Genomic DNA, 57671 nt, shown 5'->3' with positions numbered 1-57671 from the left:
GGCTTGTAATCTGCCGTAGGAGACCTGCATATTCACCTCCTTGTTGAATATGGTTCAATTTTTATATTACTCGTCCGGCGCAAGCTGGATAGGGCCGAATAACATTTCGGTTACATATGCTGGTTGATGGGGCGTTTGTTTGATTATTTTTTAGCCCTGAGTATCATTGGCAGCCGAATAGGTTGAAGGTTGATAATAGATGAGTGATTTATTCTGCGGCGCAACTCATGAGTTGGACGCAATCGGGCTTCGTTGCCCGGAACCCGTTATGATGGTTCGCAAGAAAGTGCGGCTGATGGCGGATGGCGAGACCCTGCTGGTCAGTGCCGACGATCCTTCAACCACCCGCGACATCCCCAGTTTCTGCCGCTTTATGGATCACACCCTGGTCGCCAGCGAGACAGAGCAGGCCCCCTACCGCTATCTGATCCGCAAGGGTCAATAAGCCCCCGTACCGGAGCACTCCATGACAACCATTACCCGAATCGGCACCACCCAGCGTTGGTCAGACGTGGTCATCCACAATGGCACCCTCTACGTGGTGGAAGTGCCCGTCAGTGAAGAGGCCGACATCCACCAGCAGACCCGCGAAGTGCTGGCAAGCCTGCAGCGCCTGCTGGAAGCCAATGGCTCCGGCGTCGACAAGATCCTGATGGCCAACATCTATCTCAAAGACATTCAGGACATCGCTGCCTTCAACGAGCAGTGGGATGCCTGGATCCCGGCTGGCACCGCACCCGTGCGCGCCTGCGTACAAGCCCGCCTCGCCCACGAGGGCTACAAGGTCGAAGTACAGCTGACTGCCGCTGTCTAAGAGGCGCTTATCCCCCTCATCCCCGCCCCTTCTCCCACGAGGGGAGAAGGGAGCAAACAACAAGGCGCCATTGCTCGCAACTGCGCCAATAGAAAGGCCCCGCCATTACTGGCGGGGCCTTTTCGTTACCGAAACCTGAACGACTTAGGCGGTCGGGGTCAGGGTAATGGTCACGCGGCGGTTCTGGGCTTTGCCAGCGGCGGTGCTGTTGGTAGCAACCGGCTGATCCGGGCCCACGCCGGTGGTGGAGATGCGGCTGCCTGCTACGCCCTGACCAATCAGCTGGGCGGCAACGGCATCGGCACGATCGCGGGAGAGCTTCATGTTCAGATCGCGGGAACCTGTGCTGTCGGTGTGACCGACCACGTTCAGGCGGGTCTTGTCGAACTCGGCAACCACCATGGCCACGCCGGAGAGGGTGTTGGCACCGGCCGCTTTCAGCTGGGAGCTGGAGCTGTCAAAGGTCACGTTGTTCGGCATGTTGAGGATCAGCTCATTGCCATTGCGGGTCACGCTGACGCCGGTGCCCTGCAGTTTCTCGCGCAGCTTGGCTTCCTGCACGTCCATGTAGTAGCCGATACCGCCACCCAGCGCCGCTCCAGCAGCAACGCCGGTCAGGATGCCCTTCTTGCGGTCACCCTTGCTGGAGGAGAGCGCACCTACGGCCGCACCGGCAGCGGCGCCAGCCAGCGCGCCCCAGGCACCTTTGGAGGTCTGGGATTCACCTGTGTAGGGGTTGGTGGTACAGCCGCTCAGGGCAACGGTCAGTGCCAGAGCAGGCACCAGGATCTTGGCTCGCATGAAAAAACCTCTGTGAAAACAATCCGGCACCATGCCGGGGGCCGGATTGTAACGCGCTGGCACGCCATTGTCTGACGCAAGCCTGAACAGATGGCGAGAGTGATGTTTTTTTGGGCAATCGGCGGGCTGTCAGCGCGATAACTGGCACTCGGCGTGGCAAGGACAGCTGACCAGATGATCGTTCACCATCCCCACTGCCTGCATAAAGGCGTAACAGATGGTGCTGCCGACGAAGTTGAAGCCGAGCTTCTTGAGCGCCTTGGACATGGCGTCCGACTCCGGCGAGGTCGCCGGAATATCGCCGTTGCCCTGCCGCTGGTTGACGATGGGGGCACCGCCAACAAAGCCCCACAGGTAGTCGGCGAAGTCGATCCCCTGCTCCTGCAACGCCAGATAAGCGCGGGCATTTCTGATGATCGACTGCACCTTGAGCCGGTTGCGGATAATGCCGCTGTCCTGCATCAGCCTCTCCACATCCTGCTCGTCGAAGCGGGCAATCTGCACCGGATCAAAGTCGGCATAGGCGCGGTAATAGCTATCGGTGCGCTTGAGGATGGTGATCCACGACAGCCCCGCCTGCTGGCCGTCGAGGCAGAGCTTGGCAAACAGCTCGCGGGCGTCATAGACCGGCCTGCCCCACTGTTTGTCATGGTATTCAATGTATTCCGGGTCCTTGGTCACCCAGGCGCAGCGCAGTTCCATTTCCTCTCCCTCGTTATTTCAGCGGTTTGCCCGACCCTGCCCACTCTGCAGGCGGCACTGCTCACATCATATACCGGACATCCCGCCTGACCAGCCAGGGCGCAGCACCATCCCGCGAATCCGCTGCAATTTCGCCTATTATCCGACCATGCCAGACGGTATACTCCCTCGGTTCACATTCAGCAAATCTTGCTCTGATTTTCACTTCGCGCGAAAAAAATTATGCAAAAATTCGATGTCAAAACCTTTCAGGGCCTGATCCTGCAGCTGCAGGACTATTGGTCCCGCCAGGGCTGTACCATCATTCAGCCGCTGGATATGGAAGTGGGTGCCGGTACTTCCCACCCCATGACCTGTCTGCGTGCCCTGGGCCCGGAGCCCATCGCCTGCGCCTACGTGCAACCGTCCCGCCGTCCGACTGACGGCCGCTACGGTGAAAACCCGAACCGCCTGCAGCACTACTACCAGTTCCAGGTGATCATCAAGCCTTCCCCCGACAACATTCAGGAACTCTATCTGGGCTCCCTGAAAGAGCTGGGCATGGATCCTGAAATCCACGACATCCGCTTCGTGGAAGACAACTGGGAAAACCCGACTCTGGGTGCCTGGGGTCTGGGCTGGGAAGTGTGGCTGAACGGCATGGAAGTGACCCAGTTCACCTACTTCCAGCAGGTTGGCGGCCTCGAGTGCAAGCCGGTCACCGGCGAGATCACCTACGGTCTCGAGCGTCTGGCCATGTACATTCAAGGCGTGGACAGCGTCTACGATCTGGTCTGGTCTGATGGCCCGCTGGGCAAGACCACCTACGGCGACGTGTTCCACCAGAACGAAGTGGAGCAATCCACCTACAACTTCGAACACGCCGATGTGGAGTTCCTGTTCCACTGCTTCGAGCAGTACGAGAAGGAAGCCCAGAATCTGCTGGCACTGGAAAAACCGCTGCCGCTGCCTGCCTACGAGCGCATCCTCAAGGCCGCTCACTCCTTCAACCTGCTGGATGCCCGCAAGGCCATCTCGGTCACCGAGCGTCAGCGCTACATCCTGCGCATTCGCACCCTGACCAAGGCCGTGGCAGAGGCATACTACGCCTCCCGCGAAGCGCTGGGCTTCCCTATGTGTCAGCGCAGTGAGAACAAGCAAGGTTAAGGAACGGACATGGCACAACATACATTTCTGGTAGAGATCGGTACTGCTGAGCTGCCGCCCAAAGCCCTGCGCTCCCTGGCCGAAGCCTTTGCCGACAACTTCAAAGCCGAACTGACCAAGGCCGACTTGGCCTTCGGCGACGTCGAGTGGTTTGCCTCACCGCGCCGTCTGGCGCTGAAGGTAAGCGAGCTGGCTGGCGAACAGCCGAGCAAGAGCGTCGAGAAGCGCGGCCCGGCCGTGGCGCAGGCGTTCGATGCCGAAGGCAAGCCGACCAAGGCTGCCGAAGGCTGGGCCCGTGGCAACGGCATCACCGTTGAGCAGGCCGAGCGTCTGGTCACCGACAAAGGCGAGTGGCTGGTTCACACCGCCAAGGTCGAAGGCCGTCCAGCCAAAGAATTGCTGGGCGAACTGGTTAGCCAGGCGCTGGCCAAACTGCCCATCCCGAAAATGATGCGCTGGGGTGACAAGACCATCCAGTTCGTGCGTCCGGTCTTCACCGTGACCCTGCTGCTGGATGGCGAGCTGGTGCCCGCTCACATTCTGGGTATCGACTCTGCCCGCACCATCCGCGGCCACCGCTTTATGGGCGAGAGCGAGTTCACCATCGACAACGCCAGCCAGTACCCGCAGATCCTGCAGGAGCGCGGCATGGTGATTGCCGACTTCATGGCGCGCAAGGCCAAGATCAAGGCTGACGTCGAAGCGGCCGCTGCCGCCTTCGGTGGCGTGGCCGATCTGGACGACGCCCTGCTGGAAGAAGTGACCGCACTGGTCGAGTGGCCTGTGGTGCTGACCGCCAACTTCGAAGAGAAGTTCCTGGCCGTGCCGGCTGAAGCGCTGGTTCACACCATGAAGGGTGACCAGAAGTACTTCCCGGTCTACGACAAGAACGGCAAGCTGCTGCCGAAGTTCATCTTCGTCACCAACATCGAGTCCAAGGACCCGAGCCAGATCATCAGCGGCAACGAGAAGGTGGTTCGCCCCCGTCTCTCTGACGCCGAGTTCTTCTTCAAGACCGACCTCAAGCAGACTCTGGCCTCCCGCCTGCCGCGCCTTGAAACCGTGCTGTTCCAGCAACAGCTGGGCACCGTCAAGGCCAAGGTCGAGCGTATCGAGACCGTCGCCGGCTTTATCGCCGAGCGCATCGGTGCCGACGTGGCTCAGGCCAAGCGTGCCGGTCTGCTCTCCAAGTGTGACCTGATGACCAACATGGTTGGCGAGTTCACCGACACCCAGGGTGTCATGGGGATGCACTACGCCCGTCACGATGGCGAAGATGAAGCAGTGGCCGTGGCCCTCAACGAGCAGTACATGCCGCGCTTTGCCGGCGATGCCCTGCCGTCCGGTCTGGTGGCCTGCGCCGTCGCGCTGGCCGACAAGTTCGACACCCTGGCCGGTATCTTCGGCATCGGCATGCTGCCGAAGGGTGACAAGGACCCGTTCGCCCTGCGTCGCGCCGCCATCGGTGCCCTGCGCATCATGACCGAGAAGCAGCTGGATCTGGATCTGGTTGAACTGGTTGAAGAAGCGGTACGCGTCTACAGCGACAAGCTGACCAACAAAACCGTCGTTACCGACGTGGTCGACTTTATGCTGGGCCGCTTCCGCGCCGCCTATCAGGACGAAGGCATCGGTGCCGACGTGGTGCTGGCCGTACTGGCCCGCCGCCCGACCCGTCCGCTCGACTTCGATCGTCGCGTCAAGGCCGTCAGCCACTTCCGCACGCTGGATGCCGCACTGGCACTGGCTGCCGCCAACAAGCGCGTGAGCAACATTCTGGCCAAGGTCGAAGGCGAACTGCCGACTGCCGTTAAACCGGAACTGCTGGTCGATGCCGCCGAGAAGGCTCTGGCCACCCAGGTTGCCGAACTGCAAGCCGAACTGGCCCCGCTGTTCGCCGCCGGTGACTATCAGGCTGCCCTCACCCGTCTGGCCGCCCTGCGCGAACCGGTCGATACCTTCTTCAACGAGGTGATGGTGATGGCCGACGACGAAGCCCTCAAGGCCAACCGTCTGGCACTGCTGAACAACCTGCGCAACCTGTTCCTGCAAGTCGCGGATATCTCCCTATTGCAGTGATGTTGGTTGAATCAGTGATATAAAAAACGGCGCCGTTAAGGCGCCGTTTTTGTTTGACCGAATATAAACAAAAAAGATAAATTAATATTACTAATAACTTTCCAGAGTCACATATGAGCAAAATCATATTATTCATATTCGCATTATTATCTGCAACATCAGTTGAAAACCATAAAGATAGCACTATAAATATAACTACTACACCATCAGTTGATATAGAAACGGTTTATAAATTAAAAGAATTCGAGGAGTTAAAGATAGAAAATAAAATCATGAAGGAGTTTCATGAGAAAATTTTAGATACTGTTTATTGGTCTCTTGGTTCTGTTTTTGGGATATTAGCATTGCTTCTAGGTTTTGGATGGTGGTCAAACTTCAAACTCCACGAAAAAGATAAAAAAGTATTCTTGATGAAGTATCAGCACTTATTTCCGAGAGAGAAATAAGTCAAATTAAAAAGATCCATAATGTCCAGGAAAGCATAAACAGTGAAATTAAAAGCGTAGTGATTCAACTCAATTCAAAAATAGATAATCTTCATGTATTACATTCAGAAGTAGATAACACTACGGATGAACTATATGGACAAATAGAAACGGTCAAAGCGAGCATAGCTGACTGCATTAAACACATTAAAATTAGTCATTTGGGTCATGAAGTATCGCTGCGATTTGTTGAAGAAAGACTCTGGGATACTAGAGGTGTCGGAGATAACGTGTTGCTAACACAATTTCAGTACTTATCTGCTTGTATAGAGCTAAATAAGCTTGTGGAGAATGAAGGGAGAGATATTGGTGGTATTCTAGAACGCATAGCAGCAACTATACAAGAGTCCTTTATTGATAAAAAAAGAAAGGTCTCACAATATCTTCTTGATGTAGCAAAAAATGACCTTAAAGAACTAGATGAAAAACACAACATAAGTATTAATAAAATTTTCACTTTGCTTGAAGAGGCGAGAACAATTGACAATTAATTACAGGGGCACCTGCTCGTAGGTTCGATTAGCCGCTAGGCGTAATCGGACGTTCGCGTAAATCCATTCTCCCACCATAACGGCCAGTCGAATTCCCCCTCCGGCTGGCCGACGCTGTTACACGGCAACAACCGCAACCAAAGCCTCTCGTTCGTCCGATTACGCTGCGCTAATCGAACCTACAGAAAGCGGTGGATTGCGGAGCATGCCGGTCGGTGCCGAACATCGAGAAGCTCAACATTGACCTTGGGTTGGCATTACGCCCCCTCATCCCCAACCCTTCTCCCGCAAGGGGAGAAGGGGGCAACTCGTAGGTTCGATTAGCCGTCAGGCGTAATCGGACGTTCGCGTAAATGGATTCTCCCGCTATCACGGCCAGCCGCACTTCCCCCTACGGCTGGCCGCCCCTGAATCACGGCAACAACCGTAATCAAAGCCTCTCGATCGTCCGATTACGCTGCGCTAATCGAACCTACAGGGGGGTAATGAGCTGTTATCATTTGAGACAGTGCCCAGCGCCGCCACGCCCCGAGAGGAGAGTCATGGATATACCTGCCGCCCCGTCCCCCGCCATCTGCCAGCTGTGTCAGGAGAAAGCCGAGCTCGACTTCGATTTCACCATGGCCTTCCAGCCCATCGTCGATTGCAGCCAGCGCACCATATTCGGCTATGAGGCGCTGGTACGGGGGATCAACAACGAACCGGCGCAGAGCGTGATTGCCCGGGTCAACGATGGCAATCGCTACCGCTTCGACCAGCTGTGCCGCATCAAGGCCATCGCACTGGCCGCCCGGCTCGATATGCGGGGCATGCTGAGCATCAACTTTCTGCCCAATGCGGTCTACCGTCCGGAACGCTGCATCCGCACCACCCTGCAGGCGGCCCGCGAACACCACTTCCCCATCGAGCAGATCATGTTCGAGCTGACCGAGGTGGAGCAGGTGCAGGATAGCCAGCATCTTCGCGGCATCGTCGATCACTATCAGGCCCTCGGCTTCAAGACGGCAATCGATGACTTTGGCGCCGGTTACTCGGGCCTCAACCTGCTGGCCGATTTTCACCCCAACATCGTCAAGCTCGATATGCACCTGCTGCGGGGCATCGACCAGGACCCGACCCGACAAGCCATAGTGCGCCACTGTCTGGCGCTGTTTGCCGAGTTGCAGATCACCCCGCTGGCGGAGGGGATCGAGACCCGCGAAGAGATGGCCTGCCTGCGGGAGATGGGCGTCAGCCTGATGCAAGGCTATCTGTTTGCCCGCCCCGGCTTTGAAAACTTGCCGGAAGTAGATTTCGCCAGCCTGTAAGCCAGTCGGTCTGCACTGCCCCCCTCAACCCACACCCGCCCGAATAAGAAAACGGACACCCGAGGGTGTCCATGTGCATACCCTGTGACCTTGCGCCATGGTCACACAGTCACCCTCCCCGGTTAATGGGTCAGCTGTGGCAACAGTTGCAGCAGGTGAGCCCGTATCGCCAGCGGCGTCTGGCTGACCCAGATCTCCAGCAGGCCATACGCGAGCAACGGCAGCACCAGCAGCAACAGGCAGAGCAGCACCAGCAAACGGCTCGGTGCAAGCCGCTTCACCTTGCTGCCAAGGTGCAGGGCCTCGGCCCGCTTGGGGCAGGCGGCCACGCAGCTCAGGCAGCCGGTGCACTCCAGGTTGCGAACTGCGATAAGCTGGTGCACCGCAATGCGCGATGGACAGGCCCGGCTGCACTTGTCGCAGTCATGACCCAGGCTTCGCAGGCAGCGGGCCGGGTCGCGGCGAATGCGCAGCGGCGTCAGTAGCCCCAGCAGGGCGAGCCAGGCGCCATAGGGGCAAAGGTAGCGGCAGAATCCCTGACGAAAGGTCGCGGTAAGCAGCAACACCCAGCCGAGGCACAGACCCGAGATCAGGGTCAGGTTGAAGAAGAAGGCTCCCATCTTCATGTCCGCCGCCTGATGGTAGGGGCTGGTGAAGTAGCCGGGCAGGGCAGCAGCCGGCACCGCCAGCAGGATGATGAAGAGCAGAAAGCCGAGCACCAGAAATTTCTGGGTGCGCAGGGCAAGATCCAGCCAGCGCGGCGGGCTCCACTCCCCCGGCAGCAACCGGTGGCGCAGGCCATGTAGCCATTCCCCCACCAGCCCGAGCGGACAGAACCAGGCACAGAACGCCCGCCCCAGCAGCAGGGCCGACAGGGAGAGTACCAGTACGGTGACGGTGGCTGCCGGATGGTGGGGATCCACCAACCCCTGCGCGAACCAGGCCCGCAGCCCGAGGCCACCGGCGATGGGCAGGAAGGCATCCACCACGTCCGGGCGCACCAGCCAGGGGCTCATCCCCTGTCCCAACTGCCAGATATGCAGGCTGTATTGCACTGTGACCAGCCCCCAGCAGAGCAGCAGCAGATGGCGAGTGCCTGCCCGCAACTGCTGACTGTCGATCGCCCCGAACACGGGCAGCGGCCGCCTCTGATGCCGGAGGGCAAGCACGGCGGTGACCGTCCCCAGTGCGAGCCAGAGCAGGCTGTCGGCCGCCAGCAACCAGACCAGCCCCAGCAGGCCGAGCGCAAGACGCCCCGGCCAGCCGGTGCGCACCTGCCACGCCAACAACACCAGATAAACCATACCGGCCACCATGGTTATCGCTTCAATCACGCTCATGCATCCCCCACTGCCTACATCCGGATCCGGCAGCAAGGATAACTAACATTTGAGTTGATTATTTTGATCTGCATGGGCCGAGGGAGGAGTTATGGCCAATGCCTCCCTCGCAGGCTCTCCCCTCTTTCAACGACACGCTGCCTCATCAGCCAGGCACTAACCGCGGGCACGGTGGAGGTGGTAGTCAACGTGATAGTCGTTGGCATTACGGAACATGATGGAGTAGTTGAGGAACTCTCCGCTCTCGCTGTATGAGAGTGAGGTGAGCCGCAGGATAGGGGCCCCCTGCTCGATATGGAGCAGCTCGGCAGTAGCCCGATCCGCCAGCACGGCGCTGAAGCACTCATAGTTGCCCGCAATCGCGATGCCGCACTCCCGTTCGATGTAGTCGAATTTGGACCCTTCCAGATGGGCGACCGACAGATTGCGAAACAGTCTGACCGGCATATAGCTCTCTTCCAGCAGCAGAGCCCGACCATCCACCGAGCGGATCCGGCTGGAGTAATAGACGGGTTCATTCACCTTCACCCTCAGCTGACTGGCGATGGCCGGTGGCGCAGGCATGGTGCGAAATTCCAACACCTGGCTGGTCAAAGTGCGCCCCTGCTCGCGCATCAGTTCGGTAAACCCGCTCAGCCCTTTGGTCTCATGCTGGACATCCTTTTTTGTCACATAGGTGCCGCTGCCGTGGCGCCGCTCGACCAATCCCCACTCGATCAACATGTCTACCGCTTTGCGAATGGTCATGCGGGAGACGCCATACTGTTCTGCCAGCGCTTTTTCGCCGGGCAACACATCTCCCACCCGGCACTCGGCACCGTTTACCCTGATCCTGAGTCGATCAGCCACCGATTTATAGATCACTGCTAGACATCTCCTGTGGTCACAATGCCAACCATCTTATTCTGAATCAAGTGACTAAATTGCTTAAAAACAATAACTTAACTTTCAACCAAAGCTGCAAGAACATCACGAAACCAAGAGGTACAACAATATCGCAAAAGTTAGACATCTTTGTCTAAATAACTGCATGCGTCAGATCACATTATTCCAAGATATTTCATGAGGTCTCTTTTTATCGTTGCTAATTTGCATCTGGCAACACCGGCAAGGATTCGATTAGCTATTTCAACCAAGGGACAATATATGCTCAGTCAAATTCAACGTTTTGGCGGAGCAATGTTCACTCCTGTACTGCTTTTTCCTTTTGCAGGTATGGTAGTAGGCATTGCAATTATGCTGAAAAACCCGATGTTTGTCGGTGAATCACTGGCAAACCCACAAGGATTATTCTTCCAGATCATCCATATTATTGAAGAGGGTGGCTGGACAGTATTCAGGAATATGCCGCTTATATTTGCGATTGGCCTGCCAATCGGTCTGGCAAATAAGGCACAAGCCAGAGCCTGTCTGGCTGTATTGGTCAGTTTCATGACCTGGAACTATTTTATCAACGCCATGGGCATGACCTGGGGCAGTTATTTCGGGGTCGACTTCAGTCAGGATATAGGGGGTGAAAGTGGCCTCGCCATGGTAGCGGGGATCAAGACCCTGGATACCAGCATCATAGGGGCCATCGTCATCTCCGGCACCGTGACGGCACTGCACAACCGCCTGTTTGATCGCCAACTGCCGGTCTTTCTCGGCATCTTTCAGGGCAGCTCCTTTGTCACCATTGTCGCCTTCTTCGTGATGATCCCCTGTGCCTGGCTGACCCTGCTTGGCTGGCCAAAAGTACAGATGGGCATCGCCTCCCTGCAGAATTTCATGCTGATCTCGGGTCCGGTCGGGGTGTGGGTATACACCTTCCTCGAGCGGATTTTGATCCCGACCGGCCTGCATCACTTTATCTACGGCCCCTTCATCTTCGGCCCAGCGGCAGTAGAGGGGGGCATTCAACTCTACTGGGCGCAGCACATGCTGGAGTTCAGCCAGAGCACTCGCCCGCTGATTGAACAGTTCCCTCAGGGTGGCTTTGCCCTGCATGGCAACTCGAAGATTTTCGGTGCCATGGGGATTGCCCTGGCCATCTATGCCACGGCAGCCAAAGAGAACAAGGCCAAGGTTGCAGGCCTGCTGATCCCGGCCACCCTGACCGCCATTCTGGTCGGCATCACCGAGCCGCTGGAGTTCACCTTCCTCTTCATCTCGCCGCTGCTGTTTGCCATCCACGCCCTGCTGGCAGCCACCATGTCGACTGTGATGTACCTGTTTGGTGTGGTCGGCAACATGGGTGGAGGTCTGCTCGACCAGTTCCTGCCGCAGAACTGGATACCCATGTTCCACAACCATGCGGGAATGATGTTCACCCAGATCGCTATCGGATTGGTCTTTACCGGCATCTGGTTCCTGATATTCCGCGCGCTGATTATCAGGCTCAATCTTAAAACACCGGGCCGGGAAGACAGTGAAATAAAGCTTTATTCCAAGTCAGATTATCAGGCAGCCAAAAACCAGCGTAGCAGTGATAGTGCAACACAAATTATCGAAGCGCTTGGTGGAGTCAAAAATATACGCAGTCTGAATAATTGTGCCACGCGCTTAAGAATATCGCTGGTTAACAGCAAGCTAGCAGATGCAGATGAGGAGTTTATTAAATTGGGAGCCCATGGTGTCGTCCGCCATGGCGATAGTATCCAGGTAATTATCGGTCTGCATGTACCTCAGGTACGTGAAAATATGGAATCGATTATGAACAACAGTCATCAACAATCGTCTTTAGTAATGGAGTCATGATCATGAAAAAATTCTCTGTAGTCATTGCCGGTGGTGGTAGCACTTTTACTCCAGGTATCGTTCTGATGTTGCTGGAAAATCAGCATCGCTTCCCGCTCAAGGAGATCAAATTCTACGACAACGATGGTGCCCGTCAGGAGATCATCGCCGAAGCCTGCAAAATCTTGCTGAAAGAGAAGGCTCCCGAGATCGCCTTCAGCTATGGCACCGACCCCAAAGCAGCGTTTAGCGATGTAGATTTCGTCATGGCCCATATCCGGGTTGGCAAATATCCGATGCGCGAGCTGGACGAGAAGATCCCGCTGCGTCATGGCGTGGTCGGTCAGGAGACCTGCGGCCCGGGCGGTATCGCCTATGGCATGCGCTCCATCGGCGGAGTGCTGGAGCTGGTCGACTATATGGAGCAGTACTCACCCAATGCCTGGATGCTCAACTACTCCAACCCGGCCGCCATCGTCGCCGAAGCGACCCGTCGCCTGCGTCCCAACGCCAAAATCCTCAACATCTGCGACATGCCGATCGGGATCGAGGGGCGCATGGCCCAGATTGCCGGTCTCAAATCCCGCAAAGAGATGCGGGTACGCTATTACGGCCTCAACCACTTTGGCTGGTGGACCCGCATCGAGGATCTGGAAGGCAACGACCTGATCCCGAAGATCAAGGAGCACGTCGCCCGCCACGGCTATGTGCCCAACAGCACCAGCCATGCCGAAGCAAGCTGGAACGATACCTTCGCCAAGGCAAAGGATGTGTGGGCGCTCGACCCGGATACCCTGCCCAACACCTATCTGAAGTACTACCTCTACCCGGACTATGTGGTGGCCCACTCCAACCCGGAACACACTCGCGCCAACGAGGTGATGGAGCACCGCGAGAAGCAGGTCTTTACCGCTTGCACCGACATCGTCAAGGCAGGCAACTCAGCAGCTGGCGAGCTGGAGATCGATGAACACGCCTCCTATATCGTTGACCTGGCAACCGCCATTGCCTTCAACACCCAGGAGCGGATGCTGCTGATCGTTCCCAATCGCGGCGCCATCCCCAACTTTGACCCGGAAGCCATGGTCGAGATCCCCTGCCTGGTCGGCAGCAGCGGGCCAGAGCCGTTGCAGGTGGGCAGCATCCCGCTGTTCCAGCAGGGCATGATGGGCCAGCAGGTCGCGGTCGAGAAACTGGTGGTCGAAGCCTGGGTCGAGCACTCTTACCAGAAGCTGTGGCAAGCGATCACCCTATCCAAGACAGTGCCCAGTGCATCGGTGGCCAAGTCCATTCTCGATGACTTGATAGAGGCCAACAAAGCCTACTGGCCGGAACTGAAATAAACCGCCCATAAACAAAAACCCCCTCGTGACAGAGGGGGTTTTTCGTGTTGGCAACGGGTGCGGATTAACGCAGCGGTTTGACCGAGCGACGGACAATCAGCTCGGGCTGTACCGTCATCGACTCCACTTCCAGCTCCTTGTTGCGGATCCGGCTGACCAGATGCTTCACCGCCAGCTGGCCCAGTTCCGCCTTCGGGTGACGGATGGTGGTCAGCGGCGGGCTGGAGAAGCGCGCCATCTCCACATCGTCGTAGCCGATGATGGAGATATCGTCCGGCACCTTGACTCCCGCTTCCCAGGCAGCGCAAATCGCGCCGATCGCCATGGGGTCATCGAAGGCAAAGACCGCAGTCGGACGAGGCTGCAGGGCCAGGATGCGCTGCATGGCATCGAAGCCGCTCTGGCTCTCGTAGTCCCCTTCAAAGACCTGTTCATCTTTGAGGGTCAGACCGTGTTCGCCCAGCGCATCACGCACCCCGTCCAGTCGCTGCTGGGTGGTCGGCTTGGAGAGCTGGCCAGTGATGCAGACGATGTCACGGTGCCCCAGCTCCAGCAGATGGCGTACGGCCATGCGGGCGCCGATGCGGGCGTTGTCGTTGATGACGTTGGCGAAATCGCACTCCGTCCCCCAATCCAGTACCACCTGCGGCACGTTCTTGTGGATGCGCAGCATGTCGCGCAACGGAGTGTCGATATCGGTCCCCAATACCAGCAGACCATCCACCCGTTTTTCCATCAGCATTCTCAGGTAATGCTGTTGGCGAGGCGGCTGGTTTTCGGTGTTGCAGAGGATCAGGCTGTAGCCCTGTTCGAAGCAGTACGCTTCAACCCCTTGCACCACTTCCGCGAAGAAGGGGTTTACGCTGGTGGTCACCAGCATGCCAATGGTCTTGGTCGAATTTATCTTAAGACTGCGCGCTACCGAGTTGGGCGCGTAGTTGAGTTCTGCCACCGCCTCAATCACTTTCTGGGTCGCGTCTTCGCTGACCCGCCGAGTGTGGTTGAGCACATGTGAGACGGTGGAGATGGATACGCCTGCGCGCGAGGCGACATCCTTGATAGTGGCCATCTCTGTCTCCTGACTGTCAAAGGCGGAACATTAGCAGATTTCCCGAATAAAGGCTTGGTTTTAACGGGCTCTGCCACGGAATTGTCAATGCCGGCTAATTTAGGCGCTCATTTCTGTTTGCGCAAACGATTAATGGTCAAAATGGGAGCACCATCAGAGTAAAATATCACCAGACTAATCCTCTGTGCTTCATCATAATCACCTCTGGTTACCAAGATGTTAAGGCGAAGAATTGATACTAAATTCCAATTAAACACAAATAACAGGTCATTTATTTCAAAATAAGCCCACCCCCCCCCCCTCTGGTTAGTATCTTTAACAGCTTGTTATTGCCCCGTGAGGAATGATAGAACCATACCTATAGCCGGATGCACGGGATGTCGATCCGGAATGGCACTCGTAAATGAAACAATCCACTGATTAAGGGACGAATCAATGCATAAGTTGAGCAAAATTACAGTAAGCGCAGCGGTTTCTTTGGCTCTGTTTGGATCGATCTCCATCGCACACGCGGCAGACACCATCAAGATAGGTATCGCAGGCCCGCTCACCGGCCCGGTTGCCCAGTACGGGGACATGCAGTTCACCGGCGGCAAGATGGCGGTCGAGCAGATCAACAAGGCTGGCGGTATCAATGGCAAGCAGATCGAAGCCGTCATCTATGACGACGCCTGTGATCCCAAGCAGGCGGTAGCCATCGCCAACAAGGTGGTAAATGATGGCGTCAAGTTCGTGGTCGGTCACCTCTGCTCCGACAACACCCTGCCCGCCTCCGACATCTATGAAGACGAGGGGATCCTGATGGTTACCCCCGCCTCCACCAACCCCAAGATCACCGAGCGCGGTTACCAGCTGACTCTGCGCACCATAGGTCTGGATAGCGATCAGGGCCCGACTGCCGCCAAGTACATCATCGAGCAGGTCAAACCCCAGCGCGTCGCCGTTATCCACGACAAGAAGCAGTACGGTGAAGGGATCGCCTCCAGCGTCAAAGCCGCACTGGACAAGGCTGGCGTGAAGGTGGTGGCCTATGAAGGGATCACCGCCGGTGACAAGGACTTCTCCGCCCTGATCGCCAAGCTGCAGAAAGAGAACGTCGATTTCGTCTACTACGGCGGCTATCACCCTGAGCTGGGCCTGATCCTGCGTCAGGCTGGCGAGAAGGGGCTGAAAGCCAAGTTCATGGGCCCGGAAGGGGTCGGTAACAAGGATATCTCCGCCATCGGCGGCCCGGCTTCCGAAGGCCTGCTGGTGACCCTGCCGAACAAATACGATCTGGTGCCGGCCAACGCCCCGCTGGTTGCAGCGTTCAAAGCCAAGGGTCAGGACTCCTCCGGCCCGTTCGTCTGGACCACCTATGCCGCAGTGCAAACCCTGGCAGCCGGTATCGCCAAGGTGGGTGAAGATGACCCGGCCGCCGTTGCCGCCGCCATCAAGGCTGCGCCGATCGATACCGTGATGGGCCCCCTGACCTGGGCACCGAACGGTGACCTGAAAGGCTTCGAATTCGGTGTGTTCCAGTGGCACGCTGACGGTACTTCCAGCCAAGTCAAATAATCTGCCGATCGGGGGTGAGTACGCTCACCCCCTCCTCTCTTTGCGGGCAAGTACAGGGAACGCAGTATGTCCGAACACCTCCTCTATCTGGTTCAGCAACTGCTGAACGGATTAACCATAGGCAGCACCTATGCGTTGATCGCCATTGGTTACACCATGGTCTATGGCATCATCGGCATGATCAACTTCGCCCACGGCGAGGTGTACATGATCGGCTCCTATGTCGCGTTTATGGTGATGGCGGGGCTCATGATGATGGGCATCGACAGCACCTTTCTACTGCTGGGGGGCGCCTTCCTGGTCAGTATCATCATCACCGGCACCTATGGCTGGAGCATCGAGCGGGTCGCCTACCGGCCACTGCGCGGTGGCAACCGGCTGATCCCTCTCATCTCCGCCATCGGCATGTCGATCTTCCTGCAGAACATGATGCGGATGGCACAGGGTTCGCGGGATATCGCCATGCCCAGCCTGCTCTCCGGCGGCTGGACCCTAGGGGGTGAGGATGGCTTTCAGGCCAGCCTCTCCTATATGCAGCTGATCATCTTCGTGGTGACTTTCATCACCATGCTGGCGCTGACCCAGTTCATCGGCCGCTCCCGCATGGGCCGCGCCTGCCGCGCCTGTTCGGAAGATATCAAGATGGCCAACCTGCTGGGCATCGACACCCATGTAGTCATCTCCATCACCTTCGTGCTGGGGGCCGCGCTGGCCGCCGTCGCCGGGGTGCTGCTCGGCATGTATTACGGCGTCATCAACCCCTACCTCGGCTTTATGGCCGGTCTGAAGGCCTTCACTGCCGCAGTATTGGGCGGTATCGGCAGCATTCCGGGCGCCGTACTGGGCGGCCTGCTGCTGGGGGTGGTTGAAGCGCTCACCGCCGGTTATCTCAGCACCGAGTACAAAGATGTGATGGCGTTTGCCCTGCTCATCTTTGTGCTGCTCTTTATGCCTACTGGCATCTTGGGTCGTCCGGAAGTGGAGAAAGTGTGATGAAACATCAATTGATCCACGCCTGTATCGCCAGCCTAGTGCTGCTGGTGCTCTCTTTCTGGCTGCTCGGCTTCAAGCTGGAGACCGATGGCTCCAGCCTGCAGGTAGTGAGCCGCCTCGATGTGTCGCTGACCTGGCTACTGGGGGGCGCCACCATTGTTTTCTGGTTCCAGATGCTGCGCGGCCAAATAGCCAAGCTGTTTCAGGCCTCCATCAGCGGCTTCTCGGTCGGCTTCACCAAGCTGGTGCTGCCGAGCCCGGAAGAGGCGCCCAAGCTCTATAACCTCACCGCCGTGCTGGTGCTGCTGTTTGCGGTGAGCTGGCCCTTTATGGCCTCTCGCGGCGCCATCGATCTCGCCACCCTCACCCTGATTTACATCATGCTGGGGCTGGGGCTGAACGTGGTGGTCGGCCTCGCCGGTCTGCTCGATCTCGGCTATGTCGGCTTCTACGCGGTCGGCGCCTACAGCTATGCCCTGCTCAACACCTACTTTGGGTTGAGCTTTTGGGAGTGCCTGCCCATCGCCGGGCTGATGGCCGCTACCTTCGGCTTCCTGCTCGGTTTCCCGGTGCTGCGGCTGCGGGGGGACTATCTGGCCATCGTCACCCTGGGTTTTGGCGAGATCATCCGCATCCTGCTCAACAACATGACCACCCTGACCGGCGGCCCGAACGGGATCTCCGGTATTCCCAAACCGACCCTGGGGGGGCTGGAGTTCAACCGCACCGTCAAGGATGGCGGCTTTGATACCTTCCACAACTTCTTCGGCATTACCTACAACGCTAACCACAAGGTGATCTTCCTCTACCTGATGGCGCTGGTGCTGGTGGTGGTGACCCTGTTCGTCATCAACCGCCTGCTGCGCATGCCGCTGGGCCGCGCCTGGGAAGCGCTGCGGGAAGACGAAATCGCCTGCAAATCGCTGGGGCTCAACCCCACCATCATCAAGCTGACCGCCTTCACCATAGGCGCCACCTTCGCAGGCTTCGCGGGGAGTTTCTTTGCCTCGCGGCAGGGCTTTATCAGCCCGGAATCCTTCGTCTTTATCGAGTCGGCCATAGTGCTTGCGATCGTAGTGCTGGGTGGCATGGGCTCGCAGATCGGAGTGGTGCTGGCTGCCATCGTGATGACGGTGCTGCCGGAGCTGGCCCGCGAATTCAACGAGTACCGCATGCTGATGTTCGGCCTCTTGATGGTGTTCATGATGATCTGGCGGCCACAAGGATTGCTGCCGATGACCCGTCCGCATCTGGAGTTGAAGAAATGAGTACTCATCAGAAGTTAATGGAAGTCTCTGATTTGTCGATGCGCTTCGGTGGCCTGCTGGCCGTCAACGGGGTCAAGCTGGATATCGACAAGGGCGAGGTGATCTCCATCATCGGCCCCAACGGTGCGGGCAAGACCACCATCTTCAACTGCCTGACCGGTTTCTACTGCCCGAGCGGCGGCACCATCCGCTACAAGGGTGAGGAGATCCAGGGGCTGCCCGGCCACCTCATCGCCCGCAAGGGGATTGTGCGTACCTTCCAGCATGTGCGGCTGTTCAAGGAGATGACAGCGGTGGAGAACCTGCTGGTTGCCCAGCACCAGCACCTCAACACCAGCTTTATCGCCGGCCTGTTCAAGACCCCGGCCTTCCGCCGTGCCGAGCAGGAGGGGCTGGAGCGGGCCGCCTTCTGGCTGGATAAAGTGGGCCTCAAGGATCTCGCCAACCGCGCCGCCGGCAACCTGGCCTACGGTCAGCAGCGCCGCCTCGAGATCGCCCGCTGCATGGCGACCCGTCCCGAGCTGCTGATGCTGGATGAACCGGCCGCCGGTCTCAACCCGAAGGAGACCGACGAACTGGACGAGCTGATCATGAGCCTGCGGGACGAATTCGGGGTCTCGGTGCTGCTGATCGAACACGATATGAAGCTGGTGATGGGCATCTCCAACCGCATCTTCGTGGTCAGCCAGGGCACCCCGCTGGCCCATGGCAAGCCGGATGAGATCCGTAACAACCCGGCAGTGATCAAGGCCTATCTGGGCGAGTCGTAAGGAAAACAAGATGTTAGAACTTCGCAACGTATCGACCCACTACGGCAAAATTCAGGCGCTGCACGATGTTAGCGTCGAGGTGAAAGAGGGGGAAATCGTCACCCTGATCGGCGCCAACGGCGCGGGCAAGACTACCCTGCTGATGACCCTCTGCGGCGAGCCCAAGCCCAGCAGCGGCTCCATCTGGTTTGAGGGGGAACAGATCAGCTCCCTCACCACCGCCCGCATCATGCGCAAGGATATCGCCGTGGTGCCGGAGGGGCGCCGTATCTTCGCCCGCCTGACGGTGGAGGAGAACCTGCTGATGGGCGCCTTCTTCGTCGACAAGGCCGAGCAGCATGGCCTGCTGGATCAGGTGTTCACCCTGTTCCCGCGCCTGCATGAGCGACTGGAGCAGCGCGCAGGCACCATGTCCGGCGGCGAGCAGCAGATGCTGGCCATCGGCCGCGCCCTGATGAGCAAACCGCGCCTGCTGCTGCTGGATGAACCCTCGCTGGGGCTGGCCCCCATCGTCATTCAGCAGATCTTCGACACCATCGAACAGTTGCGGCAGAAGGGGATGACCATCTTTCTGGTGGAACAGAACGCCAACCAGGCGCTCAAGCTGGCCGACCGCGGCTATGTGCTGGAGAACGGCCACGTGGTGCTGCAAGACACGGGCGCCGCCCTGCTGGCCAACCCGGCGGTGCGGCAGGCTTATCTGGGCGGTTAACCCACTCACCCGCATGCCATATCAACAAGGGAGCCGCTGGCTCCCTTATCTTTTGTGGGGTTAGTTTGCGCCCAAGCTTGCGGTACACTGGCCCGTAATCAACCTATTCGCAGGACATCCCGATGGACCAGTTTGCCCATATCAATGCCCATGATGCCCACCAGAAACTGAGCGCGGGTGAAGCCCGTCTGGTGGATATTCGCGACCCGCAATCCTTTGAAGCGGCCCACGCGGTCGGCGCCTTCCACCTCACCAACGGCACCCTGGTGCGCTTTATGAACGAAGTGGATTTCGATACCCCGGTCATCGTGATGTGCTATCACGGCAACAGCAGTCAGGGGGCCGCCCAATACCTGCTGCAACAGGGTTATGACGAGGTCTACAGTCTGGATGGCGGTTTCGAGGCGTGGCGCCGGGAGTTTCCCATCGAGGCTGGCGAGGCATGATCCAGCTGCTAGTGCTCGACAACGCCCGCATGGCACAAGCGCTGGTGGACTATCTGGCGACCCTGGGGATCTCCTGCGAGCTGACCCAGTCCGAGCTGGGGGTCACCATCTGGTTGGCGGACGAGCTACGCCTTGCCCAAGCCCAGCTGGAGGTGAAGCGCTTTCTGGCCGAGCCGGGCCACCCGCGCTATATGGAAGCCTCCTGGCAATCCGGCCGCGCCGATGCCCGCATCGACTACAGCAAGGGGATGACGGATCCCATCACCGATTTCCTCCATCAGGCGGGGCCACTGACGCTGGTGGTGATCATCGCCTGCCTCGCCATCTACGGCATCGAGGCCATCGGCCTACCCATCTACGATGAACTGGCATTCCACCCGACGCTGGCCCAGTTCACCGACTGGCAGGCGTGGCGCTATTTCACCCCCGCCCTGATCCACTTCTCGGTACTCCATCTGGTGTTCAACTTGCTGTGGTGGTGGTATCTCGGCGGTCAGATCGAGCAGCGCCTTGGCAGCGGCAAGCTGCTGATCCTGCTGCTGGTGGGCGCCGCCCTGCCCAATATCGCCGAGTTCTTCGCCAGCGGCCCGCTGTTTGGCGGCCTCTCCGGCGTGGTCTATGCCCTGCTCGGCTACTGCTGGCTGCGCAGCAAGCTGCAACCGGCCTGTGGCCTGACTCTGCCACCGGCGCTGATGGGCTTTATGCTGTTCTGGATGGTGCTCGGCTTCTTCGACATGCTCGGAACCAGCACCGCCAACATCGCCCACCTGACCGGCCTGCTGGTCGGCCTGCTGCAAGGCTGGCTGGATCGCAACCACCAGCCGACCTGATTATTCAGCAGTTTCAGAAACGAGAAAGCCGCCCCGAAGGGCGGCGTTTGCTTATGGTCTGCGCAGTTACTGCTTGAGCAGGGTGTCGTCAGTCACCTTGACCGCCGCACCGCCACTCATAAAGAAGCTGGCGAACTGGGTCTGGCTCTCGGTGGTGACCGCGCCAGTCGGATCAAAGTTCTCGTCAGGGGCCAGCAGCGAGCTATGGCCCCCTTTCAGGAAGCGCGCAGCATGGTGACCCGCCGGGAGCACGCCGGAACCCTTCAGCTCTTGCAAACCCAGTACCCGGAACAGCGGCTCGGTACCACCCAAAGGCGCGGAGGCGATGCTGTTGGGGATCACCTGATCCGGTAAGCTGAGCGCCCCATCACCAACAATTTCGGTGGCGAACAGCGGGAAGCTCTTGGCGACGCCACTGCCCAGATTGATCGGGTCGGCAGAGTCCAGCACTGACTGGGCGGCAAAGGTATAGCTCTGCAAGGTGCTCGCAGCCCCCGCCTGAGTAGCCGCATCCAGACTGGGCAGGAACTCGTTCACGAAACAGGTCGGCACCGCCGTCTGGCAACCGGGAGCATAAGCCTCAAACCCGGCCTTCAACTCAGGACTGCCCGAGGTGAGCACGCTCATCTTGATGGTCGGCCCGAAGCTCGGCGAGTTGAGCAGCAGCGGGGCGATGCCGCCACCCGGCATCGCAAGACCGCCGGTATCGAACTTGAACAGGGCATCAGCCTGAGCACTGCCGGTGGTCTGGTTGGCTACAGCCAGCAGATTGGCCCCGGTAATGGCACCGAGTGAGTGACCGAGGAAATGCACCTTCAGACCAGCACCACCCAATTGGCCACCCAGCCCCTTGGCATTGGCCAGACCGACAGCCAGGCGAAGGCCAAGCAGATCGGCCACGCTCTGTTTCAGGTTGTCCCGCGCCACCGTCAGATAACCCAAATTCAGATAGGGAGTCGGGTTCTCGGAGGTGGTGACGGTATCCATGCTGCCGCTCAGGGCATAGCCACGCTCACCGTGCAGCGGGTGATCGATCACCACCACAGCAACCACCTTGTTCACTGATGGGTCTAACCCGGCACCTATCTGGCTCAGCGCCAGCGCATAGGCGTTCTCCTTGATGGAGGTGACCCCGTGCTGATAGATGATCACATCGGTGACAGTGCTGAGGTCAGTGGTGGGGGCAAAGATCCGCAGCGGTACAGATTGTACTTCGGTCAGGGTCGGCAGCGGGTTGAAACGACCGATATTGCGCTCGGCATCCAGCGGCTTGCCACCCGAGGTGAGGGTCACCCCGATCAGCTTGCTCGCCTCCCTCAGCAGATCGGCCTGACGGCTCGGATCGGCGATCAGCTCACCCAGCAGTACTGGGTCCACACCCGCCCCGACCAGCCCACCGATCACCTCGGTATCACCCGCTTTCAACGCATTGGCGATGGCATAGAGGCTGAGAATGGCGCCATGCCAAGATTGGGTCTTGGCCTTGTCCCAGGAGCCGGCTATCGCTGGAGTAGAGAGGAAGTAAGGGAGCTTGACGGCACCGGTATACACCTTGGTCACCGCCGCGATGCCGTTCAATGTGGCATTGGCAGCGACAGCGGCAGCAATCGCATCCCGATCATCTTGAGGCAAGAATGGCTCGTTCGCCAGCTGGGTCAGGAAGGATACCCCGCCATTGAGCGCATCAATCGTATAGGTCCCCGGCAGGCTGGTGTTGCCTTTGGCGTCCTGCTTCCACAACGATGCGGCATCCAGGGTCGGGCTCTGCAACACGGTGGCCGCAGCTCCCTTCACAGCCAGCAGCACATCGGCGCCAGATTGGGTGGCAAACCAGTCGGAGAAAATCACTCGATCGCCGGTAATCCCGGTAGCGGCCTTGAACAACGCTTCCTGCAGCGCAATCAGGCTGCTGATGGTCTGCTCCTGCGCGGTTGCACCAGCCGTCGATTTGAAGTTGCTGTAATCACCGCCGGCCTTGAGCGGCGTACCACGACTGTCCTTGAGGGAGTCGGTCGCCACGATCATGTAGTAGGAAGAGGGATTGAGCGGCTTGAGCGGAACCAGATTGAGTTTGCCGCCACCATCACTCACCACAAAGTCAGTGCCATAGGTCAGAGTCTTATTGTTCTTCACTCCAACGGGTCGCTGAGTCACCGGATCCAGTACCAGCTCCAGCAGGTAGAGGGGCGCAACGGCAGAGACATACTCGCTGGCCGCCGGGGCCGGCACAGAGACACCGGTCACGGTCGCCGGTACCAGCTGGACGGGTTGGGTGGTTGACCAGCCATCAAGGGTGGAGAGGGCCGATACCGGGTTCGACAGATCAGCAGTTTCTGTCGAAAACTTCAGGGTACCATCGCTGGCGCGGGGGGCCAGCACACTCGGGCGAAGTCCATTGGCTCCACTCAGGGCATAGTCCAGGGAGCTGGTAGTATCTCCCTTGTTGTCATCTCCACCACATCCGCTCAGCAGAGCGCTGACAACAGCTGCATAAATTAGCTTCTTCTTCATTTTTTATTCTCTTTTTATAGGGTTGTTATCCATCACCAGCCAACGAGGCCATCACGACCGCGACTGCAAGACGTTAACATAAAACCAACAACCAACGAGACTCATGTTGGTCATCTTCTGCTCAGGTTTGTGGCGAGAATCAAGGTTTTACGTCAACAAAGGGGCGCAAGGGTAACAACAGTGAGTGATTAACCAGACCCGACCAGCCAGCGGGCACCATCACGACTAAAAAGCCGCCGCGATCTCGGCAAAGTGAGGGAATTGTCGGTAGAATGTCCGCCAACGCTTAAGGAGGACATCATGATCGACCCGAAGAAACTGGAAGAGATCGCCAAGCAGGTGCACAACTCCCTGCCACCCGGCATTCGCAGCATGGGTGAAGAGGCCGAGAAGAAGATGCGTCAGGTACTGCAAGCGCAGCTGGGCAAGCTGGATCTGGTCAGCCGTGAAGAGTTCGACGTGCAGACCAAGGTGCTGCTGCGTACCCGGGAAAAACTGGCCGCCCTCGAAAGCAAGCTGGCTCAGCTCGAGCAGCAGCTCGGCGCCAAAGGCGAATAACGAAAACCCCAGCTCAGCTGGGGTTTTTGCTTTGTATTGAACCTGTAAAAAGCATCACACCTGAAGCAGATACCAGGCCCGCTTGCCGCGCGCCTTGGCCTCGTACATGGCCCGGTCGGCCACCTCCAATGCCTGTCGGAAGCTCAATGGTTGCTCCTCCCACAGGGCGATGCCGATACTCAGCCCCACCCGCTGCGGGCAACCGGGTTTGGGCACGTAACCATGCATCCGGCAGATCAGGGCATCGGCCAGATGAGCCAGAGCATGGTTTGATACATCACGATGCAGATAAACCACAAACTCGTCACCGCCGTAACGGCCGCACAGGGCAGAGCCCGGCATAATGAGACGCAGCCAATCCGCCATCTGCTGCAGTACCTGATCACCACAAGCGTGGCCCAACTGGTCATTGATCCCCTTGAAGTCATCCAGATCGATAAAGAGCAGTGCCCCCGTCCCTTGTGGCGGCTGTAGAGCGAACGCCTTGCCAAATCCCTGCCGGTTGAGCAGGCCGGTGAGCGCATCGCAGTTGGCACGCTCTGCCAGCCGCTGCTCATAAGCCTTGCGCTGGGTGATATCGATATGGGAGCCCATGATCCGCAATGGCCTGCCCTCATCATCCCACTCCACTACGCGACCACGATCCCACAGCCAGGTGATCTCCCCGGCCGGGCTGATGGTGCGGTATTCAGCTTCGTAGAAGGGCGTTTTCCTCTCAAGGTGGGCAAAGTAGCTGCCCATGGCATGGGCGCGATCGTCGGGATGGAGCTTGGCGCTCCACTGATCGAAATGAGGGGCCATATCGCCAGCCTGAAAGTTCTGCAGATTGAAGACCCGCAGTTCGCCGGTGGGAATGGTGCCCTGCCAGAGACAGATGCCGGTGCCATCGAGGGCGGCATTGAGCTTCTCCTGCAACAGGCCGTTTTCATGCTGCAAAGCGGCGATCTCTGCCTGCAAACGGGCAAACGCATCACCACCGGAGGAGGGTTCCGGCATGGCGGCCAGCTCAGTCGCGCAGGGTGCCTCCCGATCATACCCGGGTTGCCCCCTTGCCTCTTTGCTTAACACTGCGCCTCCTTGTGCTTGCTCTATGGATGCTCTTGTCAATCCAAACAAAGATGCCACCAGCCAAGCCAGATTAGTAGCCATTCATAGCCAATATATTGAAAAATAATGGGATAACGCCGCGATAATCCAACCATTCGGTACGATCAGGTACTGCGGCAGCCACAAAAACAAAAGCCCCCGGCAAAACCGGGGGCTGCGTCATCCAAGCGGGGATCCCGTCAGATAAATTCGTAGGCGTCACCGAAGATGCGCTCCGGCTCGGCGCCGAGGATCTTGAACTCCTCACGCGCGGCCCCCGCCATCTCGAAGCGACCGGCGACATAGATGTCGTAGTCGTGGAGGCTGACGAAGTCATCCATGATCGCCTTGTGCACCAGTCCGCTCTTGCCGGTCCAGTCAGCATCCGGCTCCTGCACCACCGGGATAAAGGTGAGCGGCGCATAGTCACGCTCCCACTGCTGCATCTGCTCCAGTTCGTAGAGCCAGTGAGCCTGACGCACCCCCCAGTAGAAGAACACCGGGCGCTTGCTGCCTGTGTCGATCAGATATTCCAGAATGGAGCGGGCGTAAGAGAAGCCGGTGCCGCCCGCCATCAGGATCAGCGGACGGGGAGACTCATCGCGCAGGAACGCCTTGCCAGCCGGCAATTCGACCTCGATCTCCCCCTGCTCGCGCATGCGGGCCAGCACCTGACCGGCATAGGCGTTCTCGGGAGTGGCACCAATTTGCAGCTCCAGCACGCCCGGGCGGGTCGGCGAGTTGGCGATGGAGAAGGGGCGCTTGTCCGAATCGCTCATCACCACCAGCAGATACTGGCCCGGCTTGAAGCTGATCGCTTGCTGCGGCGTCAGAGCCACATGCCAGATGGTGTCGACATATTCGCGCAGTTCCTCTACGCGGCATTTGATACGTTGCATTCTTGTCCTTGTGGCGGGCTCGCTCGGCCCGCTTCGCTCATTGTTTCACTATGGAGTGACGACCAGCAGCCCTGGCCCCGTCAGTCGAGAATACTCAAATCAATGCGGATCGCATCACTTTTTGCAGCAAAGCTGTCATGTTTGCCTCATCCGAGGATATTGAGCTCATCCCAGATGGCATCGACCTTCTGCTTCACCGCCTCATCCTGAACTATGGGCTGACCCCACTCCCGATTGGTCTCGCCCGGCCACTTGTTGGTGGCATCCAGCCCCATTTTGGAGCCGAGGCCGGAGACCGGCGAGGCGAAGTCCAGATAGTCGATCGGCGTATGCTCGATCAAGGTGGTGTCCCGTGCCGGGTCCATCCGGGTGGTGATGGCCCAGATCACATCCTTCCAGTCGCGGGCGTTGACGTCATCGTCACACACCACCACGAACTTGGTGTACATAAACTGGCGCAGGAAGGACCAGACTCCCAGCATCACCCTCTTGGCGTGGCCCGGGTAACGCTTCTTGATGGTCACCACCGCCATCCGGTAGGAGCACCCCTCCGGCGGCAGATAGAAGTCCACAATCTCGGGGAACTGCTTCTGCAGCAGCGGCACGAACACCTCGTTCAGCGCCAGACCCAGTACCGCCGGTTCATCGGGCGGACGGCCGGTGTAGGTGCTGTGATAGATGGCATCGCGCCGCTTGGTGATGTGGGTGATGGTAAAGACCGGGAACTCGTCCACCTCGTTGTAGTAACCGGTGTGGTCGCCATAGGGCCCTTCCGGCGCCATCTCACCCGGCTCCAGATAGCCTTCCAGCACGATCTCGGCGCTGGCGGGCACCTCCAGATCGCAGCTGATGGCCTTGATCACCTCGGTACGGCTGCCGCGCAGCAGACCGGCAAAGGCATATTCGGAGAGAGTATCCGGCACCGGCGTCACCGCGCCGAGAATGGTCGCCGGATCGGCACCGAGTGCCACCACCACCGGGAATCGCTCGCCCGGGTGGGCCTCCTGCCACTCGCGAAAATCGATGGCACCGCCACGATGATCCAGCCAGCGCATGATCAGCTTGTTTTTGGCGATCTTCTGCTGGCGATAGATGCCGAGGTTCTGGCGCTTCTTGTAGGGGCCGCGGGTGATGGTGAGGCCCCAGGTGACCAGCGGCGCCACATCGCCGGGCCAGCAGTGCTGGATCGGGATCTGGTCGAGATCGACCGCATCTCCCTCCTGCACCACCTGCTGGCAGGGGGCGGAAGAGAGGCGCTTGGTCGGCATGTTGAGCACCTGCTTGAAGATCGGCAGCTTCTCCATCAGCTCCTTGAATCCCTTGGGCGGCTCGGGCTCCTTGAGATAGGAGAGCCAGACCCCGACCTGACGCAGAGCGCCCACATCGGGCTGCCCCATGCCCATGGCAACCCGATCCGGGGTGCCGAACAAATTGGTCAGCACCGGCATGGTGTAGCCTTTGGGATTTTCGAACAGCAGAGCCGGGCCACCCGCACGCAGGGTGCGATCGCTGATCTCGGTCATCTCCAGATAGGGGTCTATCTCGCGGGTGATGCGCTTGAGTTGTCCGTTTTGTTCCAGCTGCGCGATGAAATCACGCAAATCCTTGTATTTCATGCAAGTTCCCAACCGGGTTCAGGAGGTCACGCATTATAACCCTGGCTGCCCATCGGGTGTACCCGAATCAGGCAGCAGACTCGGTGCTGCGGGGGGGAGATCACGCTGGCCGAGGCGTCTGGCAAGACCGGAGAGCAACTGGGGTTCATCCACCTCCATCAATAGACCGGCCACCAGCGCCCCGTATTGGCGGTTGGAGAGCTCGGCCAGCAGGTATTTCTGGGCTTGTGGCGGCAAAGGAGAGAGGGCGCTCAGCTGGCGCAGGGCCGGCTCTCTCAAACCGGGATTGCCGCTGGCGGCAATCAGCAGGGAGCTGGCCGTATTGCCATGATGGAAGCGGTTGATGGTGGCGAGTGCGCGCAGCGCATCCTGATCTGCCGGCCGCCGCCACAACATGCCATAGAGCGCCGGTTCACCTGTGCGCAGCAGCAGATGGAGCAACAGCTGATTGTCGGGCAGATAGATATTCCGGCTGGCCAGCGCTTGCGCCTCCCGCATCCAGATCGATTGCGGCAAGGCGTCGAGGGCCAGCAACAGAGCTTGCTGCTGCATGGCAATATCGGGGTTACTGCTGTAGTAGATGGACTTTAGCTGGAAGTTGCCCTGGGCAAGTTGCTGCTGATAACGCTGCACCAATGAGTGCAGTTGCCATTCGCCCAGCAACTGACGGGCCTGCGCGGCAAAATCGTAGACAGGTTGCTGCACCAGAAAACCGTCTACCTGCTGCTCCTGCAGCCACTCTGGAGCCTTGTCGGCCTGTGCCTCGACCCAGCGTTGCAACGCGGGGGACGCAGGAGCGGTAACCGGAATATCCCGCAGCAGCTGCAACAGCAGGAACTCCCGCTGCTCGCGGCTCAGGGTCGCCAGCAGAGAGTCGATGGCGGCAAATTGTCCTTGCTGCAGACGGCTCGCCAGATAGTGCCGATGCGTCTGCAGCGTCTCGGCTGTCACCGTAGCCGGAGCACTCTGCGCACAGACTGGCATTGCACTCAGCAATCCCAGCAATAACCAGACAACAGGCTTCATGACGTCTCCATCCATGCGACATCGGGATCTCATACTACTAGGGCAACCGGAAAACAGATAAACAAAAACCGCGACCAGGGCCGCGGTTTCGTCATTTTCTGACCGGACTTACTTCTGCTGGCGCCGCATGGCGTCGAAGAACTCGTCGTTGGTCTTGGTCATCGCCAGCTTGTCGATGAGGAACTCGATACCGTCGATCTCGCCCATCGGGTGGACAATCTTGCGCAGGATCCACATCTTCTGCAGCTCGTCACCAGTGGTCAGCAGCTCTTCCTTGCGGGTGCCGGAGCGGGTGATGTCGATGGCCGGGTAGACACGCTTCTCGGCAATCTTGCGCGAGAGGTGCAGTTCCATGTTGCCGGTACCCTTGAACTCTTCGTAGATGACTTCATCCATCTTGGAGCCGGTATCGATCAGCGCGGTGGCGATGATGGTCAGGCTGCCGCCCTCTTCAACATTACGCGCGGCGCCGAAGAAGCGCTTGGGACGGTGCAGGGCGTTGGCGTCCACACCACCGGTCAGTACCTTGCCGGATGACGGGATAACGGTGTTGTAGGCGCGAGCCAGACGGGTGATGGAGTCCAGCAGGATCACCACATCTTTCTTGTGCTCGACCAGACGCTTGGCCTTCTCGATCACCATTTCGGCAACCTGAACGTGACGGGAAGCAGGCTCGTCAAAGGTGGAAGCGATCACTTCACCTTTCACCATCCGCTGCATCTCGGTCACCTCTTCCGGACGCTCGTCGATCAGCAGAACGATCAGTTCACAGTCCGGGTGGTTGTAGGCGATGCTCTGGGCGATGTTCTGCAGCAGCATGGTCTTACCGGCCTTGGGCGGCGCCACGATCAGGCCACGCTGGCCTTTACCGATGGGGGAAGCCAGGTCCAGTACACGGGCGGTGATATCTTCGGTAGAGCCATTACCCCGTTCCATGCGCAGACGTTCGTTGGCATGCAGGGGGGTAAGGTTTTCAAACAGGATCTTGTTGCGGGAGTTTTCCGGACGGTCGTAGTTGACCTCATTGACCTTGAGCAGTGCGAAGTAGCGTTCGCCCTCTTTCGGTGGCCGGATCTTGCCGGAGATGGTATCGCCGGTACGCAGGTTGAAGCGGCGGATCTGGCTCGGGGAGACGTAGATATCGTCAGGGCCTGCCAGATAGGAGCCGTCTGCACTGCGCAGGAAGCCGAAACCATCGGTCAGGATTTCCAGCACACCGTCGCCAAAGATATCTTCACCACCCTTGGCGTGCGCCTTGAGGATTGCAAAAATAATATCTTTCTTGTGCGCCCGAGCCAGATTTTCCAACCCCATGGATTCGCCAAGCTTGACCAGCTCGGACACAGGAGTGTTCTTTAATTCAGTCAGATTCATAGTGGTGAAAGTCTGTAAGCAAGGATTGAAATGAGGAGACAGTCTGCTGGATTGATGCTGATCGGATTTGATTGCCAGGCTGTGGTTAGCAAAGAGTCAGGCAAAAAGGTTAGCAAACGAGCGATAAACTAGCACCAATCGGGATGAGCGTCTAGGTGATAAAACACAAGGAGCGCATTATTGCAATGCGCTCCTCTTTAATTATTACAGGTTGCCGTCCAGGAACTCTTTCAGCTGAGTCTTGGACAGTGCACCGACCTTGGTCGCTGCCACTTCGCCATTCTTGAACAGCAAGAGGGTCGGGATACCACGAATGCCGTACTTGGGCGGAGTATCAGAGTTATGGTCGATGTTCAGTTTGGCTACGGTCACGCGACCTTCGTACTCTTGGGCAACTTCTTCCAGGATCGGGGCAATCATCTTGCACGGACCACACCACTCGGCCCAGAAGTCGACCAGAACGGCGCCATCGGCTTTGATTACATCTGCCTCGAAGCTGGCATCGCTCAGCTGAACAATCTTGTCACTCATCTCCAACTCCAGTCAGTAAATAAGGCTTTATTGACTCGTCAATAAAGGCAATAGTTGCCCTATTTGAAATGATCCTGTTTATTATTGCAAGCCTAACCTGATAACCTACCGCCATGAGCAAAACACACTTAACGACCGACAAATTCGCCCAAATGGGCCTCGAACCCGAAGTTCTGGCTGGTCTGGAATCAAAGGGATTTCACTATTGCACCCCCATCCAGGCACTCTCCCTGCCACTGCTGGTAGAGGGCCATGACCTCGCCGGTCAGGCCCAGACAGGAACCGGCAAGACCATTGCCTTCCTGGCCGCGACATTCAACTATTTGCTGACTCACCCGCTGACCAAGCCCCGTCTGGTTAACCAACCCAGAGCCATCATCATGGCACCCACCCGGGAACTGGCAGTACAGATCTATAACGATGCCGACAGCATCGCCGCTTCTACCGGCCTGAAACTCGGCCTCGCCTACGGCGGCGAAGGTTACGACAAGCAGCTGGCCGTGCTGGAGCAGGGCGTCGACATCCTGATCGGCACCACAGGCCGCATCATCGACTACTTCAAGTCCAAGGTCATCGATCTGAGCAACATTCAGGTCGTGGTACTGGACGAAGCAGATCGCATGTTCGATCTGGGCTTCATCAAGGACATCCGCTTCCTGTTCCGCCGCATGCCGCCCGCGACCGAGCGTCTGAGCATGCTGTTCTCCGCCACCCTCTCCCTGCGTGTGCAGGAGTTGGCATACGAACACATGAACCACCCGGAACATGTGCAGGTCGAGCCGGAGCAGATGACCGGCGTGCGGATCAAGGAGGAGCTGTTCTACCCCTCCAATGAAGACAAGATGTTGCTGCTGCTCTCCCTGATGGAAGAGGAGTGGCCGGAAAAAGCCATCGTCTTCGCCAACACCAAGCATGTCTGTGAAGACGTCCATGCCTGGCTGGAGAATGACGGCCACCGCGTCGGTCTGCTGACCGGTGATGTGCCGCAGAAGAAACGGATGAAGATCCTCGAGGATTTCACCAAGGGTGCGCTCGATATTCTGGTCGCCACCGACGTGGCCGCCCGTGGTCTGCACATCCCTGACGTGACCCACGTCTTCAACTATGACCTGCCCGACGACGCTGAAGACTATGTACACCGCATCGGTCGTACCGGTCGTGCCGGCAAGAGCGGTCACTCAATCAGCCTGGCCTGTGAAGACTATGCCTTCAACCTGCCGGCCATCGAGGAGTACATCCACCACGCAATTCCGGTCAGCAAATATGATCGCGAAGCGCTGCTGGATGACGTGACCCCGCCGAAACGGGTGTTCCGCAACCGTCAGCCGGTGAACCGCAACATGCGGGATCGTCAGGGCGGTGGCAACAGCAACAACCGTCGTCGTCCGCCGCGCAAGAGCTAAGGACAGGCCCGTTGCACAACTCGCCTCTCTATGCCGCCATCGACCTCGGCTCCAACAGCTTTCATATGCTGGTGGTGCGCGAGGTCGCCGGTGCCCTGCGCACCGTCGCCAAGGTAAAGCGCAAGGTTCGCCTCGCAGCAGGGCTTGATCCGGAATTTCGTCTCAGCCGTGCCGCCATGGAGCGGGGCTGGGACTGTTTGCGTCTCTTCTCCGAACAATTGCAGGACATTCCGGCCGACAATATCCGGGTGGTGGGCACCGCCACCCTGCGGCTGGCCACCAACGTCGACGAGTTCCTCAGCGAAGCGGAACGGGTGCTCAACCACAGCATCGAGATCATCTCGGGCGAGGAAGAGGCCAAGACCATCTATGAAGGGGTCTCCTGGACCTCTGCCGGGGAAGGCAACCGGCTGGTGATCGACATCGGCGGCGCCAGTACCGAACTGGTGATCGGCGAACATAGCGAAGCAAAACTGCTCAACAGCCTGCACATGGGCTGCGTCACCTGGCTCAACAATCACTTCGGTGATGGCGAGCTCTCCGAAGCCCGTTTCGAGCAGGCGATTGCCGCCGCCAAGACGGTGCTGGAGAAGGTGGCGGAAGATTACCGCGCCCTCGGCTGGCGCACCTGCGTCGGCGCCTCCGGCACGGTACAGGCGCTGCAAGAGATCATGCTGGCGCAAGGGAAGAGCGAGCGGGTCACCCTGCCGAAGTTGCAGGAGCTGATGGGTCAGGCCATCGCCTGCGGCAAGCTCGACCGGCTGCAACTGGAAGGGCTGGCGGCCGAACGGCTGACCGTGTTCCCCTCCGGCCTTGCCATCCTGATCGCCATCTTCGAAACCCTCGATATCGAGAGCATGACGCTGGCGGGTGGCGCCCTGCGCGAAGGACTGATCTACGGTCTGCTTGGCAACAATCACGACTGTGATGCCCGGGATCGCACCGCCGACAGCCTGATCAGCCGCTATCAGCTGGATAAAGAGCACGCCGAACGGGTGCGCGATACCGCCGTCGAGGCGTTCAACCAGCTGCAACCGGCCTGGCGACTCTCCAAACGCTACGGTCGCCCGATTTTGCGTTATGCCGCCCTGCTGCATGAGATCGGCCTCTGTATCGAATACAAGAAGGCGCCGCAACACGCCGCCTACATCATCGACAACATCGACATGCCGGGCTTTACTCCCGCGCAAAAGAAGCTGTTGTCGGCCCTGCTGTTCAACCAGCGGGACGAATTCAAGCTGGAACCACTGGAGAAACAGGGTGCCGTCACCGGTCGTCAGGCGATCCGGCTGGCCCGTATCCTGCGCATCGCGCTGATCCTCTGCATGCGCCGTACCCAGGGCACAGTGCCCAGCTTCACCCTGCAGGCAGAAGAGGAGTCACTGACCCTGACCCTGCCCAAGGGGTGGCTGGACGAGCACTACCTGCGCGCCAGCGAGCTGCGCCTCGAGGTAGAGCGCCAGCAGAAGATGGGCTGGCCCACCCGCCTGCTGGAAGCCTGATTGGGCCACGCCCAATCAGTGCCCCGGCGTTCCGAAAATCTCTTTCGCTGCCAACACTGGTGCTACTCAGGCCTGCACCTTGATGTTATTGGGCTGACGGGCAGATCCCGCCCTTGCGTCTGGGCCCAGCCTCCCCTTCATGACCAACGTTCGACTAGAGTTGGGGTGTCTTCATAACCAACCGGAATGGACGCCATGAAATCCTTGACTCTGATCGGACTGACCACCCTGCTCACCGCCTGCGGCGGTGGTGGCGACAGCAATAGCCAACCACAACCAGCCCAGCTCTCGCTGGCCTTCTCCGACGCCCCGGTGGATGCGGTCAGCAAGGTCTGCATCGCCGTCGCCAACATCAGCATCCACCCCGTCGCCGGCAACGAACAGATCTGGACCACCGCCAGTTTTCTCACCTCGGCCCAGGACGATGGCTGCACCCCGAGCGGCGAGACGATACCGCTCGACAGTGCAGACTGGCCGCAGTTCACCTACATCGACCTGCTGAGTTATCAAGGATCCGCCAGTCGCCCCCTGCTGTCCGGTCAGAGCGTGATGCCCGGTGACTACAGCCAGATGAGGTTGCGGATACTGGATGGACGGGAGGTCAGCAACCAATTTCTGAATGGCACCCCCTACTCCTACGTCAAACGGGATGATGGGGGGATCAAGCCGCTGGAAGTGCCAAGCAGCGAGCTCAAGCTGGATGCCTTCACCATCGCAGCAAACGGCCTCAGCGCCTTCACCACCGAGTTCGACCTGCGCCAGGCCATGGTGCTGCCCGGCCACGAGCAGTACTACAAGCTCAAGCCCAGAGGGGTGCGGCTGGTGAATAACACCCAGGTCACCATCGTCAGGGGCACGGTAGCAGCTGGCTTGTGTGGCGGCCTGCTGACCGACAAGGCTTTCGTCTACTTCTACCAACCCAGAAGTGACGACAACTACCCCGACATGGCGGACAGCGACAACGGCTTCTATGCCAGCGCGCCCGTGTTGCCGCAAAGCGGTGGCGGCTTTGGTTACGAGTTGGGATTTGTTAATCTCGGTAGCTACGATCTGGCGCTGGTCTGCAATGGCCACGAGGACGATCCGGCGCTGGCTGGCGACCCGCTGCAACTGGAACAGGTGCAGAAAGCCCAGGCGGTGGTGGCGCCCGCCACCATCATCAATTTCCAGTAACCGGCGACAAGAGGGCAACCCGCACATGAACACCTACCAACCCATCAGTTGCGATCTCTACGACTGGCTGGAGATCGCCGCCAGCTGGCAGTTGCCAGTCACCCTCACCGACCGGGATGGCCGCCAGTGGGCGGACAAGATCCGCACCATCGAGGCCAGAGAAGGGATCGAGTACCTGCTGCTGCACAGTGGCGAACGGCTCAGTCTGGCGGAGCTGGTCACCATGGTGCTCAGCTGGCAGGGGGAGGAAAAACTGATCCGCTTTACCCCGCCGGCCCCAGCCGACGGCCAATAGATGGCAAGAGGGCCAACCCCATCGGGTTGGCCCTCTTCTTTTACCCCTCGCGTGCGGCGTTATCCCGCCAGCGCCGCCATCACATAGACGTCAAAGCGGTTGCTCTTGGTCTCGATAGCCATGCTGGGTTTGTGCTCATTGAGCCAGCCAGCATAGTCCGGTCGCTTCACCACTACCCGCTTTTGTGCCATCTTCAGCGCCGCCGGCAGCAGGGCATCGGCGTCAAGATCCGGCCCCACCAGCGACTGAAACACCCGCATCTCTTTTTTCACCAGCGCCGACTTCTGTTTGTGGGGGAACATGGGGTCGAGGTAGATGACGTCAGGCCGCTCGGTTAGCCCTAGCAAGGTCTCCACCGCCGGGCCGTGCAGCAACTGCATCCGCTCGCGCACCCAGGGGCCAATCTCCGGGTCTTCGGCGGCTCGAGCCAGACCATCCTGCAGCAGGGCGGCTACCACAGGGCTGCGTTCGATCAGGGTCACCTTGCAACCAAGAGAAGCCAGAACGAAGGCATCACGCCCCAGTCCGGCAGTGGCATCCACTACGGTCGGTGTGGCGCCGGCCTTGAGCCCCACTGCCTTGGCGATGGACTGGCCACGACCGCCGCCAAATTTGCGGCGATGGGCGACGGCCCCTTCGACGAAATCCACATAGACGGCCCTCAGCTTGGGCTCATCCAGCTTGCGCAACTCCAGCCGCTCCGGGGTAAACACCAGAGCAAACAGGGGAAGGTCGATCTGGCCAAGCTGGCTGGCCAGCGCGTCTGCCTGCGCGGCCTTGGCGGGGTCTTCGAGGAGGATTTGCATGGTCTCTGGATGCGTTCTAAGTTCAGTGAAGCGAGTGTACCACAACCCCCCTCATATCCCGGAGAATCCCATGCAGCTGCTGATAGCCCTGTTGCTTGCCGCCCAGAGCAGCACCAGTCTCAAGGTATGCGGTGTAGACTGGCCCCCCTTCTCCTACGCCGAACAGGGCAAACTGATGGAAGGGATATCGGTGGAGATCCATCAGGAAGCAACCAGACGCCTCGGAATGACCCTAACCCTGCTCGAACTGCCGTGGGGGCGCTGCGAACAGTATGTGAGTACCCAACTGGCTGATGGCATCCTCGACAATGCCCCCCTCCCCGGCTGCTACCACTCTGATCTTGCTACCGCCTTCTATCCGCTGGCCGCCTATGTGCGCAGTGACAGTCCGTTACAGACCTTCTCGTGGGAGATGGCCAAGGGGCTGAAAGTAGGGATGGTCAGGGGCTATGACTATACCGACAAGATCAGGAACTTCACCGGATGGGACCCCATCAAGGCCCATTCAGACAAGCAGTTGCTGCTGTTGCTAGAGAAGAGCCGGGTTGACCTCATCATCCTCGACTACTTCTCGGCCCCCATCCTCTCCAGGGAGCAGGACGTAAAGATCCGCCCCCTCACCCCCTTTATCGACTCGACACCGCTCTACCTCTGTTTTGGCAAGCAGAAAGCAGACCTGTTGCCTGCCTACAACAAGGCGCTGCAACAGATGCTGGATGACGGGGTACTGGATCGCATCTATCTGCGCTATCTCGGCGAGGATTACCGGACACTGCAAGCAAAGCAGGAACAGATGACATCGAAGGAGTAAGCACACCTAACTGATCTGCAGAAACATCCCCTTGTCATTGAGCTGCAGATATTCGGTGAGATCGTCATAGGCCAGCGGGCGGCTGAGCAGATAACCCTGGGTGAAGGCACATCCCTTCTGGCAGAGGAAATTGAGCTGCTCGCGGGTCTCTACCCCCTCAATCACCACCTGCATACCGAGGTTGTGCACTATGTTGATGATGCCGTCCAGCAGCATCCGATCCTGCTCGTTGAAGGGGATATGGCGCACAAAAGAGCGGTCGATCTTGACCAGATCCACTGGGAAAGAGCGCAGATAGTTGAGGGCAGAGTAGCCGGTACCGAAATCATCGATAGCCAGCTTGCAACCCGCCTCGCGCAGGGCATCGATCCGCACCCGGTGCTGATCACTGCTCTCCATCAGCAGAGATTCGGTGATTTCGATGACGATGTCGGCAGGATCGAGCCCGAAGTGCTGGATCACCTTGAGCCACTCGCTCGCCTCAGGGTCGATAGTCTGGAACTCCATGGTGGAGCGGTTAATCGACATCTGCAGATCAGGGAAGCCGGACTGCTGCAACCGAGCCAGATCCCGGCATGATTGCCACAACACCAGCGCACCCAGCCCCTGAATCAACCCCGCCTCTTCCGCCAGCGGGATAAACTCGGCTGGCGATACCTGTCCCCATTGTGGGTGATACCAGCGCACCAGCGCCTCAAGCTTGGCGACCCGACCGCTGCGGTTGTCCCAGATCGGCTGGTAGGCCATGGTTAACTGCTCCAGCTTGATCGCCTCCGCCAGATCCTGTTGCATCTGGTGGCGCTGACGCACCTCTTCCCGCATTGAGGAGCAGTAGGTACCGATCAACCGCCCCTGCCGCTTGGCGGCAAACAACGCTTGTTCGGCGTTTCGCAGCAGCTCGTCACTCTCGCTACCATCGACGGGGCAGAGGGTCATCCCCACGGTTGCCGTAACATAGAGATGCTGGTTGGCCAGCATAAAGGGACGGGTAAAGCTACCGATAACCTGCTTGGCAAACACCTCGGCCTGACGACGGGTGACGATGCCTGGCACCAGAAAGGCGAACTCGTCACCACCGATGCGGGCCACCAGGTCCTCGGTGCGCACCCGGCTCACCAGCCGGTCCGACACCTCCCGCAACAGGGCGTCACCGGCATGGTGATCCATGCTGTTGTTGACCGCCTTGAAGTTGTTGAGGTCGAGCACCATCAGGGCGAAGCGCTCGCCCCGCTCGCAGAAGCGGCTGAGACAGCGACTGAACAGCCAGCGGTTGGGCAGGCTGGTGAGGTTGTCATAGTTGGCCTGTGCGGCGATCTTCTGCTCGGCCAGTTTGGTTTGGGAGAGGTCGCTGAAGATGGCGATGTACTGGCTGATCCTGCCCCCTTCCCGCAGGGTGCTAATCATCAACTGCTGTGGATAGAGCTTGCCATTCTTGCGCTTGTTCCACACCTCACCACGCCATACCCCCACCCGCTCCAGCGCGTGGTACATGTCGGCATAGAAGGTCTGATCGTGCAGCCCCGACTTGAGCAGGCTGGGGCGCTGACCTCGCACCTCGTCACTGCTGTAGCCGGTGATCTGCTCGAAGGCCGGATTGACCGAGATGATGCGGCTATCGGCATCACAGACCAGGATCGCCTCGGAGAGATTGTCATAGACCCGGTGGGAGAGCTTGAGCTGCTCCGCATGGCGCTTGAGAGGATCGATATTCTCCAGCAGCACCATCAGGTAGTCCGGCTGCTGCTGCTTGTCACGGATCAGGGTGACGGTTACCCGCCCCCACAGGATCTGCCCCCCCTTACAGAAGTAGCGCTTCTCCCGGGTGAAACTGCTGCGCTCGCCACGGCGGATCTCTTCGTAGCAAACGAGGCTGCTCTGCCAATCCTCGGGATGGTTGATGTCGGAGATGGATCGCTGCAGCAACTCGTCGAGGGGATAGCCAAGCATCTGCTCGATGGCCGGGTTGGCCCAGAGGATACGGCCAGCCAGATCCAGCTTACCGATCCCCACCGGAGCCTGGAACAGCATGCTCTGCAATGCATGGGACGGTTCAGGCAGAGGGGGGGGCAGCTGTCGTTGCAGCATCAGCGCCAGCTCACGACCCGCCAACGGAGCCAGCAACCGGAGTAACCCCATCACCTTGCTCATATTGGCCTGCGGCTGACGATAAAGCAGGGCGCAGATACCTATGGTCTCGCCATCTGCATTCCTGAGGACAATCCCGGCATAGGCCTGAGGTTGCCACTCCTCTGCAAGGGGAACGTTGGCAAAGAGCTGAAGCAGACGATCGCTGAACCAGGCTTCCCCCTCCTGCCAGGTAATGGCATCGGGAGAGTCAGTCAGTGGCAGCGTCAGGGCATCGGTGTCAAGGGAGGAGGGATAGGCGGTCTGAACCGTCAGGTGGGTAGCATTTGATTCCCTGCTGGCGATCAGGACGACATCAGCCATCACAGCAGCGGCGATTTCACTCACAAAGGTATCGAAATATCCCTGGCCGCTCGAATGAGCCAGACTGGAGATGATTTGATAGACGGAATCGAGTGCTCGCCTCATGGCAAGTGGCTTTCTCTCCTTGAAGGTTAGAACACGACTCTACTGAAGAGCCGTGGGCAGTGCAAATATGCAATCAGCAAGATATTAAAAAGCCTTGAAAAAAGGGACCAAAAGGTCCCTTTTTGTCGCAGAAATCACGACTCGATCCCACTATGCCGCAAAACAGTGTACCTGCTTGAAGCTCACACAGGCGGCGGGTCAGGAATCTCAGGCAGCGATCCCGCTGTGTCGCAGCAGTGCATCCACCTTGGGCTCACGGCCACGGAAGGCTCGGAACAGCTCCATCGGCTCCTTCGAGCCCCCCTTCTCCAGAATATTCTTCAGGAAGGATTGGCCGGTGGCCGGGTTGAAGATCCCCTCCTCCTCGAAGCGGGAGAAGGCATCGGCAGAGAGCACCTCGGCCCACTTGTAGCTGTAGTAGCCCGCCGCATAGCCGCCCGCGAAGATGTGGGAGAAGCTGTGCTGGAAGCGGTTGAACGCCGGTGGCGTCATCACGGCCACCTGACTGCGTACCTCGTCCAGCAGCGCCGGGAGCTGTGCCGGATTGGCCGGGTCAAACTCCTGATGGAGACGGAAGTCGAACAGGGCGAACTCCAGCTGGCGCAACATCTGCATCGCCGCCTGGAAGTTGCGGGCGGTCAGCATCTTCTCCAGCAGATCGGCAGGCAACGGCTCGCCGGTCTCGTAGTGGCCGGAGATAAAGGCCAGCGCCTCGGACTCCCAGCACCAGTTCTCGAGGAACTGGCTCGGCAGCTCTACCGCATCCCAGGCCACGCCGTTGATGCCGGCCACGCCGGCCACATCGACCCGGGTCAGCATGTGGTGAATGCCGTGGCCGAACTCGTGGAACAGGGTAACTACTTCGTTGTGGGTGAACAGCGCAGGTTTGCCATCCACCGGACCGTTGAAGTTGCAGGTCAGGTAGGCCACCGGCTTTTGCAGCGAGCCATCCTGACGGTAGCGACGACCCAAACAAACATCCATCCAGGCCCCGCCCTGCTTGTGCTCGCGGGCATAGAGGTCGAGATAGAAGCTGCCGCGCAGCTCGTCGTCGGCATCGAAGATGTCGTAGAAGCGCACGTCAGGGTGCCAGGTGTCGATGCCGAGGCGCTCGCGCACCTTCATGCCGAACACCCGCTTGACCACTTCGAACAACCCTTTCACCACCTTGTTGGCAGGGAAATAGGGGCGCAGCTGCTCATCGGAGATGGAGAACTTGTGCTGTTTGAGCTTCTCGGCGTAGTAGGCGAGATCCCAGGCGGCCAGCTCGCTCTGACCATGCTGCTCGGCGGCGAAGGCGCGGATCTCCTCCAGCTCGGCCTTGCCTTGCGGCAGGGATTTGGCCGCCAGATCGGTGAGGAAGCTCACCACCTGTTCGGTCTTGTCCGCCATCTTGGTGGCCAGGGAGAGCTCGGCATAGTTGGCAAAGCCCAGCAGTTGGGCCAGTTCGCGGCGCAGGGTGAGCAGCTCGCTCATGATGGCGGAGTTGTCCCACTTGCCCGCATTGGGGCCCTGATCGGAGGCGCGGGTGGTGAAGGCCTCATACATCTCGGCGCGCAGTTCGCGGTTGTCCGCGTACATCATCACCGGCAGGTAGGAAGGGATATCCAGCGTGAACAGCCACCCCTCTTTGCCTTTAAGTTCAGCCATCTGACGGGCAGCGGCACGCACGCTCTCGGGCAGACCAGCCAGTTCGGCTTCATCAGCCACCAGCTTGTGCCAGCCCTGGGTCGCATCCAGCACGTTGTTGCTGAAACGGGAGGCCAGCTCGGAGAGGCGGGCCTGAATTTCGCCGTAGCGCTGCTGCGCCTCGGCAGGTAGACCGATGCCGGAGAGGCGGAAGTCACGCAGGGTATTCTGGATCTCCTTGCGCTGGGCGCCGCTGAGCAGCGGGAAATCATCGCTCTGGGAGAGGGCCAGATAGGCCTGATAGAGCCCTTCATGTTGACCGACATAGGTCTGGAATTCGGAGAGCAGCGGCAGGCAGGCGTCATGGGCCTCGCGCAGCGCTTCGCTGTTGAGTACGGAGTTGAGGTGGCTGACCGGTGACCAGATCCGTGACAGGCGGTCATTTACCTCTTCCAGCGGGGCAATCAGGCTATCCCAGGTATGGGGATCACGCTGGGCCAGCACATCGCTGATCTTCTGCTTGCAGTCAGCAATCGCCTGAATCACGGCAGGCTGAACCTGCTCCGGCTTGATCTGGCTGAAAGGGGGCAGTGAATCCATTGTCAGCAAAGGGTTATTCATCCCGGTTACCTCTTGTTTGGTCTTGAACAGACCGCTTTAGCAGCTCTGTATGGCTTTCTAACATGTGGCCAAGCCACGCAATAATCAAGCGGGAATCCGCCGCAACCCTGTACTTTTCCAGCCATTGCGACCCGGATCTCTGCCGTTGCTGCAGTTTTGCCATCAACAGCCAGTAACAGGATGAATCTGTGGGCCTTTTTTGGCTCTTATCGCTACTTTCAAGGGGCAAAAAGCCGCCATTTACCGGCGCCAAAGCTGCCAGCCAAGTGCCGTCATGCTCAATCATGGAAACGGACAAGATGTGGTAACTGTAACAAATTATCAATATTTTTCAGTCAATTAGAATCAAAACCAACCATTGATTAATTTATTTTCAAGCATCTATCATAGGTAACCTGCCATGCAGGTCACTTGATTCTCTGTGCTGCACAGAAATCGGGTGAAAAAGGCAAAGTGACCCGAAAGGGCGCGACGCAAAGCCACCGGTCTAAGGGAAAACACCTATGACAGCGGGGCTGCCCCCGGGGACGTCCGGTCACAACCGACGCCCCATTTGCACCGTACGGAGAGACGATGAACAAACTCAAATTATCCCTGCTTGGCTGCCTGCTCGGCATGGGCACCCCCATGGCATATGCCGCCAGTGCCGGTCAGGCGATGGTTAACCCCCAGTCCGGCGTAGTGGTCGGCTACTGGCACAACTGGTGTGACGGCTCGGGCTACAAGGGCGGTATCGCCCCCTGCGTCAAGCTCGATCAGGTCAACCCGCAATACAACGTGGTCGATGTCTCCTTCATGAAGGTCTATGGCAGCGATCCCATCCCCACCTTCAAACTCGACCCGGCCATCGGCATGAGCGAAAGCCAGTTTATCGAGCAGATCGCCGAGCTGAACCGTCAGGGCCGTGCCGTGCTGCTGGCGCTGGGCGGTGCCGATGCACACATCGAGCTGCGCAAGGGTCAGGAGCAGGCCTTTGCCGACGAGATCATCCGTCTGGTGGAGACCTATGGCTTCGACGGGCTGGATATCGATCTGGAACAGGCCGCCATCACTGCCGCCGACAACCAGACCGTGATCCCGGCGGCCCTGCGTCTGGTCAAGGATCACTACCGCGCCCAGGGGAAAAACTTCCTCATCACCATGGCGCCGGAGTTCCCCTATCTGACCCAGACTGGCGCCTACATCCCCTATATCCGCAATCTGGAAGGCTACTACGACTGGATCAACCCCCAGTTCTACAACCAGGGTGGCGACGGTATCTACATCGATGGCATCGGCTGGATTGCCCAGAACAACGATGCCCTGAAAGAAGAGTTCATCTACTACATGGCGGATTCGCTGAGCAACGGTACCCGCGGCTTCTACAAGATCCCCCATGACAAGCTGGTGTTCGGCATTCCGACCAACATCGACGCCGCCGCCACCGGCTATGTGCAGGATCCGCAGAAGCTCTACAACGCCTTCAACCGCCTGAAGAGCGAGGGACAACCGCTGCGTGGCGTGATGACCTGGTCCATCAACTGGGACATGGGCCGCAACGCCGCCGGTCAGTCCTACAACGAATCCTTCATCAAGAGCTACGGCCCCTTCATCCACGATCAGGAGATCACGCCCCCGGTCGACAACGGCAAGCCGGTGTTCAGCGGCCTGAGCGATACCCGCATCAAGCAGGGCACCGCCTTTGATCCGCTGGCCGGTGTCAGCGCCAACGACAAGGAAGATGGCGACCTGACTGGCCAGATCCAGGTGGAAGGTTCGGTAGATAGCCAGCGCATCGGCCTCTACCCCCTCACCTACAAGGTGAGCGATCGCGACAACAACGTCACCGAACAGGTACGAACCATCGAGGTCTACAGCATGAAGCCGGTATTCAGCGGTGTCACCGACACCACGCTGGAACTGGGTACCCCCTTCGATCCGATGGCTGGCGTCAGCGCCCATGATGAAGAAGATGGCGACCTGACCACCCAAATCAAGGTCAGCGGCAGCGTCGACAGCAGCAAGGTCGGCCGCTACACCCTCACCTATCAGGTGAGCGACAGCGCCGGTCAGCAGGTAACCCAGCAGCGCAACGTGACCGTCAGGGAGCAGGGCGCCGTCTGTGAAAACAGCTGGGATGCCAAGAAGGTCTACGTGGGCGGCGACATCGTCAGCCACAACGGCAAGAACTGGCTGGCAGGCTGGTGGACCCAGAACGAAGAGCCGGGCACCACGGGTGACTGGGGCGTCTGGCGCTTACAGGGCGACAGCGACTGCGGCGGCACAACGCCACCCGCCGAAGGCAGCAGCGACTTCACCGTCAGCGCCATGGGCTCCGACTACACCATAGTCAACGGTCAGGTCAGCATCCGTTTCAACGTGACGACCGCCAACCCGGTACAGATCACCGCAACTCTGGAGCAGAGCGGCCACAGCCACGGTACCACCAGCAGCAAGGTGAACGGCACCAGCACCCTGGTACTGCAGGGCAGCAACGTCACCGATGGCAGCTACGACGTGGTGATCACCGGTCTGGCTGACGGCCAGCAGCCGGTGGTACAGCGCTTCCCGGTTGCGCTGACCGAAGAGAGCAACGGCGGTAGCGAAGGTGACTACCCGGCCTATGCCCCCAACACCGGCTATCAGGCCGGTGATCGGGTCAGCAATGCCGGTGGCAACTACGAGTGCAAACCCTGGCCCTACAGCGGCTGGTGTGGCGGCTCGACCAGCCATTATGCACCGGGTACCGGCTCTGCCTGGAGCGATGCCTGGATCAAGCTCTGACCTTGCCCCAACCACTAACGGGGGCTGACAGGCCCCCGCCCATATCCTGCCCGTCGGCCACGCTGCCGATGGGCAGGATGCACTGACCCGGACGGGTTAGCCCCTCTCTTTTACATGCTTGCCAACCACCAAAAAACGTCCAACAACAACCAAGATAAGGAAATCACCATGCCAAGAACCACCAAGCTTGCCACCCTGCTCGGTCTGCTGCTGTCGGCCCATGTCGTGGCCGATGAGCGCGAACAAGCCTTTTTCAAACAAACCTATCAGGAGCACTACGAGCAGATGACGGCGCGCCTCGCCGCGCTGCATCAGAGTGCGGCTGACGAGCAGAACGTGATCATCAAGGATGGCAAGCGCCACCTTGCCATCAACGGCCTGCTCTACCCGCTGACGGCGGATAACCACATCCTGTTCGATCTGCCCAAACCCCATTTTTTCGACGAAACAGCCATTCGTAACGTCTTTGATTTCTTCGATGAGGAGTGGGAGCTGACCTGGTACGACGGTGGGGTCGTAGCGGTCAACAAACGCTTTGGCAACTATGACTACGGCAACGGCTGTCTGCTGGAGTACTTCCCCCACGGCCAGATCCAGAATGGCGAACGCACCCGGGTGGTGATGGAGACCAGCTCCTGCAGCGTCAACTCGTTTGCCACCTCGCTGCAATATCTGGACAAAGGCGAGGAGCTGACGGCCGACCAGCTGGGGCTGGACGCCAGCCTGATCACGGCGGTCGAACGCTATCAGGATCGGCTCTATGTCAGCCAGAACGGCAATCCGGGCCATGTGGCCATTATCGATATCCCGAGCCGCCAGCAGATTGGCGAGATCCGCGGCACCGCAACCGGCAGTGCCACGGCCTACAACCAGGTCAGTGAATTGTTTGTCCGCAACAACCTGCTCTACGTGGTCTCGCGCTACTCGCACCGGGTCGATATCTTCGATCTGGCCGACGAACATCGCCATGTCACCACCCTGGGAACCGGTCGGGATTCCGGCAGCAACAGCCTGCACCGCGCCCAGGCCGTCTTTGCCAATCAGGATTACGTGCTGGTGGCAGATGCGCTGAGCGAGATCAAGGTCTACCGCCAGCAGGATGTGACGCCGGAGAACAGCCTCAAGACCCCCATCGCCGGTCGGCTCGCCTTTGAAGGAAAATACAGCCACCGTCTGGTGCAACTCCATCAGGTGGGTGACTATCTCCTGGCCCACACCGCCGGCAAAAACTACTACATCTATGACCTGCGCAAACTGGCTGATGCCATCGCCAGCAACACACCGCTGGCGCCTGAGCAGGTGATCGCCGACAGCAATCTGCAAAAAATCGACATGGATGGCGATCGACTGGTGGTGAACTTCAAGGACCGCATCGAATGGCATGATGTCGATACCCTGATCGCCAACGACTTTCAGTTCAAGCACCCGACCTTTACTGTTCGGGAGATCAACCAGCAGCCCGTGGCGGCGCTGAAAGATCTCCAGCTGGCGGGCTCGGCGCTTGTCACCGCCAACGAACGCGGCCTGGGTTTCAACCAGCTGCTGAGCAAGGAGATCAGCTTCACGGCCGACGAGCAGTTGCCGGCTCGCCCGCTGATCTTCGATCAGCTGATGCCGACCGCAGTCAGCTACATACTGCGCAATGACGAACCCTACGAGGTGCTGATCGATCGCGCCCAGCGTTCGGTCAACATCAATTCGCTGGTCAAGACCGAGCTGCTTGATAACGACACGGTGCGCATCACCAACTATGCCGCCAGAGAGCTGCATGACATCAATATCGAGTCACGCCTGAACGGTATCAACAAGTGGCTGATCCTGGGCCAGCTCGATCGCCTGCCCGCCTATGCCCAAATCACCCTGCCACTGAGCGCCTTTGGCGAGCAGGGACGCTTCAACAGCGCCAGCCGCGATGGCGTGTTTGATCTCAACAACCTGCTCGACAACAGCATCAATCTGCCTGCCCAGTTCGAGCACAGGTTCAGCTCCAACTCGGATCCGTTTGCCCAGAAGCTGGCACGCCTCAAGCCAAGCTGGAACGTGCGCTTCGCCACCAACACCAGCGGCTCCTGGCGCCCCATCAATGCCCTCTACGCCCGCGAGTGGCTGATCATCGCCACCAACCTGGCCTACATGGTCTCGACCGAGGAGTTCAAACACGTCTGGTACAACTTCAAGGCGGTGAACGGCTACGAGATGTTCGGCAATGGCGGCAACAGCTATGTGCCGAACGGGATCTTTACGGCCGCCGATTATGACTACTACTACCACAGCCTGATGAAGCGCCCCTACCTCAACCTGGGGATCACCGCCATGGGGGGCGGGCTCGGGAGTGGTGGCATCACCGGGGTCGATACCTTTAACTTTGTCAGCCACTACTACGGCAGCTGGGGCATCATTGCCCACGAATTTGGCCACGGCTTCGATGGGAAGTCCTACAGCCATGAGAGCGCGTTTGCACGTGGCAGCCACGGCTGGCATCCCCTGATGACGGGTATGGCCAACTACCATATCCGCAAGGGCGACCTGCCCTATCTGGACGATGATCTCAACGGCTTCCACAAGCCGGAAAACGACATCTATCGCTACAACTCGGTCAGCCAGGGGGCTCGCAAGCACCGCGCTGACAGCCACATGTACTATACCGACCACTACTTCATGCAATTCTCCACCATGCCGCAAGGCTGGGTAGCCAACGGCAGCGCCTTCAGTGCCGGGCAGCTGGCGGCCCTGAACAATCAGGAGCGACTGCTGATGGGCTGGATCCCCAAGGAGTCGGAGAAAGGCAATCTCTGCCGGTTCACCTTCCAGGATGGCGAACAGTACTACGGGTACGTCGAACAGCGGGCTGATGGTCTGCTCTGTGATGCCGGATCCCTGATCCGTTATCGTCAGCCCGATGGCCAGTTTGTGCCGCTGGTCTCGGCCATCAACCAGTTTGACTGGCTGTCACTCCACCACAAGGGCAAGCTGGATCAGCCAGTGCTGCACCAGAATGGTCGCCAGCTCTGCTACAAGAATGTGGCGGGCTTTTACGGTATCGGCTTCGTCAATGACAACAAACAGTGCACCCAGTTGCCCAACGTCTATCAGACCAATGGCAAGCTCTGGCTGACCAGCTCCGGCTGGACCGGTCTCACCTACCTGAGCGGGGACTTCATCCTGCCCACTACCGGTAGCAGCAGTGACTTCACCGTCACCGATCTGGCGGCCGAATATCTCATCGTCAACGGCGCGCTCGACTTCAGTCTGACGCTGACCACCGCCAACCCGGTGACCGTCACCGCGACCCTGTTGCAGGATGGCAATCCGGTCGCCACCGGCAGCGCCCTGATCGATGGTCAGGGTTCCCTGCAGCTGGCACAGTCTGGCCTTGCGGCAGGCAGTTACGAGCTGTTGTTGGCGGGCATGGCAGAGGGAAGCAAGCAGGGCTTCGAGCGCCGCTTCACCCTGGCATTGGTGGAACAGGCTCCGGGTGGTGACAGTGACGGTGGTAACGGCAGCTACCCGGCCTATGTTGCGGGCACCGCTTATCAGAGTGGCGAACGGGTCAGCAATGCCGGTGGCGACTACGAGTGCAAACCCTGGCCCTACAGCGGCTGGTGTGGCGGCTCGACCAGCCTCTATGCGCCGGGTACCGGCAGCCACTGGAGTGATGCCTGGATCAAGCTGTAATCAGCCGCTCGTGACCAAAAGAGAGCCATAACGACAGAGGGGGAGCCATCGGCTCCCCCTCTCGTTTATCTCTTCAACCCGGCTTAACGGGCATCTTCTTTCAGCCACTGCGCTACGCGCTTGGCGAAGTAGGTGAGGATGCCATCGGCCCCGGCCCGCTTGAAGCAAAGCAGAGACTCCATGATGGTCTCCTTCTCTTTCAGCCAGCCGTTCTGGATCGCCGCCATGTGCATGGCGTACTCGCCGCTCACCTGATAGGCAAAGGTCGGCACGCCGAACTGATCCTTCACCTGACGAACCACGTCCAGATAGGGCATGCCCGGCTTGACCATCACGCTGTCGGCCCCTTCCTGAATATCCAGCGCCACTTCGTGCAGGGCTTCGTTGCTGTTGGCCGGGTCCATCTGATAGGTAGCCTTGTTGCTCTTGCCAAGGTTGCCGGCAGAGCCGACCGCATCGCGGAACGGGCCGTAGTAGCAGGAGGCGTACTTGGCGGAGTAGGCCATGATCTGGGTGTTGATGAAGCCGTTCTCTTCCAGCGCGGCGCGGATGGCACCGATGCGGCCATCCATCATGTCGGACGGCGCGACTATATCGACCCCGGCTTCGGCGTGGGAGAGTGCCTGCTTGATCAGGATCTCGGTGGTGATGTCGTTCAGCACATAGCCTTCGTCATCGATGATGCCGTCCTGCCCGTGGGTGGTGAACGGATCGAGCGCCACATCGGTGATGACCCCGAGCTCCGGGAAGCGGGCCTTGAGGGCACGCACGGTGCGCTGGGCCAGCCCGTTCGGGTTGTAGGCCTCCTCCGCCATCAGGCTCTTGCTCTCCAGCGGGGTCACCGGGAACAGGGCAATGGCGGGTACGCCCAGCTCCACCAGTTCAGCGGCTTCCTCCAGCAGCAGATCGATGGAGAGACGCTCCACCCCCGGCATGGAGGGAACGGCTTCCCGACGGTTCTCCCCCTCCAGCACGAACACCGGATAGATGAGATCGTTGACGGTCAGTACGTTCTCGCGCACCAGACGACGGCTGAAATCATGTTTGCGCAGACGGCGCAGGCGGCGGCCCGGAAAGGCGCCCGGAAGAGTTGTAGCCATGAATCACTCCTGGAGAGGAAGTTGGAAGAACGCGGCGGAGGTGGCCCGGGTATGGGCCAGCAAGGCCTCGGGCGCTTCACCACGACAGGCCGCCACCACCTGGGCGATGTGCGGCAAAAATGCAGGTTCGTTGCGTTTCGGACGCGGTTTCAGATCCCGCGGCACCAGATAGGGGGCGTCGGTCTCGATCATCAGCCGACCGGCCGGAATGCGGGCCACCTGTTTGCGCAGCAGCTGACCACGGCGCTCGTCGCAGAGCCAGCCCGTCACCCCGATATGCAGCCCCAGCGCCAGACACTCGTCCAGCTCTTCATCGGACCCGGTAAAGCAGTGCAGCACGGCCCCCGGCAGCTTCGGCAACCAGGGACGGAGGATCTCGATAAAACGGGCATGCGCATCGCGGCAGTGGAGAAACACCGGCATCCCGAGCTCGGCAGCCAGTGCCAGCTGGGCGTCGAATACCGCATCCTGTACCGGACGGGGGGAGAAGTCGCGGTTGTAGTCGAGGCCGCACTCGCCGATGGCCACCACCTGCGGCAAGGCTGCCAGCTCGCGCAAGGCGGGCAGGGTTGCCTCATCGACACTCTTGGCATCGTGAGGGTGTACCCCGGCGGTGGAGAAGCAGTAGCCCGGCCAGCGGGCGGCCAACTCGGCGCTCTCGCGGCTACCAGCCAGATCGGTACCGGTGAGGATCAGCGCTTCCACTCCGGCGGCGCGGGCACGGGCCACCAGCTCAGGCTGTTCACCGGCGAACTGGCTGCTGGTCAGGTTTAAACCGATATCGATCATGGAATGAGACGTTCCGAACAAAAGGAATACATATCAGGTATTTGAAAACCATCTACCGAATGGGGTCTTACCATACGCCTCGAACGGGAGCATGAAAAGAGGAAGGGAGCCTCAGCTCCCCTCGTTCTGCTATTCCTGCGGACTTCGTCATCCTCTCACCGTCTGGCAAACAGGTGACGAACAGAGCCTCAGCTCTCCACATCCGGTTGTTCCTGTTGCTCTTCATCCTCTTTCTTCACGTAGAAGCGGGCGAAGAACAGACCAATCTCCCACAGCGCCCACATCGGGATGGCGAGCAGGGTCTGGGAGAAGACATCAGGCGGCGTCAGCAGCATGCCGACCACAAACACCCCGACAACGACGTAGGGACGTTTCTCCTTCAGGTTTTGCGGTGTGGTCACGCCGGTCCAGCAGAGCAGTATGGTGGCCACCGGAATTTCGAACGCCACCCCGAACGCGAAGAACAGGGTCAGTACGAAGTCCAGATAGCTGGCGATGTCGGTCGCCACCGTCACCCCGGCAGGGGCGGTACTGGTGAAGAAACCGAACACCAGCGGGAACACCACGTAGTAGGCGAACGCCATCCCCGCATAGAACAGCAGGGCACTGGAGACCACCAGCGGCATGATCAGGCGCCGTTCGTGCTGGTACAGACCGGGGGCGATAAAAGCCCAGGCCTGATAGAGCAGATAGGGGATCGCCACGAAGAAGGAGACCACCAGCGTCAGCTTGATCGGCGTCAGGAAGGGGGTCGCCACATCCGTCGCGATCATGCTGGTCCCTTCCGGCAGCTGGCTGAGCAGCGGCTGGGCCACGAAGTCGTAGATGTTGTTGGAGAAGTAGATCAGCGCCAGAAACACCACGAGGATGGCGGTAATGGAGCGCAGCAAACGGGTTCTCAGCTCAACCAGATGGCTGATCAGGGGTTGTTCGGCCTGACTCATGACTTCACCTCCCCTTTTACTGCGGAGTCGCTGACCGGCACCAGCTCGCTCTCCCGCTGGCTGTTGACCGGCGGCACGTCGTGGCTCAGCTGCACCGCAGGCTCAACCGGCGTGGCAGGCTCAGCCTGGGCGACCGGCTCGGGGCGTGGCGGACGGATCTCGTTCTCCACCTGATAGGGGCGATTGACCGACTGGGCCGCCGCCTTGAGCTGTTCGATGGACTCCTGCAGCTCGGGGCTCAGGTTGCTCATCTGCAACTGTTCGGCCTTCTTGAGGTCGTTATGCAGCTCTTGCAACTTGAGCTCCTGCTCCAGCTCGGACTTGACCGAGTTCGCGGTCGAACGAATGAGGCGGATCCAGTGGGTAGCCGTGCGGATGGCAACCGGCAGCCGCTCGGGCCCCAGTACCACCAGTGCTACCACACCGATAACGACCAGCTCCCAAAAACCGATATCGAACATGGCTTAGGCCTGGTCTTTGTCTTTCTGCTTGGCGGTCTCACTGCTCTGAGTGGCCGCTTCGTTCAGCTGTTTCGGGGGAAACTCGGCATCTTTCTGCTCGGCCTTGGCATCAGCCGGCTCGTCGGAGAGGGCTTTCTTGAACCCTTTGACCGCCGCGCCCAGATCACCGCCAATGCCGCGCAGTTTCTTGGTACCGAACAGCAGCACGACGATGACTGCAATGATCAACAATTGCCAAATACTGATACCACCCATGATTTTCTCTCCAGAACAGGCGCCTGACGGCGCGGTTGTTGATTAATGGGAACGGGTTCGCAACCAGCCGACCAGCCAGCAGAGGGCTGCACCGGCGAGACTGGCTTGTCCCCACTCAATGTGTTGTTTTTGGGTCAGCAAGAATACACCCGCCAATAGCAGGCTGGCTCCAACCCCTAAGAGGTAGCGGGCCTGCCCCTGCCGACGGCTGTGACGACGGAACTCGGCAAACATCTGGTCGAAATGACGCTGCTGATGACGGGTCTGACGCAGGGTCTCATAGACCAGCTCCGGCAGCTCCGGCAGCTTCTCGGCCCAGAATGGCGCCTTCTCTTTGATGGCGTTCAATACCGACTTGGGCCCGACCTGTTCGTGCATCCAGTTCTCGAGGAACGGCTTGGCGGTCTGCCACAAATCGAGCTGCGGGTAGAGCTGACGCCCCAACCCTTCCACATAGAGCAGGGTCTTTTGCAGCAGCACCAGCTGCGGCTGCACCGTCATATGGAAGCGACGCGCGGTGTTGAACAGGTTGAGCAGCACGTGACCGAACGAAATTTCTGAGAGCGGCTTCTCGAAGATGGGCTCCAGCACGGTGCGGATGGCGAACTCGAACTCGTCCACCTTGGTGTCTGCCGGTACCCAGCCCGACTCCACGTGCAGCTCTGCCACCCGACGATAGTCGCGGTTGAAGAAGGCGAGGAAGTTCTCCGCCAGATAGCGTTTATCTTCCCGATTGAGGGTACCGACGATGCCGCAGTCGATGCCGATCCAGAGCGGGTTTTCCGGATGTTCGTAAGAGACGAAGATGTTGCCCGGGTGCATGTCGGCATGGAAGAAGCTGTCGCGGAACACCTGGGTGAAGAAGACCTCTACCCCGCGCTCGGCCAGCAGCTTCATGTTGGTGCCGTTGGCTTCCAGCGCCGGTATATCGGAGACCGGAATACCGTAGATGCGCTCCATCACCAGCACCTGCTCGCGGCAGAGGTCGGTGATGATTTCAGGCACATAGAGCGCCTCGGAGCCGGTGAAGTTGCGGCGTAGCTGGATGGCGTTGGCCGCTTCGCGCATCAGATTCAGCTCGTCGAGGATGGTCTTGCGATACTCCTCCACCACCTCGATGGGGCGCAGCCGCGCGCTCTGGGGCACGAAGCGGGCCACCAGACGGGCCAGCGCCTGCATCAACCGCAGGTCAGCCTCGATGACAGGCTCGATGTCGGGACGGATCACCTTGATGACGATCTCGCGGCCACTCTCCTTCAAGCGGGCGGTATGCACCTGCGCGATGGAGGCCGACGCCAGCGGTGTCTCGTCAAAGTCATCAAACAGGGTTTCGATGGGACAACCCAGGCTCAGCTCGATCTGCTGGCGCGCCGCCTGACCACAGAAGGGGGGCACCCTGTCCTGCAGCAGGGCCAGCTCCTCGGCGATATCCGGCGGCAGCAGATCGCGGCGGGTCGAGAGCATCTGGCCAAACTTGATGAAGATGGGGCCAAGAGCCTCGAAGGCGAGGCGGATGCGGGCACCGCGGCTGAGATCCGGCTGCTTGTTCTTGAGCCAGAACAGGGAACGACGGGCCAGACGACCCGGCCAGGGCTGATAGCGGGCAGGCACCAGTTCGTCGATGCCCTGCTCCAGCAGGATGGTGATGATGCGATAGAGGCGTTTGAACTCCTTCGGGGTCATCAGGTCACCTGCTGTTCGAAGCGGGCCAGCCGCAGTTCGACGGCCTTGAGCTGCTGGGCCAGCACCTCGACATCATCGTTGAAACTAGCCACTTCCAGCGGGCCGGGGGCGAGGCGGGCCTCTTCGGTCAGATATTCCGCCAGCTGGCTGCGGGTGCGGCACAGCTCGCGACCGACCAGGCGACGCGCCTGACGGGCACCGCTGAACAGGGTGTGGGCCAGCACGTCGCCGGTATAGCGCGACAGCTCCTCTTCCCAGTCGATATCCAGCTCACCCAGCAGCACGCTGAATGCCTGTACCAGCTGGGGATCACCGCTCAGATCCAGCTTCTCCTCGCGGATATAGCGGGTCAGAGCGGACGGGTCTTTCAGCAGACCGAGGGCGGTCAGCGACAGGCTGAGCACCGCATCGGCCTCCCCTTCATGCTGGGCCAGCACATCCAGTCGACGCTCGGAGAAGACGAACCAGAGCGGCTTGAGTTCACGCAGCTCCAGCTTGAGCACCTTGCCCACCAGTTTGCGCAGCCGCTCCGGGCTCTGTTTGTCCAGCGCCAGCAACTGGTTGAGGCTGGTTTCGATCACCGCGGTGACCATGGCATCCATCGGCATAGGCAACCTTAAAACTTGTAACCGCGGTGCAGGGCGACCACACCCTGAGTCAGATTGAAGTACTCCACCTGCTCGAAACCGACATTTTCCATCATGCCTGCCAGAGTCTGCTGATCCGGGTGCATGCGGATGGACTCTGCCAGATATTTGTAGCTTTCACTGTCGTTCGCGACAATTTCGCCCATTTTCGGCAGCAATTTGAAGGAGTAGAGATCATAGAGCTTGGCGATCACTTCACTGACCGGCTTGGAGAACTCCAGCACCAGCAGACGGCCACCCGGCTTGAGCACCCGGAACATGGAGGCGAGCGCCTTGTCCTTGTCGGTGACGTTGCGCAGGCCGAAGCCAATGGTGATGACGTCGAAGTGGTTATCCGGGAAGGGGAGCGCCTCGGCATTGGCCTGCACGTAGGAGACGTTGTTGGCGACCCCCAGATTGCGTAGCTTGTCGCGGCCCACTTTTAGCATGGAGTCGTTGATATCCGCCAGCACCACCTGACCGGTCTCGCCGACGATGCGGGAAAACTTGGCGGTCAAGTCACCGGTACCACCGGCCAGATCCAGCACCTTCTGGCCCTTGCGCACACCGGAACAGTCGATAGTGAAGCGCTTCCACAGGCGGTGGATGCCGAACGACATCAGATCGTTCATCAGATCATACTTGGCTGCCACCGAATGGAAGACACCTGCTACCAGAGTTTCCTTCTCGGTCGCGGCCACGGTTTTAAAGCCAAAATGCGTTGTCGTTGCTTGTTCTGACATCCCTTAAACACCCATAGAGCAAAGAATGGCCGCCAGTTTACCAGAGCCACTGGCGTCCGGACACCTTAAACCCGGCTCGCAACCAACTGCATGCCCAGCACCACCATGGACAGACAGAGGAAGAGATTGAGACCGATATTGAGCAGCGCTTTCAGATAGGCCCCATGTTGAGCCAGCACTACCGTATCGAGGGCAAAGGAAGAGAAAGTAGTCAGGGCACCGAGGATCCCCACCATCAGCAGCGGCTTCATCGGGTGTTCTACCACATGACCATGACTGATGAGGGCGAACGCCACCCCCATGATGAAAGAGCCCACCACGTTGACCACCAGAGTCCCGTAAGGAAAGTGGCGCCCCAGCAGCAAGGCCATCAGTTCGGCAATCCCAAAACGAAGGCAGGCGCCGATGGCGCCCCCTGCAGCAACATAGAACCAGGTTTGCATGGTGTCACTCCCTCAGGGTTAGGCCGCCATTATGTCGCAATGGCGGCCCTTGTGCCCAGAGGCGGAACTAATCGTCATCCAGCCTGATTGAAATCTCAGCGGCGAAAATCGATGGGCTCGGGCTGACCCAACACGATTTCGGTCTGGGCCGGGCGGGTCTGGGCAATCACCTTGCCGTGGCGGATCGAGTAACGCACCGGCACCTGACGGCGCACCGCATCGAAGCCGTTCTCGGCGGGCAGGACCAACAGGTTGGCCGGTTTGCCCACCTCGATACCATAGCGATCCTGCACATTCAGGGTGCGGGCACTGTGGCTGCTGATCAGCTTCAGACCGTCGTTGATCTGCTCGTAACCCATGATCTGGCAGACATGCAGCCCCATGTGTAGCACCTGCAACATGTTGGCGGTGCCCATGGGATACCAGGGATCGAACACGTCGTCGTGACCGAAACAGACGTTGATGTTCGCCTCCAGCATCTCCTTCACCCGAGTAATGCCGCGGCGTTTGGGATAGGTATCGAACCGCCCCTGCAGGTGAATGTTCACCAGCGGATTGGCCACGAAGTTGATGTCTGCCATCTTGAGCAACCGGAACAGGCGGGAAGCATAGGCGCCGTTGTAAGAGTGCATGGCGGTGGTGTGGCTGGCAGTGACCCGGTGGCCGATATCCCGCTCGTAGGCCAAGGTCGCCAGCGTCTCGATGAAACGGGACTGCTCGTCATCGATCTCGTCGCAGTGCACATCGACCAGAACCTGATACTTCTCGGCAAGATCGAAGATGTAGTGCAGACTTTCGACACCATATTCCCGGGTGAACTCGAAATGGGGAATAGCACCGATCACGTCGGCCCCCAGCTTGAGCGCCTCCTCCAGCAGTGCCTTGCCATTCGGGTAGGAGAGGATCCCCTCCTGCGGGAAGGCAACGATCTGCAGCTCGACCCACTCCTTCATCTCCTCCCGCACTTCCAGCATCGCCTTGAGCGCCACCAGATTGGGATCGGAGACATCGACGTGAGTACGGACAAACTGGATGCCGTTGGCGATCTGCCACTTTAGCGTCTGGATGGCACGCTGTTTCACATCCTCATGGGTCAGCAGCGCCTTGCGCTCGGCCCAGCGCTCGATCCCCTCGAACAGGGTGCCGGAGAGGTTCCAGCTCGGCTCACCCGCCGTCTGGGTGGTATCGAGGTGAATGTGGGGTTCGATAAAGGGGGCAATCGCCAGACCCCCCTCCCCGTCCAGCACCCGACCGGCGACGGCATGTTCGTCATGGGGTTCGATGGCGGTGATGACCCCATCCTGACAGCGGATCTGCCAAAACCCTTCCCGATCGGCCAAACGAATATGTTGAATCAGCATTTGTTAGCTTCCTGTACCAGAACCGGCCGCTGGGTGAGGCGAACCAGAATGAAATAGGTGAAGGCGGCGCCCAATACCGCGTTGAGTGGCACTATGCCCGGCAGCCACTTGCCGACAGCCACCCCGACTGCCGTGGCGACCAGCGCCTGCCAGCGCACCGTCTCGAACTGCTGATCGGCAAATTGACGGTAACGCTCACGATTGAGCAGGAAATCCATGATGATAATGCCACCGATCGGCGGAATTGCCGTACTCAAAAAGGCCAGCCAGCCGACAAAATTGTTGTAAAGCCAGAGGGCGCAAGCCGTACCGATAAGGCCGTTGATCACGCTGAGCGGCTTGCTCTTGAGGCCGGTAATGTTGGCAAAACCGAGGCCGGAGGCATAGAGCGCGTTGTCGTTGGTGGTCCAGATATTGAGGCCCAGCACCAGAATGGCGGGGATCAGCAGTCCCTGCATCAGCATCACTTCCGAGATATCGGCCTGACCGGTCACCGCCGCACCGGCTGCGCCGAAGACGAACATTAGCGTGTTGCCCAAAAAAAACGCCACCATGGTAATCATGACGGCGCCCCAGGGTTTGCGACCAAATCGGACAAAGTCGGCGGTCAGAGTTCCTGCACTGATAAAGGAACCGACCACCATGGTCAGCGCCGTGGTGAACTCGATAGGATTGCTTGGTTGCACCTGCTGCAACGCAGCCATGCCACCGGTCGAGGTCACCGCCAGCCAGACCGAGTAGCCGCCAAGCAGAGCGATAGCCGGTACGGCCACAAAGCTCAGCACCATCAGGGCGGAGATCCCGAAGTAGACGGTTACCGTCATCAACATGCCCGAAATGGCGATCAGCCAGTTCACATCGATCCCAGTCGCCTTCTGTACCGGCAGGGCAAACATCGCCACGCCAACGCCGAACCAGCCGACCTGAGTGCCGCCCAGCAGCAGAGAAGGCAGCCAGGAACCTTTGACGCCGAAGGAGTATCGCGCCAGCAGATGGGTAGAGAGACCGGTTGAAGCACCGATATAACCGAGACAGGCGGTATAGATCCCCAGCAACAGGTTGCCGATCAGTACCGCCTTGATGAAGTCGTCAAACACCAGACCGGTACCCAGCGCACCACCGGTCCACATGCTGGCAGAGAAGAACGTCAGGCCAAGCATCACCAGCATCAGCGACAGCACTCCTTTGCGCCCTTTGGCGGGTACCGCCCCCAAACAGTATTCGTTATCCTGCGCCATGCTCTCTCTCCACGTAATAGGCAAAACGCGCCGGATTTTACATGTAAAACGTTTTACGTCAATCAATCATGGTTAAATCTCTGGATAAAACCATCAATAGCAGTCAAATGAGTAACACATTAGGACTCAAACCAGCAGATAAACAGTGTCGGCTGCAAGTAGAGGGGGTTGCGGGAATAGGGAATGTAAGGGGATATCACAAAAATGACAGATGCAAAAGAGCCTCCCTTTTCAGGGAGGCTTTCTATTTAATGGTGCTGATACCCAGAATCGAACTGGGGACCTCATCCTTACCAAGGATGCGCTCTACCGACTGAGCCATATCAGC

The 57671-nt window shown here is 59.2% G+C and carries 51 protein-coding genes, 1 tRNA gene and 1 riboswitch (1 of these 53 running past the window's edge); of the genes, 24 read left to right on the top strand and 28 right to left on the bottom strand.

The features are described 5' to 3' along the window. On the bottom strand, window positions 1-30 hold the 5' end (the start) of the coding sequence (locus tag G5193_RS20785; protein ID WP_005339471.1) for a hypothetical protein. It extends 162 nt beyond the left edge of the window; only the first 30 of its 192 coding nucleotides appear in the window; the start codon lies at window positions 28-30; its stop codon lies off the left edge, out of view. A gap of 169 nt (window positions 31-199) precedes the next feature. Here G5193_RS20785 and tusA point away from each other — a divergent pair, with 169 nt between their 5' ends. Together tusA and G5193_RS20775 are read left to right on the top strand one after the other, a co-directional pair. Next, a complete protein-coding gene (gene tusA, locus G5193_RS20780) occupies window positions 200-445 on the top strand; it encodes a sulfurtransferase TusA (RefSeq protein WP_005339470.1) in 246 nt (81 codons plus the stop codon). Window positions 446-466: 21 nt separating this feature from the next. Further along, complete coding sequence (locus tag G5193_RS20775) at window positions 467-814, top strand: RidA family protein (RefSeq protein ID WP_005355943.1); 348 nt, start codon at window positions 467-469, stop codon at window positions 812-814. A 144-nt stretch (window positions 815-958) separates the two neighbouring features. Here the strand turns inward: G5193_RS20775 and G5193_RS20770 are convergent, their stop codons facing one another. Next, entirely contained in the window at window positions 959-1615 is a 657-nt protein-coding gene (locus tag G5193_RS20770; RefSeq protein WP_005339468.1) for an OmpA family lipoprotein, read from the bottom strand. Between the two features lie 129 nt (window positions 1616-1744). Beyond that, on the bottom strand, window positions 1745-2317 hold the full coding sequence (locus G5193_RS20765; protein WP_376869032.1) for a DNA-3-methyladenine glycosylase I: 573 nt from the start codon (window positions 2315-2317) through the stop codon (window positions 1745-1747). A 222-nt stretch (window positions 2318-2539) separates the two neighbouring features. On the opposite strand from G5193_RS20765, the gene glyQ reads away from it, so the two are divergent. The 5 genes from glyQ to G5193_RS20740 all read left to right on the top strand — a co-directional run bounded on the left by glyQ (window position 2540) and on the right by G5193_RS20740 (window position 7825). Beyond that, the gene (glyQ, locus tag G5193_RS20760; RefSeq protein WP_005339464.1) at window positions 2540-3463 is read left to right on the top strand and encodes a glycine--tRNA ligase subunit alpha; all 924 of its coding nucleotides are present in this window, start codon (window positions 2540-2542) and stop codon (window positions 3461-3463) included. Between the two features lie 9 nt (window positions 3464-3472). Continuing rightward, window positions 3473-5542 carry a glycine--tRNA ligase subunit beta gene (gene glyS / locus G5193_RS20755; RefSeq protein WP_421207206.1) on the top strand — a complete coding sequence of 690 codons (2070 nt, stop codon included), beginning with the start codon at window positions 3473-3475 and terminating at the stop codon, window positions 5540-5542. Between the two features lie 113 nt (window positions 5543-5655). Further along, the gene (locus G5193_RS20750) at window positions 5656-5988 is read left to right on the top strand and encodes a hypothetical protein (RefSeq protein WP_421207204.1); all 333 of its coding nucleotides are present in this window, start codon (window positions 5656-5658) and stop codon (window positions 5986-5988) included. Window positions 5989-6047: 59 nt separating this feature from the next. Then, window positions 6048-6518 (top strand): hypothetical protein, encoded by a 471-nt coding sequence (locus G5193_RS20745; RefSeq protein WP_421207202.1) that lies wholly within the window; start codon window positions 6048-6050, stop codon window positions 6516-6518. 542 nt (window positions 6519-7060) lie between these two features. Continuing rightward, on the top strand, window positions 7061-7825 hold the full coding sequence (locus G5193_RS20740) for an EAL domain-containing protein (protein WP_227341653.1): 765 nt from the start codon (window positions 7061-7063) through the stop codon (window positions 7823-7825). Between the two features lie 122 nt (window positions 7826-7947). Here the strand turns inward: G5193_RS20740 and G5193_RS20735 are convergent, their stop codons facing one another. Continuing rightward, complete coding sequence (locus G5193_RS20735; RefSeq protein ID WP_227341654.1) at window positions 7948-9165, bottom strand: 4Fe-4S binding protein; 1218 nt, start codon at window positions 9163-9165, stop codon at window positions 7948-7950. 156 nt (window positions 9166-9321) lie between these two features. Further along, the gene (locus G5193_RS20730; RefSeq protein ID WP_227341655.1) at window positions 9322-10029 is read right to left on the bottom strand and encodes a GntR family transcriptional regulator; all 708 of its coding nucleotides are present in this window, start codon (window positions 10027-10029) and stop codon (window positions 9322-9324) included. Between the two features lie 282 nt (window positions 10030-10311). Here G5193_RS20730 and G5193_RS20725 point away from each other — a divergent pair, with 282 nt between their 5' ends. Together G5193_RS20725 and G5193_RS20720 are read left to right on the top strand one after the other, a co-directional pair. Beyond that, the gene (locus G5193_RS20725) at window positions 10312-11901 is read left to right on the top strand and encodes an alpha-glucoside-specific PTS transporter subunit IIBC (RefSeq protein ID WP_227343141.1); all 1590 of its coding nucleotides are present in this window, start codon (window positions 10312-10314) and stop codon (window positions 11899-11901) included. Further along, window positions 11898-13223 (top strand): 6-phospho-alpha-glucosidase, encoded by a 1326-nt coding sequence (locus tag G5193_RS20720; RefSeq protein ID WP_421207199.1) that lies wholly within the window; start codon window positions 11898-11900, stop codon window positions 13221-13223. Before G5193_RS20725 ends, G5193_RS20720 begins: the two co-directional genes overlap by 4 nt. A gap of 64 nt (window positions 13224-13287) precedes the next feature. Here G5193_RS20720 and G5193_RS20715 read toward each other — a convergent pair whose 3' ends face one another. Continuing rightward, window positions 13288-14292 (bottom strand): substrate-binding domain-containing protein, encoded by a 1005-nt coding sequence (locus G5193_RS20715; protein WP_005355925.1) that lies wholly within the window; start codon window positions 14290-14292, stop codon window positions 13288-13290. 435 nt (window positions 14293-14727) lie between these two features. On the opposite strand from G5193_RS20715, the gene G5193_RS20710 reads away from it, so the two are divergent. The 7 genes from G5193_RS20710 (at window position 14728) to glpG (ending at window position 20868) form a co-directional block, all read left to right on the top strand. Continuing rightward, complete coding sequence (locus G5193_RS20710; protein WP_421207197.1) at window positions 14728-15849, top strand: branched-chain amino acid ABC transporter substrate-binding protein; 1122 nt, start codon at window positions 14728-14730, stop codon at window positions 15847-15849. A 66-nt stretch (window positions 15850-15915) separates the two neighbouring features. Further along, window positions 15916-16842 carry a high-affinity branched-chain amino acid ABC transporter permease LivH gene (livH, locus tag G5193_RS20705; RefSeq protein ID WP_421207195.1) on the top strand — a complete coding sequence of 309 codons (927 nt, stop codon included), beginning with the start codon at window positions 15916-15918 and terminating at the stop codon, window positions 16840-16842. After that, window positions 16842-18110, top strand: coding sequence for a high-affinity branched-chain amino acid ABC transporter permease LivM (locus G5193_RS20700; protein WP_421207193.1), 1269 nt, complete (start codon window positions 16842-16844; stop codon window positions 18108-18110). The genes livH and G5193_RS20700 overlap by 1 nt, the downstream gene beginning before the upstream one ends. Then, entirely contained in the window at window positions 18107-18880 is a 774-nt protein-coding gene (livG, locus tag G5193_RS20695) for a high-affinity branched-chain amino acid ABC transporter ATP-binding protein LivG (RefSeq protein ID WP_005339435.1), read from the top strand. The genes G5193_RS20700 and livG overlap by 4 nt, the downstream gene beginning before the upstream one ends. Before the next feature lie 10 nt (window positions 18881-18890). Continuing rightward, window positions 18891-19592: an ABC transporter ATP-binding protein gene (locus G5193_RS20690; protein WP_005339433.1), complete on the top strand. Its 702-nt coding sequence runs from the start codon at window positions 18891-18893 to the stop codon at window positions 19590-19592. A gap of 122 nt (window positions 19593-19714) precedes the next feature. Next, a complete protein-coding gene (gene glpE, locus G5193_RS20685) occupies window positions 19715-20038 on the top strand; it encodes a thiosulfate sulfurtransferase GlpE (protein ID WP_005355913.1) in 324 nt (107 codons plus the stop codon). Beyond that, window positions 20035-20868, top strand: a complete 834-nt coding sequence (glpG, locus tag G5193_RS20680; protein WP_265774920.1) for a rhomboid family intramembrane serine protease GlpG — start codon at window positions 20035-20037, stop codon at window positions 20866-20868. Before glpE ends, glpG begins: the two co-directional genes overlap by 4 nt. 66 nt (window positions 20869-20934) lie before the next feature. Here glpG and G5193_RS20675 read toward each other — a convergent pair whose 3' ends face one another. After that, window positions 20935-23379 carry a VolA/Pla-1 family phospholipase gene (locus G5193_RS20675; protein ID WP_421207190.1) on the bottom strand — a complete coding sequence of 815 codons (2445 nt, stop codon included), beginning with the start codon at window positions 23377-23379 and terminating at the stop codon, window positions 20935-20937. A 300-nt stretch (window positions 23380-23679) separates the two neighbouring features. Here G5193_RS20675 and ubiK point away from each other — a divergent pair, with 300 nt between their 5' ends. Beyond that, window positions 23680-23937 (top strand): ubiquinone biosynthesis accessory factor UbiK, encoded by a 258-nt coding sequence (gene ubiK, locus G5193_RS20670; RefSeq protein WP_005339429.1) that lies wholly within the window; start codon window positions 23680-23682, stop codon window positions 23935-23937. A 54-nt stretch (window positions 23938-23991) separates the two neighbouring features. Here the strand turns inward: ubiK and G5193_RS20665 are convergent, their stop codons facing one another. The 6 genes from G5193_RS20665 to trxA all read right to left on the bottom strand — a co-directional run bounded on the left by G5193_RS20665 (window position 23992) and on the right by trxA (window position 30469). Further along, window positions 23992-25005, bottom strand: coding sequence for a diguanylate cyclase domain-containing protein (locus G5193_RS20665; RefSeq protein WP_421207189.1), 1014 nt, complete (start codon window positions 25003-25005; stop codon window positions 23992-23994). A 218-nt stretch (window positions 25006-25223) separates the two neighbouring features. Further along, complete coding sequence (gene fre, locus G5193_RS20660; RefSeq protein ID WP_042054686.1) at window positions 25224-25922, bottom strand: NAD(P)H-flavin reductase; 699 nt, start codon at window positions 25920-25922, stop codon at window positions 25224-25226. A gap of 146 nt (window positions 25923-26068) precedes the next feature. Then, window positions 26069-27538, bottom strand: coding sequence for a 4-hydroxy-3-polyprenylbenzoate decarboxylase (gene ubiD / locus G5193_RS20655; RefSeq protein ID WP_005339421.1), 1470 nt, complete (start codon window positions 27536-27538; stop codon window positions 26069-26071). A gap of 33 nt (window positions 27539-27571) precedes the next feature. Beyond that, a complete protein-coding gene (locus G5193_RS20650) occupies window positions 27572-28564 on the bottom strand; it encodes a hypothetical protein (RefSeq protein WP_421207186.1) in 993 nt (330 codons plus the stop codon). A gap of 108 nt (window positions 28565-28672) precedes the next feature. Continuing rightward, entirely contained in the window at window positions 28673-29938 is a 1266-nt protein-coding gene (gene rho / locus G5193_RS20645) for a transcription termination factor Rho (protein ID WP_005342418.1), read from the bottom strand. 204 nt (window positions 29939-30142) lie between these two features. Further along, window positions 30143-30469 carry a thioredoxin TrxA gene (trxA, locus tag G5193_RS20640; protein ID WP_005339416.1) on the bottom strand — a complete coding sequence of 109 codons (327 nt, stop codon included), beginning with the start codon at window positions 30467-30469 and terminating at the stop codon, window positions 30143-30145. Window positions 30470-30582: 113 nt separating this feature from the next. Between trxA and rhlB the strand changes: the two genes are divergently transcribed. The 4 genes from rhlB to G5193_RS20620 all read left to right on the top strand — a co-directional run bounded on the left by rhlB (window position 30583) and on the right by G5193_RS20620 (window position 34842). Then, window positions 30583-31872 carry an ATP-dependent RNA helicase RhlB gene (gene rhlB, locus G5193_RS20635; RefSeq protein ID WP_005339414.1) on the top strand — a complete coding sequence of 430 codons (1290 nt, stop codon included), beginning with the start codon at window positions 30583-30585 and terminating at the stop codon, window positions 31870-31872. Between the two features lie 11 nt (window positions 31873-31883). Next, complete coding sequence (gene gppA / locus G5193_RS20630; RefSeq protein ID WP_227341662.1) at window positions 31884-33374, top strand: guanosine-5'-triphosphate,3'-diphosphate diphosphatase; 1491 nt, start codon at window positions 31884-31886, stop codon at window positions 33372-33374. Between the two features lie 195 nt (window positions 33375-33569). Then, window positions 33570-34547, top strand: coding sequence for a DUF4382 domain-containing protein (locus G5193_RS20625; protein ID WP_421207184.1), 978 nt, complete (start codon window positions 33570-33572; stop codon window positions 34545-34547). A 25-nt stretch (window positions 34548-34572) separates the two neighbouring features. Then, the gene (locus G5193_RS20620) at window positions 34573-34842 is read left to right on the top strand and encodes a Rho-binding antiterminator (RefSeq protein ID WP_323913210.1); all 270 of its coding nucleotides are present in this window, start codon (window positions 34573-34575) and stop codon (window positions 34840-34842) included. Window positions 34843-34901: 59 nt separating this feature from the next. Here the strand turns inward: G5193_RS20620 and G5193_RS20615 are convergent, their stop codons facing one another. Beyond that, a complete protein-coding gene (locus tag G5193_RS20615) occupies window positions 34902-35648 on the bottom strand; it encodes a class I SAM-dependent methyltransferase (RefSeq protein WP_421207182.1) in 747 nt (248 codons plus the stop codon). Window positions 35649-35718: 70 nt separating this feature from the next. On the opposite strand from G5193_RS20615, the gene G5193_RS20610 reads away from it, so the two are divergent. Next, window positions 35719-36459 (top strand): substrate-binding periplasmic protein, encoded by a 741-nt coding sequence (locus G5193_RS20610; protein ID WP_421207180.1) that lies wholly within the window; start codon window positions 35719-35721, stop codon window positions 36457-36459. Window positions 36460-36465: 6 nt separating this feature from the next. Here G5193_RS20610 and G5193_RS20605 read toward each other — a convergent pair whose 3' ends face one another. Both G5193_RS20605 and prlC read right to left on the bottom strand, forming a co-directional pair. Next, on the bottom strand, window positions 36466-39012 hold the full coding sequence (locus G5193_RS20605; protein WP_421207178.1) for a putative bifunctional diguanylate cyclase/phosphodiesterase: 2547 nt from the start codon (window positions 39010-39012) through the stop codon (window positions 36466-36468). Window positions 39013-39219: 207 nt separating this feature from the next. Then, window positions 39220-41262, bottom strand: a complete 2043-nt coding sequence (gene prlC / locus G5193_RS20600; RefSeq protein WP_421207176.1) for an oligopeptidase A — start codon at window positions 41260-41262, stop codon at window positions 39220-39222. A gap of 437 nt (window positions 41263-41699) precedes the next feature. After that, window positions 41700-41785, top strand: a riboswitch (cyclic di-GMP riboswitch). Window positions 41786-41835: 50 nt separating this feature from the next. Between prlC and G5193_RS20595 the strand changes: the two genes are divergently transcribed. Both G5193_RS20595 and G5193_RS20590 read left to right on the top strand, forming a co-directional pair. Then, window positions 41836-44025, top strand: coding sequence for an immunoglobulin-like domain-containing protein (locus tag G5193_RS20595; protein ID WP_421207174.1), 2190 nt, complete (start codon window positions 41836-41838; stop codon window positions 44023-44025). A gap of 168 nt (window positions 44026-44193) precedes the next feature. Further along, window positions 44194-47700: a hypothetical protein gene (locus G5193_RS20590; protein ID WP_421207172.1), complete on the top strand. Its 3507-nt coding sequence runs from the start codon at window positions 44194-44196 to the stop codon at window positions 47698-47700. An 83-nt stretch (window positions 47701-47783) separates the two neighbouring features. On the opposite strand, the gene hemB is transcribed toward G5193_RS20590, so the two are convergent. The 12 genes from hemB to G5193_RS20530 all read right to left on the bottom strand — a co-directional run bounded on the left by hemB (window position 47784) and on the right by G5193_RS20530 (window position 57671). After that, window positions 47784-48800, bottom strand: a complete 1017-nt coding sequence (gene hemB / locus G5193_RS20585) for a porphobilinogen synthase (protein ID WP_005357271.1) — start codon at window positions 48798-48800, stop codon at window positions 47784-47786. A gap of 3 nt (window positions 48801-48803) precedes the next feature. After that, complete coding sequence (locus G5193_RS20580; protein ID WP_421207170.1) at window positions 48804-49589, bottom strand: TatD family hydrolase; 786 nt, start codon at window positions 49587-49589, stop codon at window positions 48804-48806. A gap of 188 nt (window positions 49590-49777) precedes the next feature. After that, complete coding sequence (gene tatC, locus G5193_RS20575; RefSeq protein WP_005342401.1) at window positions 49778-50533, bottom strand: twin-arginine translocase subunit TatC; 756 nt, start codon at window positions 50531-50533, stop codon at window positions 49778-49780. Further along, window positions 50530-50994, bottom strand: a complete 465-nt coding sequence (gene tatB, locus G5193_RS20570) for a Sec-independent protein translocase protein TatB (RefSeq protein ID WP_110304509.1) — start codon at window positions 50992-50994, stop codon at window positions 50530-50532. The genes tatC and tatB overlap by 4 nt, the downstream gene beginning before the upstream one ends. Before the next feature lie 3 nt (window positions 50995-50997). Then, the gene (tatA, locus tag G5193_RS20565; RefSeq protein ID WP_005339385.1) at window positions 50998-51249 is read right to left on the bottom strand and encodes a Sec-independent protein translocase subunit TatA; all 252 of its coding nucleotides are present in this window, start codon (window positions 51247-51249) and stop codon (window positions 50998-51000) included. A gap of 42 nt (window positions 51250-51291) precedes the next feature. Next, window positions 51292-52932: a ubiquinone biosynthesis regulatory protein kinase UbiB gene (ubiB, locus tag G5193_RS20560; protein WP_005339383.1), complete on the bottom strand. Its 1641-nt coding sequence runs from the start codon at window positions 52930-52932 to the stop codon at window positions 51292-51294. Continuing rightward, the gene (locus tag G5193_RS20555; protein ID WP_005339380.1) at window positions 52932-53540 is read right to left on the bottom strand and encodes a ubiquinone biosynthesis accessory factor UbiJ; all 609 of its coding nucleotides are present in this window, start codon (window positions 53538-53540) and stop codon (window positions 52932-52934) included. The genes ubiB and G5193_RS20555 overlap by 1 nt, the downstream gene beginning before the upstream one ends. A gap of 8 nt (window positions 53541-53548) precedes the next feature. After that, a complete protein-coding gene (gene ubiE, locus G5193_RS20550; RefSeq protein ID WP_005342396.1) occupies window positions 53549-54301 on the bottom strand; it encodes a bifunctional demethylmenaquinone methyltransferase/2-methoxy-6-polyprenyl-1,4-benzoquinol methylase UbiE in 753 nt (250 codons plus the stop codon). Window positions 54302-54366: 65 nt separating this feature from the next. Then, entirely contained in the window at window positions 54367-54744 is a 378-nt protein-coding gene (gene crcB, locus G5193_RS20545) for a fluoride efflux transporter CrcB (protein WP_267519300.1), read from the bottom strand. A gap of 95 nt (window positions 54745-54839) precedes the next feature. Then, window positions 54840-56105: a cytosine deaminase gene (locus tag G5193_RS20540; RefSeq protein ID WP_227341668.1), complete on the bottom strand. Its 1266-nt coding sequence runs from the start codon at window positions 56103-56105 to the stop codon at window positions 54840-54842. Continuing rightward, entirely contained in the window at window positions 56099-57343 is a 1245-nt protein-coding gene (gene codB, locus G5193_RS20535) for a cytosine permease (protein WP_005355867.1), read from the bottom strand. The genes G5193_RS20540 and codB overlap by 7 nt, the downstream gene beginning before the upstream one ends. 252 nt (window positions 57344-57595) lie before the next feature. Next, window positions 57596-57671 (bottom strand) — tRNA-Thr (locus G5193_RS20530).

This window comes from Aeromonas sp. 601027 (assembly GCF_049174455.1).
GTDB lineage: Bacteria > Pseudomonadota > Gammaproteobacteria > Enterobacterales > Aeromonadaceae > Aeromonas > Aeromonas veronii_A.
Note: the sequence above shows the minus strand (reverse complement) of the source record. Positions and strands in the feature narration are given on the sequence as shown.

Coding starts and splice junctions, on each gene's coding strand:
- G5193_RS20725 (WP_227343141.1), top strand. CDS start 10,312: ATGCTCAGTCAAATTCAACGTTTTGGCGGAGCAATGTTCACTCCTGTA.
- crcB (WP_267519300.1), bottom strand. CDS start 54,744: ATGCAAACCTGGTTCTATGTTGCTGCAGGGGGCGCCATCGGCGCCTGC.
- G5193_RS20675 (WP_421207190.1), bottom strand. CDS start 23,379: ATGAAGAAGAAGCTAATTTATGCAGCTGTTGTCAGCGCTCTGCTGAGC.
- livG (WP_005339435.1), top strand. CDS start 18,107: ATGAGTACTCATCAGAAGTTAATGGAAGTCTCTGATTTGTCGATGCGC.
- ubiE (WP_005342396.1), bottom strand. CDS start 54,301: ATGTCAGAACAAGCAACGACAACGCATTTTGGCTTTAAAACCGTGGCC.
- ubiD (WP_005339421.1), bottom strand. CDS start 27,538: ATGAAATACAAGGATTTGCGTGATTTCATCGCGCAGCTGGAACAAAAC.
- G5193_RS20775 (WP_005355943.1), top strand. CDS start 467: ATGACAACCATTACCCGAATCGGCACCACCCAGCGTTGGTCAGACGTG.
- G5193_RS20710 (WP_421207197.1), top strand. CDS start 14,728: ATGCATAAGTTGAGCAAAATTACAGTAAGCGCAGCGGTTTCTTTGGCT.
- livH (WP_421207195.1), top strand. CDS start 15,916: ATGTCCGAACACCTCCTCTATCTGGTTCAGCAACTGCTGAACGGATTA.
- tusA (WP_005339470.1), top strand. CDS start 200: ATGAGTGATTTATTCTGCGGCGCAACTCATGAGTTGGACGCAATCGGG.
- G5193_RS20605 (WP_421207178.1), bottom strand. CDS start 39,012: ATGAGGCGAGCACTCGATTCCGTCTATCAAATCATCTCCAGTCTGGCT.
- G5193_RS20620 (WP_323913210.1), top strand. CDS start 34,573: ATGAACACCTACCAACCCATCAGTTGCGATCTCTACGACTGGCTGGAG.
- G5193_RS20720 (WP_421207199.1), top strand. CDS start 11,898: ATGATCATGAAAAAATTCTCTGTAGTCATTGCCGGTGGTGGTAGCACT.
- rho (WP_005342418.1), bottom strand. CDS start 29,938: ATGAATCTGACTGAATTAAAGAACACTCCTGTGTCCGAGCTGGTCAAG.
- G5193_RS20690 (WP_005339433.1), top strand. CDS start 18,891: ATGTTAGAACTTCGCAACGTATCGACCCACTACGGCAAAATTCAGGCG.
- G5193_RS20715 (WP_005355925.1), bottom strand. CDS start 14,292: ATGGCCACTATCAAGGATGTCGCCTCGCGCGCAGGCGTATCCATCTCC.
- G5193_RS20650 (WP_421207186.1), bottom strand. CDS start 28,564: ATGAAGCCTGTTGTCTGGTTATTGCTGGGATTGCTGAGTGCAATGCCA.
- glyS (WP_421207206.1), top strand. CDS start 3,473: ATGGCACAACATACATTTCTGGTAGAGATCGGTACTGCTGAGCTGCCG.
- G5193_RS20540 (WP_227341668.1), bottom strand. CDS start 56,105: ATGCTGATTCAACATATTCGTTTGGCCGATCGGGAAGGGTTTTGGCAG.
- ubiK (WP_005339429.1), top strand. CDS start 23,680: ATGATCGACCCGAAGAAACTGGAAGAGATCGCCAAGCAGGTGCACAAC.
- G5193_RS20615 (WP_421207182.1), bottom strand. CDS start 35,648: ATGCAAATCCTCCTCGAAGACCCCGCCAAGGCCGCGCAGGCAGACGCG.
- prlC (WP_421207176.1), bottom strand. CDS start 41,262: ATGAATAACCCTTTGCTGACAATGGATTCACTGCCCCCTTTCAGCCAG.
- glyQ (WP_005339464.1), top strand. CDS start 2,540: ATGCAAAAATTCGATGTCAAAACCTTTCAGGGCCTGATCCTGCAGCTG.
- codB (WP_005355867.1), bottom strand. CDS start 57,343: ATGGCGCAGGATAACGAATACTGTTTGGGGGCGGTACCCGCCAAAGGG.
- glpE (WP_005355913.1), top strand. CDS start 19,715: ATGGACCAGTTTGCCCATATCAATGCCCATGATGCCCACCAGAAACTG.
- ubiB (WP_005339383.1), bottom strand. CDS start 52,932: ATGACCCCGAAGGAGTTCAAACGCCTCTATCGCATCATCACCATCCTG.
- G5193_RS20770 (WP_005339468.1), bottom strand. CDS start 1,615: ATGCGAGCCAAGATCCTGGTGCCTGCTCTGGCACTGACCGTTGCCCTG.
- tatA (WP_005339385.1), bottom strand. CDS start 51,249: ATGGGTGGTATCAGTATTTGGCAATTGTTGATCATTGCAGTCATCGTC.
- G5193_RS20555 (WP_005339380.1), bottom strand. CDS start 53,540: ATGCCGATGGATGCCATGGTCACCGCGGTGATCGAAACCAGCCTCAAC.
- glpG (WP_265774920.1), top strand. CDS start 20,035: ATGATCCAGCTGCTAGTGCTCGACAACGCCCGCATGGCACAAGCGCTG.
- G5193_RS20765 (WP_376869032.1), bottom strand. CDS start 2,317: ATGGAACTGCGCTGCGCCTGGGTGACCAAGGACCCGGAATACATTGAA.
- G5193_RS20580 (WP_421207170.1), bottom strand. CDS start 49,589: ATGATCGATATCGGTTTAAACCTGACCAGCAGCCAGTTCGCCGGTGAA.
- G5193_RS20700 (WP_421207193.1), top strand. CDS start 16,842: ATGAAACATCAATTGATCCACGCCTGTATCGCCAGCCTAGTGCTGCTG.
- fre (WP_042054686.1), bottom strand. CDS start 25,922: ATGCAACGTATCAAATGCCGCGTAGAGGAACTGCGCGAATATGTCGAC.
- G5193_RS20750 (WP_421207204.1), top strand. CDS start 5,656: ATGAGCAAAATCATATTATTCATATTCGCATTATTATCTGCAACATCA.
- trxA (WP_005339416.1), bottom strand. CDS start 30,469: ATGAGTGACAAGATTGTTCAGCTGAGCGATGCCAGCTTCGAGGCAGAT.
- tatC (WP_005342401.1), bottom strand. CDS start 50,533: ATGAGTCAGGCCGAACAACCCCTGATCAGCCATCTGGTTGAGCTGAGA.
- tatB (WP_110304509.1), bottom strand. CDS start 50,994: ATGTTCGATATCGGTTTTTGGGAGCTGGTCGTTATCGGTGTGGTAGCA.
- G5193_RS20735 (WP_227341654.1), bottom strand. CDS start 9,165: ATGAGCGTGATTGAAGCGATAACCATGGTGGCCGGTATGGTTTATCTG.
- G5193_RS20740 (WP_227341653.1), top strand. CDS start 7,061: ATGGATATACCTGCCGCCCCGTCCCCCGCCATCTGCCAGCTGTGTCAG.
- rhlB (WP_005339414.1), top strand. CDS start 30,583: ATGAGCAAAACACACTTAACGACCGACAAATTCGCCCAAATGGGCCTC.
- G5193_RS20595 (WP_421207174.1), top strand. CDS start 41,836: ATGAACAAACTCAAATTATCCCTGCTTGGCTGCCTGCTCGGCATGGGC.
- G5193_RS20625 (WP_421207184.1), top strand. CDS start 33,570: ATGAAATCCTTGACTCTGATCGGACTGACCACCCTGCTCACCGCCTGC.
- G5193_RS20590 (WP_421207172.1), top strand. CDS start 44,194: ATGCCAAGAACCACCAAGCTTGCCACCCTGCTCGGTCTGCTGCTGTCG.
- G5193_RS20610 (WP_421207180.1), top strand. CDS start 35,719: ATGCAGCTGCTGATAGCCCTGTTGCTTGCCGCCCAGAGCAGCACCAGT.
- hemB (WP_005357271.1), bottom strand. CDS start 48,800: ATGGCTACAACTCTTCCGGGCGCCTTTCCGGGCCGCCGCCTGCGCCGT.